59 protein-coding genes, 1 tRNA gene and 1 pseudogene (1 of these 61 only partly in view) are annotated in these 56,987 nt (G+C 54.2%); 19 read left to right on the top strand and 42 right to left on the bottom strand.

Annotation, left to right across the window (positions count from 1 at the left end; translation table 11 throughout):
- Positions 1–344 precede the first annotated feature (344 nt).
- Entirely contained in the window at positions 345–701 is a 357-nt protein-coding gene (locus LB462_RS01035) for a VOC family protein (RefSeq protein WP_224505569.1), read from the top strand.
- Between the two features lie 2 nt (positions 702–703).
- Here the strand turns inward: LB462_RS01035 and LB462_RS01040 are convergent, their stop codons facing one another.
- Complete coding sequence (locus LB462_RS01040) at positions 704–1,150, bottom strand: MarR family winged helix-turn-helix transcriptional regulator (protein WP_224505570.1); 447 nt, start codon at positions 1,148–1,150, stop codon at positions 704–706.
- 90 nt (positions 1,151–1,240) lie between these two features.
- Here LB462_RS01040 and LB462_RS01045 point away from each other — a divergent pair, with 90 nt between their 5' ends.
- Positions 1,241–2,008, top strand: coding sequence for a VOC family protein (locus LB462_RS01045; RefSeq protein ID WP_224505571.1), 768 nt, complete (start codon positions 1,241–1,243; stop codon positions 2,006–2,008).
- Positions 2,009–2,011: 3 nt separating this feature from the next.
- On the opposite strand, the gene LB462_RS01050 is transcribed toward LB462_RS01045, so the two are convergent.
- Together LB462_RS01050 and LB462_RS01055 are read right to left on the bottom strand one after the other, a co-directional pair.
- A complete protein-coding gene (locus LB462_RS01050) occupies positions 2,012–3,520 on the bottom strand; it encodes an AMP nucleosidase (protein WP_370637017.1) in 1,509 nt (502 codons plus the stop codon).
- Between the two features lie 1,090 nt (positions 3,521–4,610).
- Positions 4,611–5,012 carry a GFA family protein gene (locus LB462_RS01055; RefSeq protein WP_224505572.1) on the bottom strand — a complete coding sequence of 134 codons (402 nt, stop codon included), beginning with the start codon at positions 5,010–5,012 and terminating at the stop codon, positions 4,611–4,613.
- A 197-nt stretch (positions 5,013–5,209) separates the two neighbouring features.
- Between LB462_RS01055 and bla the strand changes: the two genes are divergently transcribed.
- Positions 5,210–6,100 carry a class A beta-lactamase gene (gene bla / locus LB462_RS01060; RefSeq protein ID WP_224505573.1) on the top strand — a complete coding sequence of 297 codons (891 nt, stop codon included), beginning with the start codon at positions 5,210–5,212 and terminating at the stop codon, positions 6,098–6,100.
- A 395-nt stretch (positions 6,101–6,495) separates the two neighbouring features.
- Here the strand turns inward: bla and LB462_RS01065 are convergent, their stop codons facing one another.
- Positions 6,496–6,843 (bottom strand): DUF2147 domain-containing protein, encoded by a 348-nt coding sequence (locus LB462_RS01065; RefSeq protein ID WP_224505574.1) that lies wholly within the window; start codon positions 6,841–6,843, stop codon positions 6,496–6,498.
- 440 nt (positions 6,844–7,283) lie between these two features.
- On the opposite strand from LB462_RS01065, the gene LB462_RS01070 reads away from it, so the two are divergent.
- The gene (locus LB462_RS01070) at positions 7,284–7,550 is read left to right on the top strand and encodes an SEL1-like repeat protein (protein WP_224505575.1); all 267 of its coding nucleotides are present in this window, start codon (positions 7,284–7,286) and stop codon (positions 7,548–7,550) included.
- A gap of 121 nt (positions 7,551–7,671) precedes the next feature.
- Positions 7,672–7,908 carry a hypothetical protein gene (locus LB462_RS01075; protein ID WP_158482185.1) on the top strand — a complete coding sequence of 79 codons (237 nt, stop codon included), beginning with the start codon at positions 7,672–7,674 and terminating at the stop codon, positions 7,906–7,908.
- A gap of 54 nt (positions 7,909–7,962) precedes the next feature.
- Here LB462_RS01075 and LB462_RS01080 read toward each other — a convergent pair whose 3' ends face one another.
- From LB462_RS01080 to LB462_RS01100, 5 genes are all read right to left on the bottom strand, one after another.
- Positions 7,963–8,490, bottom strand: coding sequence for a Dps family protein (locus LB462_RS01080; RefSeq protein WP_112527619.1), 528 nt, complete (start codon positions 8,488–8,490; stop codon positions 7,963–7,965).
- Between the two features lie 97 nt (positions 8,491–8,587).
- Complete coding sequence (locus LB462_RS01085; RefSeq protein WP_224506021.1) at positions 8,588–10,594, bottom strand: acetyl/propionyl/methylcrotonyl-CoA carboxylase subunit alpha; 2,007 nt, start codon at positions 10,592–10,594, stop codon at positions 8,588–8,590.
- 23 nt (positions 10,595–10,617) lie between these two features.
- The gene (locus LB462_RS01090; protein ID WP_224505576.1) at positions 10,618–12,225 is read right to left on the bottom strand and encodes a carboxyl transferase domain-containing protein; all 1,608 of its coding nucleotides are present in this window, start codon (positions 12,223–12,225) and stop codon (positions 10,618–10,620) included.
- 44 nt (positions 12,226–12,269) lie between these two features.
- A complete protein-coding gene (locus LB462_RS01095; protein ID WP_224505577.1) occupies positions 12,270–13,433 on the bottom strand; it encodes an isovaleryl-CoA dehydrogenase in 1,164 nt (387 codons plus the stop codon).
- Positions 13,399–14,055: a TetR/AcrR family transcriptional regulator gene (locus LB462_RS01100; protein ID WP_224505578.1), complete on the bottom strand. Its 657-nt coding sequence runs from the start codon at positions 14,053–14,055 to the stop codon at positions 13,399–13,401. Before LB462_RS01100 ends, LB462_RS01095 begins: the two co-directional genes overlap by 35 nt.
- Positions 14,056–14,195: 140 nt before the next feature.
- Between LB462_RS01100 and LB462_RS01105 the strand changes: the two genes are divergently transcribed.
- Both LB462_RS01105 and LB462_RS01110 read left to right on the top strand, forming a co-directional pair.
- Positions 14,196–14,696, top strand: coding sequence for a hypothetical protein (locus LB462_RS01105; RefSeq protein ID WP_224505579.1), 501 nt, complete (start codon positions 14,196–14,198; stop codon positions 14,694–14,696).
- Between the two features lie 13 nt (positions 14,697–14,709).
- Positions 14,710–15,207, top strand: a complete 498-nt coding sequence (locus LB462_RS01110; protein ID WP_224505580.1) for a hypothetical protein — start codon at positions 14,710–14,712, stop codon at positions 15,205–15,207.
- A 6-nt stretch (positions 15,208–15,213) separates the two neighbouring features.
- Here the strand turns inward: LB462_RS01110 and LB462_RS01115 are convergent, their stop codons facing one another.
- Both LB462_RS01115 and LB462_RS01120 read right to left on the bottom strand, forming a co-directional pair.
- Positions 15,214–15,579 carry a DUF423 domain-containing protein gene (locus tag LB462_RS01115; RefSeq protein ID WP_224505581.1) on the bottom strand — a complete coding sequence of 122 codons (366 nt, stop codon included), beginning with the start codon at positions 15,577–15,579 and terminating at the stop codon, positions 15,214–15,216.
- A 39-nt stretch (positions 15,580–15,618) separates the two neighbouring features.
- Complete coding sequence (locus LB462_RS01120; protein ID WP_255626392.1) at positions 15,619–16,719, bottom strand: pyridoxal phosphate-dependent aminotransferase; 1,101 nt, start codon at positions 16,717–16,719, stop codon at positions 15,619–15,621.
- A 169-nt stretch (positions 16,720–16,888) separates the two neighbouring features.
- On the opposite strand from LB462_RS01120, the gene LB462_RS01125 reads away from it, so the two are divergent.
- Entirely contained in the window at positions 16,889–17,410 is a 522-nt protein-coding gene (locus tag LB462_RS01125) for a DUF1236 domain-containing protein (RefSeq protein ID WP_224505583.1), read from the top strand.
- 47 nt (positions 17,411–17,457) lie between these two features.
- Here the strand turns inward: LB462_RS01125 and LB462_RS01130 are convergent, their stop codons facing one another.
- A complete protein-coding gene (locus LB462_RS01130) occupies positions 17,458–17,727 on the bottom strand; it encodes a hypothetical protein (RefSeq protein WP_112527633.1) in 270 nt (89 codons plus the stop codon).
- Between the two features lie 230 nt (positions 17,728–17,957).
- On the opposite strand from LB462_RS01130, the gene LB462_RS01135 reads away from it, so the two are divergent.
- Complete coding sequence (locus LB462_RS01135; RefSeq protein ID WP_224505584.1) at positions 17,958–18,476, top strand: hypothetical protein; 519 nt, start codon at positions 17,958–17,960, stop codon at positions 18,474–18,476.
- On the opposite strand, the gene LB462_RS01140 is transcribed toward LB462_RS01135, so the two are convergent.
- Positions 18,398–21,616 (bottom strand): efflux RND transporter permease subunit, encoded by a 3,219-nt coding sequence (locus tag LB462_RS01140; RefSeq protein WP_224505585.1) that lies wholly within the window; start codon positions 21,614–21,616, stop codon positions 18,398–18,400. The two genes, LB462_RS01135 and LB462_RS01140, sit on opposite strands and share 79 nt — an antisense overlap.
- A gap of 36 nt (positions 21,617–21,652) precedes the next feature.
- The gene (locus LB462_RS01145; protein WP_224505586.1) at positions 21,653–22,876 is read right to left on the bottom strand and encodes an efflux RND transporter periplasmic adaptor subunit; all 1,224 of its coding nucleotides are present in this window, start codon (positions 22,874–22,876) and stop codon (positions 21,653–21,655) included.
- 182 nt (positions 22,877–23,058) lie between these two features.
- On the opposite strand from LB462_RS01145, the gene LB462_RS01150 reads away from it, so the two are divergent.
- Positions 23,059–23,646, top strand: coding sequence for a TetR/AcrR family transcriptional regulator (locus LB462_RS01150; protein WP_112527637.1), 588 nt, complete (start codon positions 23,059–23,061; stop codon positions 23,644–23,646).
- Between the two features lie 26 nt (positions 23,647–23,672).
- Here LB462_RS01150 and LB462_RS01155 read toward each other — a convergent pair whose 3' ends face one another.
- Genes LB462_RS01155 through LB462_RS01170 form a run of 4 tightly spaced genes read right to left on the bottom strand, consistent with a single transcriptional unit; the run spans position 23,673 to position 28,732 of the window.
- Entirely contained in the window at positions 23,673–24,794 is a 1,122-nt protein-coding gene (locus tag LB462_RS01155; protein ID WP_224505587.1) for an ABC transporter permease, read from the bottom strand.
- A gap of 7 nt (positions 24,795–24,801) precedes the next feature.
- On the bottom strand, positions 24,802–25,941 hold the full coding sequence (locus LB462_RS01160) for an ABC transporter permease (protein WP_224505588.1): 1,140 nt from the start codon (positions 25,939–25,941) through the stop codon (positions 24,802–24,804).
- Positions 25,941–27,701: an ATP-binding cassette domain-containing protein gene (locus LB462_RS01165; RefSeq protein WP_224505589.1), complete on the bottom strand. Its 1,761-nt coding sequence runs from the start codon at positions 27,699–27,701 to the stop codon at positions 25,941–25,943. The genes LB462_RS01160 and LB462_RS01165 overlap by 1 nt, the downstream gene beginning before the upstream one ends.
- Positions 27,698–28,732: an HlyD family secretion protein gene (locus LB462_RS01170; RefSeq protein ID WP_224505590.1), complete on the bottom strand. Its 1,035-nt coding sequence runs from the start codon at positions 28,730–28,732 to the stop codon at positions 27,698–27,700. Before LB462_RS01170 ends, LB462_RS01165 begins: the two co-directional genes overlap by 4 nt.
- 91 nt (positions 28,733–28,823) lie before the next feature.
- Here LB462_RS01170 and LB462_RS01175 point away from each other — a divergent pair, with 91 nt between their 5' ends.
- The gene (locus LB462_RS01175; RefSeq protein ID WP_224505591.1) at positions 28,824–29,510 is read left to right on the top strand and encodes a CerR family C-terminal domain-containing protein; all 687 of its coding nucleotides are present in this window, start codon (positions 28,824–28,826) and stop codon (positions 29,508–29,510) included.
- A 128-nt stretch (positions 29,511–29,638) separates the two neighbouring features.
- Here LB462_RS01175 and LB462_RS01180 read toward each other — a convergent pair whose 3' ends face one another.
- Positions 29,639–29,809 (bottom strand): hypothetical protein, encoded by a 171-nt coding sequence (locus LB462_RS01180; protein WP_224505592.1) that lies wholly within the window; start codon positions 29,807–29,809, stop codon positions 29,639–29,641.
- A 415-nt stretch (positions 29,810–30,224) separates the two neighbouring features.
- Between LB462_RS01180 and LB462_RS01185 the strand changes: the two genes are divergently transcribed.
- Entirely contained in the window at positions 30,225–30,398 is a 174-nt protein-coding gene (locus LB462_RS01185) for a hypothetical protein (RefSeq protein WP_224505593.1), read from the top strand.
- 55 nt (positions 30,399–30,453) lie between these two features.
- Here the strand turns inward: LB462_RS01185 and LB462_RS01190 are convergent, their stop codons facing one another.
- From LB462_RS01190 to LB462_RS31750, 4 genes are all read right to left on the bottom strand, one after another.
- Positions 30,454–30,816 (bottom strand): hypothetical protein, encoded by a 363-nt coding sequence (locus LB462_RS01190; RefSeq protein ID WP_224505594.1) that lies wholly within the window; start codon positions 30,814–30,816, stop codon positions 30,454–30,456.
- 82 nt (positions 30,817–30,898) lie between these two features.
- The gene (locus tag LB462_RS01195; RefSeq protein ID WP_370637019.1) at positions 30,899–31,288 is read right to left on the bottom strand and encodes a DUF930 domain-containing protein; all 390 of its coding nucleotides are present in this window, start codon (positions 31,286–31,288) and stop codon (positions 30,899–30,901) included.
- Entirely contained in the window at positions 31,285–31,584 is a 300-nt protein-coding gene (locus tag LB462_RS01200; RefSeq protein ID WP_224505596.1) for a hypothetical protein, read from the bottom strand. Before LB462_RS01200 ends, LB462_RS01195 begins: the two co-directional genes overlap by 4 nt.
- Before the next feature lie 182 nt (positions 31,585–31,766).
- Complete coding sequence (locus tag LB462_RS31750; protein WP_444358110.1) at positions 31,767–32,093, bottom strand: hypothetical protein; 327 nt, start codon at positions 32,091–32,093, stop codon at positions 31,767–31,769.
- A gap of 76 nt (positions 32,094–32,169) precedes the next feature.
- Between LB462_RS31750 and LB462_RS01210 the strand changes: the two genes are divergently transcribed.
- Positions 32,170–32,261 (top strand) — tRNA-Ser (locus tag LB462_RS01210).
- Between the two features lie 93 nt (positions 32,262–32,354).
- On the opposite strand, the gene LB462_RS01215 is transcribed toward LB462_RS01210, so the two are convergent.
- Positions 32,355–32,738, bottom strand: a complete 384-nt coding sequence (locus LB462_RS01215; protein ID WP_224505598.1) for a hypothetical protein — start codon at positions 32,736–32,738, stop codon at positions 32,355–32,357.
- A gap of 230 nt (positions 32,739–32,968) precedes the next feature.
- Entirely contained in the window at positions 32,969–33,238 is a 270-nt protein-coding gene (locus LB462_RS01220) for a hypothetical protein (protein ID WP_224505599.1), read from the bottom strand.
- Positions 33,239–33,566: 328 nt separating this feature from the next.
- Between LB462_RS01220 and LB462_RS01230 the strand changes: the two genes are divergently transcribed.
- From LB462_RS01230 to LB462_RS01255, 6 genes are all read left to right on the top strand, one after another.
- The gene (locus LB462_RS01230; protein ID WP_224505601.1) at positions 33,567–34,454 is read left to right on the top strand and encodes a restriction endonuclease; all 888 of its coding nucleotides are present in this window, start codon (positions 33,567–33,569) and stop codon (positions 34,452–34,454) included.
- Between the two features lie 555 nt (positions 34,455–35,009).
- Complete coding sequence (locus LB462_RS01235) at positions 35,010–35,210, top strand: hypothetical protein (RefSeq protein WP_224505602.1); 201 nt, start codon at positions 35,010–35,012, stop codon at positions 35,208–35,210.
- A 35-nt stretch (positions 35,211–35,245) separates the two neighbouring features.
- Entirely contained in the window at positions 35,246–35,716 is a 471-nt protein-coding gene (locus tag LB462_RS01240) for a hypothetical protein (protein ID WP_224505603.1), read from the top strand.
- A gap of 99 nt (positions 35,717–35,815) precedes the next feature.
- Positions 35,816–37,018 carry a DUF6161 domain-containing protein gene (locus LB462_RS01245; protein WP_224505604.1) on the top strand — a complete coding sequence of 401 codons (1,203 nt, stop codon included), beginning with the start codon at positions 35,816–35,818 and terminating at the stop codon, positions 37,016–37,018.
- Positions 37,019–37,263: 245 nt separating this feature from the next.
- Positions 37,264–39,051 (top strand): AAA family ATPase, encoded by a 1,788-nt coding sequence (locus LB462_RS01250; RefSeq protein WP_224505605.1) that lies wholly within the window; start codon positions 37,264–37,266, stop codon positions 39,049–39,051.
- 404 nt (positions 39,052–39,455) lie between these two features.
- Positions 39,456–41,711, top strand: coding sequence for a KAP family P-loop NTPase fold protein (locus tag LB462_RS01255; protein ID WP_224505606.1), 2,256 nt, complete (start codon positions 39,456–39,458; stop codon positions 41,709–41,711).
- 872 nt (positions 41,712–42,583) lie between these two features.
- Here LB462_RS01255 and LB462_RS01260 read toward each other — a convergent pair.
- The 17 genes and pseudogenes from LB462_RS01260 to LB462_RS01340 form a co-directional block, all read right to left on the bottom strand.
- Positions 42,584–43,144, bottom strand: a complete 561-nt coding sequence (locus LB462_RS01260; RefSeq protein WP_224505607.1) for an HK97 family phage prohead protease — start codon at positions 43,142–43,144, stop codon at positions 42,584–42,586.
- Between the two features lie 176 nt (positions 43,145–43,320).
- Complete coding sequence (locus tag LB462_RS01265) at positions 43,321–43,884, bottom strand: hypothetical protein (RefSeq protein ID WP_224505608.1); 564 nt, start codon at positions 43,882–43,884, stop codon at positions 43,321–43,323.
- Positions 43,885–43,886: 2 nt separating this feature from the next.
- Positions 43,887–44,408 carry a hypothetical protein gene (locus tag LB462_RS01270; RefSeq protein ID WP_224505609.1) on the bottom strand — a complete coding sequence of 174 codons (522 nt, stop codon included), beginning with the start codon at positions 44,406–44,408 and terminating at the stop codon, positions 43,887–43,889.
- Between the two features lie 285 nt (positions 44,409–44,693).
- The gene (locus tag LB462_RS01275; RefSeq protein WP_224505610.1) at positions 44,694–45,683 is read right to left on the bottom strand and encodes a hypothetical protein; all 990 of its coding nucleotides are present in this window, start codon (positions 45,681–45,683) and stop codon (positions 44,694–44,696) included.
- A 260-nt stretch (positions 45,684–45,943) separates the two neighbouring features.
- Entirely contained in the window at positions 45,944–46,618 is a 675-nt protein-coding gene (locus tag LB462_RS01280) for a hypothetical protein (RefSeq protein WP_224505611.1), read from the bottom strand.
- 530 nt (positions 46,619–47,148) lie between these two features.
- Positions 47,149–47,439: a hypothetical protein gene (locus LB462_RS01285; RefSeq protein WP_224505612.1), complete on the bottom strand. Its 291-nt coding sequence runs from the start codon at positions 47,437–47,439 to the stop codon at positions 47,149–47,151.
- On the bottom strand, positions 47,436–47,639 hold the full coding sequence (locus LB462_RS01290) for a helix-turn-helix transcriptional regulator (protein WP_224505613.1): 204 nt from the start codon (positions 47,637–47,639) through the stop codon (positions 47,436–47,438). Before LB462_RS01290 ends, LB462_RS01285 begins: the two co-directional genes overlap by 4 nt.
- Positions 47,640–47,747: 108 nt before the next feature.
- Entirely contained in the window at positions 47,748–48,101 is a 354-nt protein-coding gene (locus LB462_RS01295) for a hypothetical protein (RefSeq protein ID WP_224505614.1), read from the bottom strand.
- On the bottom strand, positions 48,094–49,257 hold the full coding sequence (locus tag LB462_RS31360; RefSeq protein ID WP_224505615.1) for a tyrosine-type recombinase/integrase: 1,164 nt from the start codon (positions 49,255–49,257) through the stop codon (positions 48,094–48,096). Before LB462_RS31360 ends, LB462_RS01295 begins: the two co-directional genes overlap by 8 nt.
- 144 nt (positions 49,258–49,401) lie before the next feature.
- A pseudogene (locus LB462_RS01305) lies at positions 49,402–49,521 on the bottom strand (DDE-type integrase/transposase/recombinase); the annotation flags it as partial.
- 67 nt (positions 49,522–49,588) lie between these two features.
- A complete protein-coding gene (locus tag LB462_RS01310) occupies positions 49,589–50,572 on the bottom strand; it encodes an ABC transporter permease (RefSeq protein WP_224505616.1) in 984 nt (327 codons plus the stop codon).
- 24 nt (positions 50,573–50,596) lie between these two features.
- Entirely contained in the window at positions 50,597–52,189 is a 1,593-nt protein-coding gene (locus LB462_RS01315; protein ID WP_224505617.1) for a sugar ABC transporter ATP-binding protein, read from the bottom strand.
- Between the two features lie 27 nt (positions 52,190–52,216).
- Positions 52,217–53,176, bottom strand: a complete 960-nt coding sequence (locus LB462_RS01320; protein ID WP_112527662.1) for a sugar-binding protein — start codon at positions 53,174–53,176, stop codon at positions 52,217–52,219.
- Positions 53,177–53,588: 412 nt separating this feature from the next.
- Positions 53,589–54,656 (bottom strand): ABC transporter ATP-binding protein, encoded by a 1,068-nt coding sequence (locus LB462_RS01325; protein WP_304610436.1) that lies wholly within the window; start codon positions 54,654–54,656, stop codon positions 53,589–53,591.
- 5 nt (positions 54,657–54,661) lie between these two features.
- Entirely contained in the window at positions 54,662–55,474 is an 813-nt protein-coding gene (locus LB462_RS01330) for a carbohydrate ABC transporter permease (protein WP_224505618.1), read from the bottom strand.
- Positions 55,475–55,489: 15 nt separating this feature from the next.
- Positions 55,490–56,392, bottom strand: a complete 903-nt coding sequence (locus LB462_RS01335) for a carbohydrate ABC transporter permease (RefSeq protein WP_224505619.1) — start codon at positions 56,390–56,392, stop codon at positions 55,490–55,492.
- 74 nt (positions 56,393–56,466) lie between these two features.
- Positions 56,467–56,987 carry the end of an ABC transporter substrate-binding protein gene (locus tag LB462_RS01340; RefSeq protein WP_224505620.1) on the bottom strand. Its footprint extends 688 nt past the window's final position, so only the last 521 of its 1,209 coding nucleotides appear in the window; its start codon lies beyond the right edge, outside the window — the gene reads right to left on this strand; it ends in the stop codon at positions 56,467–56,469.

The raw sequence follows: 56,987 nt of genomic DNA on the forward strand, positions 1-56,987 counted from the left end.
ATAAGCAGAAGCAGCAAGCGCCGAGCGAACCGGCGCATCGAGGAGATGGGCCTCCTCGACCCGGCACGGGCCTTGCGGATAAAACTGGAGGTGAACTATGTGGTGGTTACCATTTAGCATCACGCTGACAACGAGAAGAACCCGGACGAGTTGGTCGCTCAGCATCCGGGTTCAATTCAACTAGTCAGAAAAAGGAGGGGCGGGTGAAAATCCGCTCCTCACTCCAAAACGGAATATAGCAGCTTTCTCATTATTTCCAAGCAGCACTGTTTTGGACTTTAGGCGCATGACAGAGATGATTAGTGTGGATCTCGGACGAGACTCAACCTTGAGGAGGGTGTCCCGTGGTCGTAAAACGCATCGTTCCAAATTTCGCATGTCCTGACCCCGGCAGCGTTCGTGACTTCTATGAAAACTTGCTGGACCTGAAAGTCGTCATGGATCATGGATGGATTCTGACATTTGCATCCGACATTTCGGCAAGGCCGCAGATCAGCATCGCGAGCGAAGGAGGATCAGGCACCCCTGTTCCCGACATTTCGATCGAAGTGGAGGATGTCGATATGGTCTATCAGCGAGCGAGAACAGCCGGCTATGAGATCGCATATGATATCGCAGATGAGCCCTGGGGCGTCCGGCGTTTCTACGTCCGCGACCCAACCGGACGATTGGTCAACATCTTGGCTCATGCTGTTGATTGAGGTCACAAAAGCTTCTTCAAGCCGTTTAAAAGTCGATCATGCTCGCCGTCGGTGAGCAGTTCTTCAAGTTTGCCATGGGAACTCTTCCATATTGGCACGACTTCCGACAGCAGATGCATGCCATCCGACGTCAGTGCCATGAGGCGGCTGCGTTTGTCAGCAGGATCGACCACGACCCTCACCAGGCCACGGCGCTCCAGCGGCTTGAGGGCCGCGGTAAGTGTGGTTCGGTCCATCGCGAGCAATGAAGCTACGGAACTCAGATTGGGAGGCGACGGCCGGTTCAGCGACATCAGCAGCGAAAACTGTCCGTTGGTGAGGTCATAAGGCCGCAAAGATTCATCGAAGCGGCGAGCTAGGGCACGCGCGGCCCGTTGTACAGCAAGGCACAAGCACGTATCGCGAACGTGAATTGTTGTTTCGAAAGGAACCAAAATCGGCTTTGACATGGCCTATATATGTTGATATCAACATAATTGTCAATATTCAATCACAAGCCATCTATACAATCCGGTCGATCATGAGAAGGAGGAGCTATCATGTCCAATTCCGGTAATTTTGTTTGGTATGAACTGATGACCAGCGATGCAGAAGCTGCGGAGGGCTTCTATAGCAATGTCGTCGGCTGGGGCGCGCAAGACGCTGGCCATCCGCAGATGAAATATACCTTGATGAAAGTAGGCGAGGCTCCGGTTGCCGGTATGATGACAACGCCTGAGGGCTGCAATACCGGCGTCGAGTCAATGTGGTCCGGCTATATTGCCGTCGATGACGTCGATCAGTTTGCCGCCCGCGTAAAGGATGCGGGAGGCAAGATAACAGTCGAACCGCAGGACATACCGGAAGTCGGCAGGTTCGCGGTCGCTGCCGATCCGCAGGGCGCGCCGTTCACTCTGTTCAAGCCCTCGATGCAAGATCGCGGCGACAATCCCAAGCCCCCTACGCCGGGTACAGTTGGGTGGCACGAGCTAAACACCCGCGACTGGGAGAACGCATTTAAGTTTTATTCGGGCCTGTTTGGCTGGACCAAAGGTCAAGCCATGGACATGGGCGGTATGGGCACATACCAGATCGTGGAGCGCGACGGCCAAATGTTTGGTGCCATGATGAATAATCCTGAGCCATCAACCCGTCCAGCTTGGTGCTATTATATCTGCGTGGACGATATTAACGCCGCTGAATCAAGGATCAAGGACAAGGGCGGCAAGGTTGTCTTCGGGCCGATGGAAGTTCCCGGCGAGCAGTGGGTTTTGCAAGCGCTCGATCCGCAGGGCGTGTCTTTCGCTCTTCTTGGCCCCCGCAAATAAGTTCTACTGAAACGCCATCTCGTAGAAACTGCGCAACTTTCTGGAGTGCAGTTTCTCGGGAGGCATCTCGGCCAGCTTTTCAAGGGCACGAATGCCGATCTGCAAGTGTTGCGCCACTTGGCGTTTGTAAAACTCCGTCGCCATGCCCGGCAGTTTCAATTCACCGTGCAGCGGCTTGTCGGAGACGCATAGCAGCGTTCCGTAAGGCACGCGGAACCGGAAACCATTCGCCGCGATCGTCGCCGATTCCATGTCGAGCGCGATTGCGCGCGATTGCGATAGCCGTTTGACCGGGCCGCGCTGGTCGCGTAGCTCCCAATTGCGGTTGTCGATCGTCGCCACCGTACCGGTACGCATGATGCGCTTCAGATCATACCCTTCGAGCCCGGTGATTTCCGCGACTGCCTGTTCAAGTGCGACCTGCACTTCGGCAAGTGCCGGGATAGGCACCCAGACCGGCAAATCGTCATCCAGCACATGATCTTCGCGCACGTAGGCATGGGCCAACACATAGTCGCCAAGCGCTTGGGTGTTGCGCAGCCCTGCGCAGTGGCCAAGCATGAGCCAGGCGTGCGGCCTCAACACCGCGATATGATCGGTAATCGTCTTGGCGTTGGAAGGGCCGACGCCGATATTGACCATGGTGATGCCAGAACGGTCGTCACGTGCGAGGTGATAGGCCGGCATCTGCGGTAACCGGCCGATCGGCACACCCGACGTCGGTGCATCATTGCCGGCTTCGGTGATGAGGTTACCCGGCTCGATAAAACGCTGATAGCTGCCACCGCCTTCCGCCATCAGCCCACGCGCCAATGCGCAAAATTCGTCGATGTAGAACTGATAGTTGGTGAACAGCACGTAGTTCTGAAAATGCATCGGTCGCGTTGCCGTATAATGCGAGAGGCGGTGCAACGAATAGTCGACCCTTTGCGCGGTAAACGGCGACAGAGGCATGATACTGTCGAGGTCGTCCGTTTCATATTCGCCGTTGACAATGCGATCATCCGTAGCTGCGAGATCCGGTACGTCGAAGAGATCGCGAAGCGGGCGGGTGAATGCATCCGCTACGGATGATTCGACGTGTGTGCCCTCAAGGAAGGCAAAGTGGATGGGGATCGGTGTCGTGGATTCCTGTACCGTCACGGGACCGCCATGGTTGCGGATCAACAGCCTTATCTGTTCCTCGAGATAGTTGTCGAACAGGTCCGGCCGCGTGATGGTCGCCGTATATTGACCGGGTGCCGACACATGGCCGAATGCCAGGCGGGAATCGATCTGCGCATAGCTTGATGTTGAAAGACGCACTTCCGGATAGAAAGCGCGGAAATGCATTGTGTCGCGTTCTTCGCCTCGCGCAACTCTATCGAAGGCATCACGTAGAAACTTAGTATTGCGTTCATACAGCGCGCTGAGCGCCTGGACGGCCGCCTTGGCGTCGGTAAATTCTCGTCCTTCGACATGGCTGGGCATGCTGATGGCGGTGGGCTTCTTGGTTCCGATTCTTTTGTCCATGCCCCAATATAGTGACATAGCATGACACTTGAAAAGCGGTGTCTTAGAGCGGTTTGCAATCATATTGGATCGATCCTGTTTCTCGGATGGCGAGACAATCCACGCGGAAGGTGGCGAGGTCGATGTGTTTCCATCGTCCGACGCCGCCTGACAAAGTGGTTGGCCGCCAGCCGGAAACCCGAAGGGCCGGGTGAATTTGCTCCAAATCCTTCGGGTTTTGGCTTTGTCCGATGGAAAGGCATCGGCCTCGCCAAACCCCTCGACCTTGAACCAAATTCCCTCCGGCAGGATGATTCAATATGATTGCAAACCGCTCTAAACTCTCTGCAGACTGACGAGGAGAACGAGCCCTATACCGCCGTTTGATGGGTTTCGCCCTTCATAGCTTGCGGCAAAAGCCACGACAGGACCGACGAGAATGGCAGAGAAAACTAGCGCACGCAGAAAAAGCAGCGATAAATTTGCGGTTGATTGTATCATGATCCCCTTACTCCCTGTCCCGGTGCGCCTTGGCATTGTTGATTTCGAGACAATGGCCCAACCGGTCTGAACGAAAGCTGATGCGTTCGTTCATCGCGCGTTCAACCAAGTCGTAGGCGGCTGCCTGCAGAATTGATCGAGGCGGGGGCGTCTATCCAAGCAAGAGAGGCTCTTGTTCGGACGGCGACGAGAGGGCAGGAAATCTTTGCTTAACTCTTCAAAACTGAAAGAAAAAGGCAGCCATGGAGGGACAACCATGACTGCCTGTCTTTTTGCCCGTGACCAGCGAAGGATCTGTCCAGGCGTCTTGGTCTTGTATTGTTCAATCCGGGCAGGCGACGTACCAACGAATAAAATAGACAATACTTTTTCTATTCTTGACCTCCCAGAATTTCACTCAGGCTTTGTATGCAGGGAGGATGCACACAAACGATGATGACTCAACGATACAAGATAAAAGAACTTCAATATTCGGCATTTCGAAACAACTACACGCTGAAAGCTGATTGATAAGAGATATCGCAAATTTCCGCAATTATACCTTAGTCTAAATCGATTGAATTTAAAAAAATGGGACAACCCATGACGTAACTGGTATTGCGTCAATTCTTCATAAATGCCGAATTTCTGCAGGTTGACGCTCCCAATGATCGTGCTTTCCATCCTGGTAATCAACGGGAGCATTTAACAGCTCGTCAGGTGTCAAATCGTCCAGGCAAGCGACGTTTATCGCGTAGAACACACCCAAATCCGGTGTTTCACCACGGCCGAACGGTTTGACCCCGCACGTCCGACAGAAGAAATGGACGATGGTTCGGCTGCCAAACTGGTATTCAGTCAAATAATTTGAGCCGGAGGTTACCCGAAGGGCATTTTCGTCAATAAATGCCTTCCAAAAGCGAGTTTTTGCGCAAAACGAGCAATTACATTTGCTCGTGCCCTGGTCGAGATCGAGGTCGGCCTCGAAGCGGACAGAGCTGCAGTGACAGCTTCCGTGATACGTCTTTTTCACTCTTTCCTCCGAGGGTAGTGCATAACCTTACAGTTAAATAACCTTTTGGTTTATTAACGGTTGCGATCACAAAGGTCAAGTTTGCTGTCACCACTTTTTTGAGCCACAAATTTTCCTTGGAAACTGCCATTTCGGATATCAGCTTGCGACCCGGCGAGAATCCTCGCTGTTTGATTTGTCGGAGATGGAGATGAGAAATGAGTGGTCGTATCACGCGCCGCGGGGCACTGATTGGTTCAATTCTGGCAATGCCGGTCCTCGCCTTGTCGCAGAGGTCAATACAGGCTGCATCGGAGAGCCGGACGGACCTTGCCGGCGCGTTCAAGGCAATCGAGGCGGAAGCTGGTGCGCGCCTTGGAGTTTCAGCACACGATACCGGCAGCGATAATCGCATCGAGTATCGCCAGCACGAGCGCTTTGCCATGTGCAGCACATTCAAGTTTCTCGCGGCGGCGGCGGTCCTCGCGCGCGTGGATCGCGGGCAGGAGCGACTGGAGCGGATTGTCACCTACAAGAACAGCGATCTCGTTCCCTATTCGCCGGTAACCGAAAAGCATGTTGGCAAGGGCATGTCCCTCGAAGCAATCTGCGAAGCCGCAATCACGATGAGCGATAACACAGCCGGCAATCTCATCCTCGACAGTCTTGGTGGGCCCAAGGGACTGACGAAATATGCGCGCAGCCTTGGCGATGCGACGTTCCGGCTGGACAGGCGCGAAACTGAACTCAACGAAGCGAAGCCTGGCGACGACCGCGATACGATCACGCCGTCAGCGATCCTGAAGGATCTGCAGAAGACTGCTCTCGGTGATGCATTATCCAAATCGTCACGCGATCAGCTCACCGCGTGGATGCTGGCCAGCAAGACGGGAGACAAACGCTTGCGCGCCGGCCTGCCGAAGGACTGGAGTGTCGGTGACAAGACGGGAACCAGCGACAGCGGCATGGCCAACGATATCGCCGTCATCTGGCCTCCAAACCGCAAGCCCATTCTTCTGGCCGTGTATCTATATGACCCGAAAGGGACCGCTGACAGCCGCAACGATATTCACAAGAAGGTTGCACAGCTGATAGCCGAAAATATCTGATGGCAGAGACTTAAGGACAACCTGGCAAGGACGCAGGGCCATTTATTCACCCCTGCGTTCGTTGCTGCTTTAGGCAAAAAGCAAGCCATGTGTTGCGCATCTTGCAGGCGAAGCAGAACGCACCGAGCCAGCCGGTGCATTGAGGAGGATAGGCCACCTCAACCATGGCAAAGGCCCTGCCTGTGAGATTTGGAGGTGCGCTATGCGGTATATGCCGTTTAGGGTCACCCTAGAATTGAAAAGGACCCGGACAGGCTGGCAAGTCATCGTCCGGGTCCACTTTTCGATAAACTAGGAAAAGGGAGGTAGGTAAAAACCTGCCTCCTGCTCCAACGACAAGATAACATTTTCCGTCGTATTGCCAAGCGGCATCTGATCCTGGCGATTGAACTCGTCTACTGCCGGGTCAGGCTTTCACTCTTGCAGATCAGCCCACCCATCACGCATCCGGAGAGAGAGAGCTTGCTCCCGCTGGCCGTCGCCTTGCCATTATAGGTCTTGCCTTCGTCGAGCTTGTTGACCGTGCCCTTATAGGATCCGTCCTTGCCCGACATTGAACCAATCGATTTGCCTTTGTATTCCCCCGTCAAAACTGTTCCGCAATAGGAATCCCCGCCGCACGAAGAATACTGAATGATCGTTCCGTTTGGCCGCTTCCAAGAGCCAACGATAGGCTCTTCCGCAAGGGCAGGGCCTGCCATGAGGGCGAAACCGGCCCAGGCCAGCAATATTTTGCGCTTCATACTTTCCTCCCGAAATGCGTGGCTGCACATCATCCATGCATTCCGGCGATATTACGCATACGTAAACGTAATTCAAGATCGCTTGCGACAGAATTTCGATCCTTGCAGCCATGCAATGGCGGGAAATTGTAATCACTCCTCGCCTGGCAAACCTGTTCTTTGGTTATCAAATGCTTGAAATCCCACACCTGCATTTTACGGGAATTTTCGACAAATGCCCGCAATTGCTGGTGCGTTATATTTAATAAATTCCGAAATTTACGAGTTGTTTTTGTTTTGTTTGTGCCCGGTTAATCATGCCCTTTAACAGCAATTTCAAGCCTATGCTGCATTCTCGAAAGCATCGAAAGAACACGCCCAACAACAAAACAAGCGGTTCTCAGAAGTCTAACAGGGCTTTCGTCAAGTAACGGTTCGGGTTCAACAAGGGATTTGGTAAAATGGCACGCTTTGATCTTCAGCATACCGATAGTGGACACGCCGGGGGCTCGGCGCAGACAGATATTCTCTTTGAGATGGGTATTATGTACGCAACAGGCCGGGATTGCGCTGTCGATCTTGTGGCAGCCCATAAATGGTTCAATATCGCCGCCATCAAGGGGTGCGACCGGGCGGCTGAACTGCGGGCAGAACTAGCTCAGTCAATGTCGAAGCCCGATATCGCTGCCGCCCTGCGTGCTGCACGCGAATGGATGACCTCCCACTAAAACCGTGCACCCGTTCTGCACAAAATCCCATATTGTGAACTCAATCACAACGGGTTATCGTAGTGTTTGCAACCTTGGGTATACAATTGGCTGTCTGGTCACGTATGGAGTGTTGCTGTGAGTGCGTATGATTCTTGACAAAGACGGGGAAGTGATGCTTGACGATCTTGAAGGATTGTTATCGCGATTAACGGATGCTCAAAAACAGCTGATATTGTTGTCTGCCAAGTCAAAAGCATTTCCGGATAACAATACATTGAATAAAGTTGCCACCTTATCTCTCAATATTTCAGCAGTTGAAGCACTTATCGCCGACGCCCGGGACCAGAAGGCCCGGCCGGTCAAGGCCAATGATTGAGCATTGGAAACTCCAGCTTGGAAAGCTGGAGTTTGTTTCGCTCACTGCTTACGCTTAGACGCTGGCCGGCCCGACACGTGTTGCTTCGAACAGGAACCAGTGCCTGCGCTCGGTCTCATCTATGAAGTTCTCGATGATACTTGTCGTGGCGCTGTCGCCATGTTCGCTGCACAGCTCGTGAACCTGACGCAGATAGCCAATGAAGCTCTTATTATCGTCGCGCAGCTCCGCCAGCATATCTTCCGGTGTGACGAAATTGGCATCGTTGTCGGGGATCCGTTGTTGGGCGCTGATCTGCCCGATGGACTTCAACGTCGTGCCGCCGATTTTCCGGACCCGTTCCGCGAGAACGTCTGTCATCGCGAAAATCTGCTCCGCCTGTTCGTCCAGCATGAGATGGAAATCGCGAAAGTGCGGGCCGCTCATGTGCCAGTGAAAATTCTTGGTCTTCATATAGATTGCAAAGGTGTCTGCGAGCAGAGCATTCACCGCTCCGGCGATATCGCGCACTGCATTGCCGCCTAGATCGCTGGGTGTAGCGGTTGGAGCACGTTTGATGGTCTGCAGGGATTTTTTAGCCACGGGTCGATCTCCTTGACGTAGGGAAACGCTTCGACAGACACTCGATCAGCCGAGTGCCGCGCGCTAGTTCTAGCACGCGTTACCCAGCATTTCTGCCTCAATTCTTGGTTGTATCGGCAGGTGCTTCCTCAAACCGCACCAAGGCGGAATTTTCTTTGACTTGCGAATTCTCGGACACGATCTCGGCAACTTTGCCATCATGCGGCGCAGTAATTGAGTGCTCCATTTTCATGGCTTCGAGCACGAGCAATATCTGACCTTTTTTGACCAGGTCACCGGCCGCTACGCGCACGGCTTTCACCAGGCCCGGCATCGGAGCCGTAAGCCGGTCTCCGGCATTGCCTGCCTGTTCGGCGAGCAGAAAAGGATCGGCGATGCTGAACGTCGTTGCCATTCCATTGGCGACGACAGCTACACCATGCGGTATTGCGATGGTCTTAGCCCGCAAAGTGACGCCCTTGCCTGTGAGGTGCCAGCCTTGCGGTTCATGTCGCACACGCAGTTCGACTACAGCATCTGAACCGGAAATCGCGTACCGCTCGTCTCCAAGCACTGACACACCATATCGTACGATCTGCCCAGCCTCTTCGAGCATGACCGGATAAGCCGGCCTGTCATGATGGCTGTAACCTCGCAACGCAGTCCACGGATCACCGTGGACAGGTCGTTTCAGGAGACCGCTGGCAGAAAGGATGGCCAGTTCCTTCGCACCTGCCGGCGTCGCGACGGGAACGATCAATCCTGCAAGATCGCGGTCGATCAGCCCTGTATCGACGTCACCGGCGGCAAATCCCTGATGGCGGATCAACGCCGACAGGAATGGCGCGTTCGTGGTCGTACCGGCAATTTCCGTTTGGCTCAGTGCGCTCTCCATTGCGGCAAGCGCGGATGGGCGATCGACGCCATGCACCACAAGCTTGGCGATCATTGGATCATAGTAGGGCGAGATCGTATCGCCCGCCCGAACGCCGGTTTCGACGCGAACCTCGCCGTCCTGCAGCGCATTGGGAAACGACAGATGGTGCAGCGTGCCGATGGCTGGCAGGAAACTTTTCGCCGGGTCTTCGGCATAGAGACGCGCCTCGATAGCATGGCCATTGAGAGGGATTTGCTTTTGGGATAACGGCAACTTTTCGCCAGCCGCCACGCGCAATTGCCACTCTACCAGGTCGAGCCCGGTGATCATTTCGGTTACCGGGTGTTCCACCTGCAATCGTGTATTCATTTCCATGAACCAGAAACGGTCGGGCTTCAGTCCTTCCGTGGCATCGACGATAAATTCAATCGTGCCCGCACCGGAATAGTTGATCGCTTGCGCTGCCTTGACGGCCGCACTGGTCATTGCAGAGCGCACCTCTGCGGTGATGCCAGGGGCAGGGGCTTCCTCGATGACCTTTTGATGGCGGCGTTGCAGCGAGCAGTCGCGCTCGTAGAGATGCACCACATTGCCGTGATTGTCGCCAAACACCTGCACCTCTATATGGCGCGGTTTGGCGACGTATTTTTCAACGAGCACGCGATCATCACCAAAGGCGCTCTTGGCCTCGCGCCGCGCACTCCCCAGCGCCTCGGCGAAATCATTGGGGTCATCGACTTTGCGCATGCCTTTGCCACCGCCGCCCGCGCGCGCCTTGATCAGCACGGGGTAACCGATCTCGCGCGCTTTGGAGGCGAGCACCACCAGTTCCTGCGCCTCGCCATGGTAGCCCGGAACGACAGGCACTCCGGCCTTTTCCATCAACCGCTTTGCGGCATCCTTGAGCCCCATGGCCCGGATGGAATCCGCAGATGGTCCGATAAAGACCAGACCGGCTTTCACCACCGCATCGACAAAACCCGGATTCTCGGAAAGGAAGCCGTAACCGGGATGAATGGCCTCAGCTCCGCTTTTCAGGGCAGCGTCTATGATGTGGTCGGCACGTAGATAACTGTCGGTGACGGGCGAGGGGCCGATATAGACCGCCTCATCGGCCATCGCCACGTGCAGCGCGTGCGCATCTGCATCGGAATAGACAGCGACCGTGCCGATGCCCATTCTCTGCGCCGTACGGATAACGCGGCAGGCGATTTCACCACGATTGGCAATAAGGATTCTGGAGAACATTTTTGTCATTGTCTTCGTTCCCATCACATCCTGAACATGCCGAAGCGCGTTTCCTCGACAGGCGCATTGAGTGCGGCGGAAAGGGAAAGCGCCAGCACTTCGCGGCTCTTCGCCGGGTCAATGATGCCGTCATCCCAAAGCCGCGCCGAGGAGTAGAGCGGGTGACCTTCGCGCTCATATTTCTCAAGGATGGGTGCCCGGAATGCTGCTTCGTCGCTGGCTGACCACTCTCCACCCTTGCGCTCAATACCCTCACGCTTGACCAGCGCCAGAACCGTGGCCGCCTGTTCGCCGCCCATGACCGAAATGCGCGCATTCGGCCACATCCAGAGGAAGCGAGGTGAAAAGGCTCTGCCGCACATGCCGTAGTTGCCAGCGCCAAACGAACCGCCAACAATCATCGTTAACTTGGGCACACGCGCCGTGGCGACTGCCGTGACAAGTTTTGCGCCATCCTTGGCGATCCCGCCAGCCTCGTAGGAACGTCCGACCATGAACCCGGTGATGTTCTGCAGGAAGACCAGCGGGATGCCGCGCTGCGTGCACAGCTCGATGAAATGCGTGCCCTTCAGCGCGCTCTCGGAAAACAGCACGCCATTATTGGCGATAATACCGACCGGCATGCCGTAGAGATGCGCAAAACCGGTTATCAGCGTCGTGCCGTAGTTCTGCTTGAACTCGTCGAATTCCGAGCCGTCGACAATGCGGGCGATCAATTCGCGCGCATCGTATGGCTGGCGCAGATCGCTCGGTATGATGCCGTAAAGTTCAAGTGGATCATAAAGAGGCGGAATCACCTTGCGAAGATCTAGGCCTATCTCCTTCTTTCGATTCAGGTTTCCAACGATACGTCGGGCGATGGCAAGTGCGTGCGCATCATCCACGGCGTAGTGGTCGGCAACGCCCGATTCGCGTGTATGCACTTCCGCGCCGCCAAGGTCTTCTGCCGAAACCTCTTCGCCTGTCGCTGCTTTGACCAAGGGAGGCCCTGCGAGAAAAATCGTTGCCTGGCCTTTGACCATGATGGTTTCTTCCGACATGGCGGGCACATAGGCGCCACCCGCCGTGCATGATCCCATGACGACCGCAATCTGCGGGATGCCTGCCGCCGACATATTGGCCTGGTTGTAGAAGATACGGCCAAAATGTTCGCGATCCGGAAAGACCTCGTCCTGATTGGGCAGATTGGCTCCGCCGCTATCCACAAGATAGAGGCAGGGCAGATTGTTCTGCAGCGCGATCTCCTGTGCCCGGAGATGCTTTTTCACCGTCAATGGATAATAGGTACCGCCCTTCACCGTAGCATCATTGACGACGATCATCACTTCCTTGCCGGATACCCGGCCGATCCCTGCAATCAGACCGGCGGATGAAATTGTGTCGTCATACATATCCCAGGCGGCAAACTGGCCGATTTCCAGAAAGGGCGAACCGGCGTCGAGAAGCTGTGCCAAGCGATCACGCGGGAGGAGCTTGCCGCGCGACGTGTGGCGCTCGCGCGCCTCTTCGGTACCACCCTTGATCACCAATTCCGCCTTGGCCTGGATATCACCGACCAGTGCCTGCATTCGCTTTGTATTGGCGGTAAAGTTTTCGGACGTGGTGCTGATCTGGGAGGTGAGGACGGTCATGCGGTCTCCTGTTATCGGCGGTCAATAGTAGCAGTGGTGGTGGTTCAAGCGCTCTCTGCAAACATTTCCCTGCCGATAAGCATGCGCCGTATCTCGCTGGTGCCAGCACCGATTTCGTAGAGCTTGGCATCGCGCAACAGCCGTCCCGTCGGATAGTCGTTGATATAGCCATTGCCGCCGAGCGCCTGTATCGCCTCAAGCGCGCACCATGTTGCTTTCTCTGCAGCGTACAGAACGCACCCTGCTGCATCCTTGCGCGTGGTTTCGCCGCGGTCACAGGCTGCTGCAACGGCGTAAACATAGGCCCGGCAAGCATTCGTCGTTGTGTACATGTCTGCCAGCTTGCCCTGCATCAGCTGGAATTCTCCGATAGGTTGGCCAAATTGCTTGCGCTCATGCACGTAGGGGACAACCACATCCAGACAGGCGTCCATCACTCCCAAAGGTCCACCGGCAAGCACGACGCGCTCATAGTCCAATCCTGACATCAGGATTTTGACACCCTGGCCCTCTTCGCCAAGTACGTTTTCGAATGGCACTTCACAGTCCTCGAATACGAGCTCGCACGTATTGGAACCGCGCATACCAAGCTTGTCCAGTTTTTGCGCGGTGGTGAAACCCTTGAATTCCTTCTCGATCAGAAATGCTGTAATTCCGCGGGAGCCCGCGGCGGGATCGGACTTCGCGTAGACCACTAACGTGCTGGCGTCCGGACCATTGGTGATCCACATCTTGTTACCGTTCAGAACATAACGGTCATTCTTCTTGTCGGCGCGCAGTTTCATCGAAACGACGTCGGAGCCCGCGCCCGGTTCTGACATGGCGAGCGCGCCGACATGTTCACCCGAGCAGAGTTTCGGCAGATACTTTGCCTTCTGCTCTGGGGTGCCCCAGCGATTGATCTGGTTAACGCAAAGATTGGAATGCGCACCATAAGAGAGACCGACTGACGCCGAGGCGCGGGAGATTTCTTCCACCGCAATCGTGTGTGCGAGGTAGCCAAGGCCGGACCCGCCAAACTCCGGGTCGGCAGTCATTCCGAGCAGGCCGAGTTCGCCCATTTTCGGCCAGACGTGCATGGGGAATTGATTGGATCTATCGGTCTCGGCCGCCAGCGGTGCTATTTCCGCCTGCGCAAACCGATGTACCGTTTCCCGCAGTGCCTCGATTTCCTCAGAGACTCCGAATCTTAGGCCCGACTGGTACATTTCGTCCTCCCGTTTTAGTTGTCGCAATCTTCTTGGCGCCAACAAGGCGCAGTCCCATTTCGACATACTTTTCTGCAATCTCGTCGACACTAAGCCTGTCGTCCGTCCGGAACCAGACCATGACACCGGTAATCATCGCGATAATGGCGCGGGTTGTCAGCGCAATGTCATCGATGGCAAATTCGCGTGTATCCATGCCGTCGTCGAGTATGTCCCGAAGGCTGTTCTCGTACCGCGCACGCAATTCAACAATAATGGCCCGGTTTTCCGGGCTGAGGCTGCGCAACTCCATATTTCCAATGTGCACATCGTCCCGCCGCTCCACATGAAAACGGATATGGAAACGAATGAAGGCGCAGAACTTCTCTAGCGCCGTATGAGCGCTGCGGCCCTCGGCTTCCCAAGCGGCAAGCACACGATCCATGTGTCCCCGCATCACCGAAAATAGCAGTTCCTGCTTGTTGGGGTAGTAGCGATAGAAGGCCGCAGGTTGCACGCCCACCTCGTCCGCCAGCCGGCGCATCGACATCGCTTCATAGCCGACGCGGGCAATCAAATGCTTCGCAGCAATATCAATTGCGCTGCGTGTCCTCCCGCCATCTGATCCGGTTGTGCGTGCCATGGCGAATTAATAAAACGAACGTTCAATTAATTCAAGAGGCATGTTGCTAGACGAAGGTATGGATAGAGGAGCGGAAGGGATGCATGTAGGCTCAGCCAATTGGAGTCGATTTTCATCAATCAATTTTCAGAGTGGATTTCATGTTTGAACGACGCATTTCTCGCCTATTCGCTACCCTGATTACAGCAATTTTCTTGCCGTTGGCACTGATCCCTTCTGCAAACGCCTTGAGCATGAAAGAGTGCAGCGTCAAGTACAAGATGGCGCAGAGTGCTGGCGAAGCAGAAGGCGTTTCGTGGGGCGAATTCCGTAAAGCACAATGCACCGCGCCCACTGAGGCGGCTGACAAGTCAACCAACTCCGCACCAACGGAGGCCAAAGCAAACACGACTGAAGATAAGCCAGAAACAACGCCAAAAAAAGCCGAAGTCGTAGCCAGATCCCCATCCGGAAAGACGACGTTTCCATCGTCGATAGCCGAAAAATTTGCTGCAGAAAAGCCTGCCAAAGCCCGCATGCACACATGCCTTGAGCAATATCACGCTAACAAGAAAGGCGGTACGCTTGGCGGCACGCGCTGGATCGAAAAAGGCGGCGGCTACTACAAGTTGTGCAATGCCAAGCTGAAGGGGGAAGGTTAAAGGAGCGGCGGCCATGGCTCATAAACCTGCAAGGCTGCAGAGCTTGAAATCCACTGATGGCGGTGGCACATTTGACGATATGGAACATCGCGTCGCATTTCTGGAAAAATCTTTTGAGAAGTTGGACGGCAAACTGGATGTCATCATCAATAGCATCGCAGGTTTGAAGGAGGATGTTTCAATCCTGAAGGGTGAGGTATCAGGCCTGAAGGGCGACGTTTCAGGCCTGAAGGGAGATGTTGCAGGCTTGAAGGAGGGGGTCGCCTATATGAAAGGCAAGGTTGAAACGCTTCCTACGGTTGAATCTTTCGCCGCGCTAAGTCAGTCGCTCGGACAGCTTACTGGTCATGTACATACTCTCCCATCGGCGGCAGCTTTTGGGGAACTCAAGGGTCGGGTAGATAGCCTGCCGACAACTGCAAAGCTTGCCAGTCTTCTCGCTGTCGCTGTCGGTGTCATTGCCATTATCAACAAATGGCCCAGGGTCATCGACGCTGTTTTCGGCTGGTAGCGCTAATCATTCCGAACGCTCGAAGTCCAGTCGGCCAAACGCTGTCCCAGCGACGATAACCCATCCCAGAATGAGCAATGATCCGCCAAGCGGGGCGGCGAAGGGAAAGAGCCTGTCGCCAATTGCGTCCCGAGATACCAGATCGCCGATGAAGAACAACAGTCCGAATACCAATACCCACGCGCCGAAATAGGCTGGCCGACTGACTTTTGCCAATAAAGATAGCGCTAAGAATGCGGGCGCGTGGATGAACAGGATCGGCGCAATCGTGGCCATATGACCTTCCGCGCTGTGGGCCGCCGCTGCATAGGCCGCGATACCTGCAGCCCCGAACAGTCCGCCGAAACCGGCAAAAACCCGATTGATATCCAAGTTATTCTCCGTTTCCAGGTTTTTATCCGGGCTCAGCGGCTACTTTACGGCGGCCAAGGCCTGCGGAAGCTGTTGTTCGAAACAATCGAGTTCTTCGTCAAGGCCGACGCTGACACGGATGCAGCGGTCGAGACCTGGCGCCATTGGTTTGCGCACGAAGACGTCGCGGTCGATCAGGGCGTTGAGAACCGCGAGGGCATATGACCCATCGCGCCCGCAATCGATAGTGACGAAATTCGTAGCAGAGGGAATCGCCGCAAGGTCGTTCTTCGCAGCAATCTGCACGATCCGCTCACGTCCAGCGATAATCCGTGCAATCACCGCCTTGAGATAATCTTGATCCTTTAACGCTGCGAGGGCGGCTATCTGTGTCAGCTTGTTCATGCCGAAATGGTTGCGGATTTTGTCGAAGGCGAGGATCTGCTTTTCGACGCCGACGGCGTAGCCGCAGCGCATTCCGGCGAGCCCATATGCCTTGGAAAAAGTGCGCATGCGCAGGACATTCGGCCGCGAAACATTGATCCGGGGCAGAGCGCCCGCTGGTGCCGTTTCGCCATAAGCTTCGTCGAGGATCAGCATCGTGTCTTTCGGCAGCGCATCGATAAAGCGTTCGATCTCCGCCGCCTCCCACCACGTCCCCATTGGATTGTCAGGGTTGGAGAGATAGACGAGCGGTGCCTGTTCGCGCTTTACCGCGGCAAGCAATGCCTCGAGGTCCTCGCGATCCTCCCTGTATGGCACTGTCACCAGCCGTCCGCCAAAGCCGGCCACATGAAAATTGAATGTCGGATAGGCACCGAGCGAAGTGACGACCGACGTGCCCTCATGCACATACTGGCGCACGGCGAGTCCGAGCAACGTATCGACGCCTTCGCCAACGACGATATTGGCCGGAGCAACGCCGAGATGCGTGGCAAGCGCATGCTTCAAATCAAAATTTTCTGGATCGGCGTATTTCCACGCCTCCGCGGCATGGTCTTGTATGGCGGCAATGACTGAAGGCGCTGGGCCGAAGCCGCTTTCATTGGCGCCAAGCCGCGCTTTGAAAGCCCGGTTGCGCTTGCGCTCCAGCGCTTCCGGTCCGACGAACGGCACTGTCGAGGGCAGGGAGTCGATGAGGGGGATCAGGTGCGGTTCCATGTCCACAGCGATATCAGTTTTTGTGCCGGCGAAAAGCAAAATTTCGCTCTTTTACGTCGAACTCACAGTTCGAAGTCGCGATCACATATCGTTTTTCAGCGGAACCAAACCTTTGTCGCGGGGTTTCCCTCCCACTGGGACAAAACAGGTTCAATTGAGAGGCAGGATAATGAAAAAGGTTTTTATAGTGACTGCAGCGGCGTTTTTCGCCACCTCCGGTCTGGCGATCGCTCAGGATAGCGTTGTCGTTGAAGTACCGCAGTCTGCCCGGGATTATGTCATCGCGCATCCGGCCGATCCAGTTGTTATAGAGGGTGACTTATCTCAGGGTTACGTCGTACCCGAAACAATCGTGGTGCGGCCAATTCCGGAGAGCCCGGGCTATGGCTACATCTATGTCGATGGCCGCCCCGTGATCGTCTCCATGGAGAACCGCGAGGTCGTCTATCTGTCGGACAATGCTGGGGCTGCGCCCGATGACGGAGTTATCCCGAACGACGTTGTCTCCTACATAGAGACCAATCCGACTGATCCGGTGGTCATCGATGGTGACGTAACCATGGGCACGGTAATTCCTGACGATGTGCCGCTGGTCGCCGTACCTGATCAGCCGCGCTACTCATACGTATACGTGCAGGATCGTCCCGCACTCATCGAACGTGAAACGCGGCGCGTCGTCTGGGTCCGGTAAACATAATGTTCGAATGACACTTGCCCGCACTCGTAGCGGGCGAGTGTTTACCATCGGCGGTGCCGATAATAGCGATAGCGATTGTCATAGATGATCAGCGGCGTGTTGAATTGCATCTGTTCGAATTGCGCCCGGCTCGCGGCGCGCCTGTCGAGATCGAGATTGAGCAGGCAATTTGCGAATGCATCGGTCCCACGCCGGAAACCATAGGATGAACAGGTCTGATTATCGAGCGCGCGCCGCTCTTCCGGCGTCATGGAGACGCAGCCGGTGATGAAGAGCGTGAGCAAAACAGTTAATCCTGCCAATGGTCTCATGGATTCCTCTGCCAGACCGCTAATTCCCGATCAACACGAGAAATGTTACTGAACAGGTTTCAAATATTGGCGCTTGCAGTTGCATCATATCAATAAGGTCCTGACCGCACTATCCCAATTGCTTGGCAGCTTTAATAGCCAGACTTTGGTTGGATGATGGGGTTGGGAGGGAGGCTTACAAAGCTAGCCTCAAGTCGCGAAAAAAACACCGGCAATCATGAGAATAATTATTGCTCCTGCCAAAATCGGCAGGATTGAAAAACCTGCAGGGGTGGGTTGAGGCCTCAATACCAATTTGGCAAAGCGAGCAGAATGGTGGCTGCTACCTGGGTGCATATGACAAAAGTGACGAAGGGTATAAACCCGTCGCTGATCTTCCGGTTATCGTTTGCTGCGGCAAAGCTCATAAGGACTGCTCCCGATTGGACGATCCTTTGAAAGTGCCGAAGGATCATGATCGTCAGTGCCGAATTTCGGCTTGGTCACGCAACTGTAACAGTTTGAAACCTTTTGTCACCCAAAAAGTTCTCATCCTCGTTCAACTGTGCCGTGATAGCCTTCTTCCGGTGATGAAATGCTGCTGCTATAACGTAGAGAAAATCTTCAGTTTCAGTGGTTTAGCTCCGGCGATGCAGAACTTTTGCAAGATCTGCGCCGCCGGAGATTATTGTTATTCGGCTGGCGTTGCAGCGGGGGCAATCGTGCCCGAATTGTGGCTGGAATCGCCATCGAAGGTGCTGGCATGGTGACTTTTCAGCTGCCGGTTTCCTGTCATCGCACGTATCAGCACGTAGAACACTGGCGTCATGAACAGGCCGAACAACGTCACGCCGATCATCCCGGCAAACACCGCTACACCCATTGCACTACGCATTTCCGCACCGGCTCCTGTCGATGTGACGAGAGGTACCACGCCCATGATGAAGGCGAGTGATGTCATCAGGATCGGTCTGAGCCGCAGGCGGCTGGCCTCGATCACAGCCTTGAATGGTGTCGACCCGGCAAACTCCAGTTCCCGCGCAAACTCGACGATCAGGATGGCGTTCTTGGCAGACAGTCCGACAAGCACGATCAGCCCGATCTGCGTGAAGACATTGTTGTCCCCCGCCGTCAGCCAGACACCGGTGAGGGCGGCAAGCAGTCCGAGAGGCACGATCATGATGATCGATAGCGGCAGTGACAGGCTTTCATATTGCGCCGAGAGGACGAGGAACACCAGGAGGATCGACAGCGGGAAGATCAGGTAGGCCGAGTTGCCCGCAATGATCTCCTGATAGGTCAGTTCTGTCCATTCGAAGCCGATCCCGGGCGGCAGGGTGTCGGCGGCAATCTTTTCCACCGCAGCCCGCGCCTGACCCGATGAGTAGCCTGGAGCCGCATTGCCGTTCACGTCGGCAGCAAGGAAGCCGTTATAGCGCATGGCACGATCCGGTCCCGCACTGGATGAGACGTTGACCAGAGCCGATAGCGGGATCATCTCGCCCGAACCCGATCGTACCTTCAGATCGCCAATATCTTCAGACTTGGCCCGGAAATTCGACTCCGCCTGCATGCGGACGGAATAAGTACGGCCGAACTTGTTGAAGTCATTGACATAGACCGAGCCAAGATAAATCTGCAACGTGTTGAAGATTTCCGGCAACGATACGTTGAGTTGGCGTGCCTTGGCGCGATCAACATCGGCGTAGAGCTGTGGAACATTGATCTGATAGCTGGTGAACAGGCCTGTCAGCTCCGGCGCGGTGGCCGCCTTGGCGAGGAACGCCTTGGTTGCGTCGTCGAGAGCCTGATAACCAAGACCATTGCGATCCTCGATCTGCAGCTTGAACCCGCCGATCGAGCCGAGACCCTGGACGGGAGGCGGCGGGAAGACGGCGCTGAACGATTCCTGGATGCCGGCTATCTGCTGATTGAGCGCCATGGCGATAGCACCGGCACTCAGGTCGGGCGTCTTGCGCTCTTCGAAAGGTTTCAGCGAAACGAAGACAACGCCGGCGTTCGAACTATTGGTGAATCCGGCGATGGACAGGCCAGGGAAGGCAATCGTGCTTTGCACACCGGGTATCTTCAACGCCATGTCCCCAATGCGGCGGACGACCGCTTCCGTCCGGTCAAGCGTCGCACCATCCGGCAGCTGTGTGAAACCGACCAGATACTGCTTGTCCTGCGGCGGAACGAAACCGCCCGGCACACTCTTGAACATGAATGCCGTCGCGCCGATCAAGATGATATAAATCCCCATCATGATCGTCTTGCGCGAAATAACGCCGCGCACACCTTTACTGTAGCCGTTGGCTCCACGGGTGAACACGGCATTGAACCCGCGGAAAAGCCAGCCCAGCGTCAGATCCATGAAGCGCGTCAAACGATCCTTCGGCTGGTCATGTCCCTTGAGCAACAATGCCGCGAGGGCAGGCGACAGTGTAAGGGAGTTGAATGCTGAAATGACTGTCGAGATGGCGATCGTCAGCGCAAACTGCCGGTAGAACTGACCCGTAAGGCCGCTGATGAAAGCGAGAGGCACGAACACCGCGACCAGAACCAGCGCAATAGCGATAATCGGTCCCGAGACTTCGCGCATCGCCTGTACCGTCGCTTGCCGCGGGGCCAGACCGTTCTCGATGTTTCGCTCGACGTTCTCGACGACCACGATGGCGTCATCGACGACGATACCGATGGCAAGAACAAGTCCGAACAGGCTGAGCGCGTTGATCGAGAAACCGAACAGATGCATCACCGCAAACGTACCGACGATCGATATCGGCACCGCGATCAGCGGAATGATCGATGCACGCCACGTTTGCAGGAACAGGATAACAACGAGAACGACCAGCAGCACCGCCTCAAGCAGTGTATGAATGACGGCCTCGATCGAGGCGCGGACGAACTGCGTCGTATCGTAGACGATCTCGTAGTCTACGCCTTCCGGCATGGTCAGCTTCATCTCGTTCATCGCCGCACGAACTTCGTCGGCGATCTGGATCGCATTGGAGCCCGGTGCCTGGAAGATCGGGATAGCGACGGCGCTCTTGTTGTCGAGCAGCGAGCGTAGCGAATAGTCGGCTGCGCCAAGTTCGATGCGGGCAATGTCGCTCAAATGTGTGATCGCGCCATTGGCGGCAGTCTTGACGATGATCTGGCCGAATTCTTCTTCGGATTGCAACCGACCTTGCGCGTTCACCGTCAACTGCAGGTCGACACTGTTCGAGTTGGGCGACGCACCGATGGTACCGGCAGCAGCCTGCACATTCTGTGCACGGATCTCGTTGAGAACATCGGTTGCCGAGAGGCCGAGTTCCGCGGTCTTCTGCGGATCGAGCCAGATACGCATCGAATAGTCGCCGGATCCGAACAATTGCACATCGCCGACGCCGTTGATGCGGGCGAGGCGATCCTTGATGTTGATCAGGGCGTAGTTGCGCAGGTATGTGATGTCGTAGCGATCATTGGGCGAGATGAGGTTGACCACCAGCATCAGGTCAGGCGAACTCTTGACCGTGGTGATCCCGAGGCTGCGCACTTCTTCCGGCAAGCGCGGTTCCGCCTGCGAAACGCGGTTTTGCACCAGCTGTTGTGCCTTGTCCGGATCTGTCCCGAGCGCAAAGGTCACAGTCAGCGTCATCTGGCCGTCTGCCGTCGCCTGACTGCCCATATAGAGCATGCCTTCAACGCCGTTGATCTGCTCTTCCATCGGCGTTGCGACTGTTTCGGCAATGACCTTCGGATTTGCCCCTGGATATTGAGCCCGCACCACGATGGATGGGGGCACAACATCCGGATATTCCGAGACGGGCATCGTCGTCAGCGCAATCAAACCGCCAAGGAAGATGATGAAAGAAAGAACGCCCGCAAAGATCGGGCGGTCGATAAAGAAATTGGAGATATTCATATCAATTCCACCTGCCCAATGCGGGGCTCTGGATAGTTATTGTTTGACCTTGGCCTGGTCCGCCAGCGCCTGCTGGTCTGGAGCCTTGCCGCCCATCGCTACCATCTCCGGTGCAACGAGCGAGCCAGGGCGAATGCGCTGCAGGCCATTGACGACGATCTTGTCATCCGCCTGCAATCCAGCCGTGACGATCCGCAGGCCATCGGCCTTGGCGCCAAGCGAGATTTCGCGATACTCAACGACGTTCTTCGAATTGACGACCATGACGAACTTCTTGTTCTGGTCGGTTCCAACAGCTTTTTCGTCAACCAGCAATTCGTTACGCTCGTTGGCCTGACCCATGCGGACCTTGGCGAACTGACCGGGCATCAGCTTGCCATTGGCGTTATCAAACACCGCGCGAACCTTGACGGTACCGCTCGTCGCATCGACGCTGTTGTTGATCAGCTGTAACTTGCCGGTGATCCCGTCCTGGCCGTGCACATCCATCTGAACCGGGATACGGTTGACGAAGTCGCGGCTGTTCAAGCCCTCGGGAAGATCGGCGAGCGCATTGGCGACGACGTTCTCATCGGCCTCGAAACTTGCATAAATCGGGCTGATCGAAACCAGCGACGTCAGTAACGGCGCGCTCGGTCCCTCGGCGATGAGATTGCCGGGGGTGATCTCGATACGTCCGACCCGGCCGCTGATCGGTGCGCGAATATCGGTCCAGTCGAGGTTGAGCATGGCGGTCTGCAATACGGCCTTGGCCGCTTCGAGGTCCGCCTCGGCGCTGGTCTGAACGTTCAGACGTTGATCGTAATCGCTCTGGGATGCAAAGCGCGATGTCACGAGCTGCTTGCCGCGCTGAAGTTCGCTCTTGGCATAAGCGAGCTTCGATTCGGCAGAGGCCACCTGCGCCTTTGCGCGCGCAACTTCTGCCTCGTATGGCGCTGGGTCGATCTTGACCAGAAGGTCGCCCTGCTTGACGATCGCGCCTTCTTTGAAGGCAACCGACTGGATGGCGCCGGAGACTCGTGAGCGTACTTCAACCGCATCGACCGCCTCAAGCCGGCCAGAGAATTCGCTCCACTGCGTTACGAGCTTCGGCTGTACGACCGCAACCGAAACAGGCGTGGCCGGCGCAGGCGCGGCCTGGCTTTTTTCGCCTTCCGCGTGGCTCTGCTGCATGTCCAGAAAGTGCGAGCCGCCGACTGTGGCAAGTGTCAGAATCAGAGCGCTGGCATAGAGGCTTTTTCTTAAAGTGCTGATTGACATCGTGGTCATCCTGCTTTGAAAGTTTCCGCCATTGGGAGGGTGGCGAATCTGAATTCGATCATCGAATTGAGCATTGACGTTCTATACCGATCGGTATAGAACGGTTGATATAAGGCGGCGATGTAACAGCTGTCAATGGAATTTTATACCGAGCGGTATAATTCTTTTAGGGAGTGTTGTCCATGGGACGGCCCAGGGAATTTGATGCGGACGATGCCTTGCAGACAGCTTTGGAGCTATTCTGGCGAAAAGGCTATGAAGGCACGTCCATCACTGACCTGACCGACGGCATGGGTATCACCAAGCCCAGTCTTTACGGAACCTTCGGCAACAAGGAAGAACTCTTCCGCATGGCGCTGCAGCGCTACGAGCAGAACTACATGGCCTTCTTCTGGAAGGCACTGGAGCAGCCGACCGCGCGGATTGTTGCGCTGGATATATTGCATGGTTTTGCCAATGCCCAGACTGAAGAGTGCAATCCCGGTGGATGCCTTGGTATCAATGCCGCGATGGGCTGCAGTGAAGCCGCGGAAGCAATCCAAAAAACCATCATCGAGCGTCGCCAGATAGGGCAGAAGGCGCTGGCGCGGCGTTTCGAACGCGCCATGCGTGAAGGTGATCTGCCCGCCGACTGCAATGCGGACGATCTTGCCCGCTATCTCTTGACCATCGCCCAAGGCACTGCTGTCCAGGCATCGAGCGGGGCTGGCCGGGAAGAGCTTTACCGGCTGATCGACATCGCCATGAAATCTTTTCCAGGCTCGAACTAACTACCCTTCAAATTCAGCCTGATGCATCAGGTCAACCTGTTCCGGAAAAGCCAGGCCGAAAATGGCAAGGTAACCGCGGCGATGGCCACCAGCGCCAGCATTTCCGGCAGCAATTGCCTCAGTCCTGCGCCCTCCAGATAGACCTGGTGTGTAATGCTGATCGCATAGCGCAGCGGATTGATCATCGTCAGATACTGCAAGATCTCCGGCATATTGCCGATCGGCGCCGTTAGACCCGACAACAGCATGAATGGCATCAGCAGCACGAACGAGTAGATCATTGCCTGCTGCATGTTGCCTGCGAGCGAAGAGATGAAAAGGCCAATGCCCACTGCCGCGGCGAGGAACAGCACCAGGCCCAGGTAAAGCATGAAATAAGAACCCTCGAAGGGAATCTGGAACCATAGCTGGGCGACGAGCAATATGGTCGTTGCCTGCGAGAGACCGACCATCATCGAGGGCAGGGCCTTTCCAACCATGATCTCGGACGGTCTGAATGGCGTAACCAGCAGCTGGTCGAAAGTCCCCGCCTCACGTTCGCGCGCGACCGACATGGCAGTCAGCATCAGCGTCATCATCATGGTGATCGTACCGATCAATGACGGGATCATGTACCACCGCGTCTCAAGGCTGGGATTGTACCAAGCGCGGGTCGTAACCTTGATGCCGTTATTCCTGTCTTGGCCGTTCTCCTCACGCCATTGCGCGGTGAAGTCCGTCGCGATGGTATTGATATAGCTCTGCGCGGTGCCGGCCGTGTTGGAATTGCGGCCATCGGCGATGATCTGCAATTTGGCCGGCATTCCGGCCATCAGCCGCCTCTCGAAATCCTGGTCGATGACCACCACCAGCAAAACCCGGGCGTCATTGATGAATTTATCGATGTCGGATGTCCGCTGCAACGTCGCAACACGGTTGAAAATGCCCGAGCCGTCCAGTTTCGAAACCAGCTCTATGGATGCCGCGCTGTGATCGTGATCGAGAACCGCGTAGGGCACATTGTTGAGATCGTAACTCGCGGCATAGCCAAAGATCAGGCATTGCAGGATAGGCGGCAGCACCAGCACGATACGGCTTTTCGGGTCCTTGAACATCGCCAGCAATTCCTTGCGGATCAGCGCGATTATTCGGAAGAAGGATTCTTTCATGGCCGTCTCACCCGAGTTTCTTGCGCGTGGCGAAAAGGGACGCGGTCATCAGAACGGTTGCCATGACGGCGAGCACCGCCGCGTTCGGCAGGATGACGGCCCAGATGTCGCCCGCAAGGAACAATGTCTGCAGCACACTGACGAAATAGCGCGCCGGGAAGATATAGGTGATGCCCTGGATCACCAGAGGCATGCTTCTGATGTCGAACATGAAGCCCGACAGCATCATCGCCGGCAGAAAGGTGACGATCAACGTGATCTGGCTGGCGATGAACTGGTTCTTGGTGAGCGAGGAGATCAAAAGCCCGATACCGAGCGCCACCAGCAGATAGAGCATCGATACGATGATCAATATCCACAGTGATCCGCGCAGGGGCACGCCAAAGAGCACCTGACTGCCGATGACTGAAAGTGCCAGTCCCAGCATGCCGAGGATGAAATAGGGGACAGTCTTGCCCAGTAAAATTTCGCCGGGCCGGGCAGGGGTGACGAACAGCGCTTCGAATGTGCCGCGTTCCCATTCCCGCGCCATCACCAGTGCCGTCAGCAACGCACCGATCAGTGTCATGACAAGAACAATCAGCCCCGGCACCAGGAAATAGGTGCTGTCATTGGCCTCGTTGAACCAAAGCCGCGTCTGCAGGTCGATCGATGCGCCGGAATTCAAGACCATTCCTTGCGCTGCCTCGCGCGCCAGCCACGTGCCGACCGCGCCTTGCGCATAGCCGAGCGCGATACGGGCTGTATTGGCATCACTGCCATTGACGACGACCTGAATTTCCGCCGTGCCGTTCTGCACATCGCGGGCGAATTGCGGTGGTATGCGCACGATACCGCTGACGGTCTTGTCCGCAAGCAGCCGCTCCGCCTCCGCCATAGTCTTGACCGGATACGTCTGGAAATAATCCGACAGTTCGAATCCCGAAACCGCGGCGCTCGCCTCTGCTGATGATTCCTCCATGACCAGCGCAACGGGGAGGTTTTTGAGGTCGAACGACAAGCCGTAACCGAACAGGATCAACAGTACCATTGGCATAACGATGCCGACGGCAACGCTGCTTGGGTCGCGCACCACCTGCCAGCTCTCCTTGCGCACCAGCGCGAGGATACGGCGCATGCGGCCGTGTTGGGCGGAGGGTGCGGCCATCACGCGGCCTCCTTCTTGTCTCGCCGGGACTCCTCGACAATGGCGATGAAGGCGTCTTCCATGTTCGGTTCTTCGCCGTTCTTCGGCTTGGCATGGGCACGGATTTCGGCAGGTGTTCCCTCGGCAAGGTTGCGCCCCGCATCGAGAATGATGATACGGTCGCAATATTCCGCCTCTTCCATGAAATGTGTGGTGACGATCACCGTCACGCCTTGCTCGGAAAGCGCGGTAATGCGCCCCCAAAACTCGCGCCGTGCCAGCGGATCGGCGCCGCTGGTTGCCTCGTCCAGAAACAGAATGTCTGGCTCGTGCAAGAGCGCCGCCGCCATGGCAAGACGCTGCTTGAAACCGCCGGGCAATTGTCCGCTCGGCAGCGTTGCCAGATCACCCAGCTCGAACTGCTCTTTCGACCAGGCAACGCGGTCGCGTTTCTTCTGCCCGCGCAAACCATAGGCGCTGGCGAAGAAATCGAGATTTTCATCCACGGACAGATCGCCATAAAGCGAAAACTTCTGTGCCACGTAGCCGAGTTTCTGCCGCGCTTCGGCCCGTGAGGTGCGTAGGTCCGCACCGGCAACGCGCAGCGTGCCGCTGGTTGCCGGCATCAGCCCGCACAACATGCGAAACGTCGTGCTTTTCCCGGCGCCATTCGGGCCGAGCAGTCCATAAATCTCGCCCCGCTTCACCTGAAAGCTGACGTGATCAACGGCAGTGAAATCGCCAAATTTGCGCACCAGATCGTGGACTTCGACCGAGATATCATCACCTGCTGCCGTTTTGGGCCGCTCCAGTTCCACCTCGCTGGAATGGCTCTTGCTTGCTACAGCGCCGAACAGCACCATGAACCCATCTTCGAAGCGCGCGGAGACCGGTTGAAGTTTGATGGCCTTGCCGTCAACCTTGATGTCGTCCTTGAAGTCCGGTTGCTTCACCACGCGCACTTTGCCAGCTTCTGGCACCGCATCGACAACGCCATCCAGCCGGAACAACCGAGCCTGCAGCGACCGGGCGTTCGTGCCTTTCCCCGGCGTGGCTATAAAAACACAGTCGCTGGCTTTCTCCGTGATTTCGTCGGGTTTTCCCTGCGCCAGAACCTTGCCCTGATGCATGACGACGGCGTGGTCGCAGAGTTCTGCCTCGTCCAGATAGGACGTGCTGACGACGACGGTCAGTTTGTCCTCGTGCACGAGCTTGGTGACGATCTCCCATAATTCGCGCCGTGACAGGGGATCGACGCCCACGGTCGGTTCGTCCAAGAGGAGGAGTTCCGGCGAGCGCACCAGCGTGCAGGCGAGGCCGAGTTTCTGCTTCATGCCTCCGGATAGCTTGCCGGCAAGGCGTTGTGTGAAACGCCCGAGGTCGGTCATCTCCATCAGCCGCGGGTAGGTCTCCCTGCGCTGTTCCGTGGTGATGCCGTGCAGGTCGGCGTAAAGATCGAGGTTCTGCTGGACACTCAAATCCTCGTAGAGGCCGAATTTCTGCGGCATGTAACCAATGCGGTTCTGTATTGTCTGCGGATCGGCAGCGACATCGATGCCGAGTACGGAGAGCTCACCACTATCGGCGACCATCAGCCCGGTAATCAGGCGCAGCAACGTGGTTTTGCCCGCACCGTCAGGTCCTACCAAGGCAGTTAACGTTCCTTGCCGCGCTTCGAAGGAAACTCCGTCCAGCGCTTTGACGGTCTCGCCCGTATCGCGGCGGAAGCTCTTGTGGATGGTCCGCGCCGTGACGGGGTTGGTTGGCGCGGCGCCGCTCATGGTGTTGCCTTGCTGTCCGCATTCTGGGGTAGGGGCTTTGGTGCTTCGTCTGCGAGGAGCTTTACCGTGGCGGGCATGCCGAGCCGGAACATATCGTCCTTGTCCTCGACGAAAACCCGCACCTCATAGACAAGGCTCGAACGCAGATCTTCCGTCTCTACGGTCTTCGGCGTGAATTCCGCTACCGGCGAGATAAAACCGACCCAGCCGTCAAGCGGGCGATCCGGGAAACTGTCGGATGTCACCTTGGCGCGCATGCCGGAACGGACATGTCCGAGATTGACCTCCGAGACATAGGCCCGCACCCATTTCGTGCCGATGGTCGCCAGCGAGAATACGGGCTTCGTCGGGGCTGCCATTTCGCCCGGTTCCATAAGCCGCGAGCGTACCACCGCGTCGAACGGTGCCACGAGTTCCGCATCGTCGAGCTCCTGCCGTATCAGCGCAAGCTGGGCTTCATTGCCACGTAGTTGTGCTTCGGCCTGCAGCAGTTCCTCGGCGCGCGGACCGGCCACGGCAAGATCGAGCGCACTCTGCGCGACTTCGACTTTAGCGTCCGCAACTGCGGCTATGGCCTTTGCCGTGTCGAGATCCTGCTTGCTGATCGTAGCTGTCGCGGTCAGTGCAGCCCGCCGCTCATATTGGATGTTGGCGTTTGCCGCGTCCGCCTTGGCCGATGCGAGATTGGCGCGCGCCTGCGCAATTTCCTCAGGGCGGCTGCCGTTGCGGAGTTTCATTACCATGGCACGTTGCGCGGCGACAGTCGCATCGGCCTCCCGCACCTGCGGCGACAGCCGGCTGATATCGAGTCGCGCCAGAACCTGGCCCTTTTTGACGATATCACCTTCCTCGACGAGAATACCGGCAATGCGTTCCGAGCCATTGAAGGCGAGCGTTGCCTGCCGCAGGTCGACATTGCCATAAAGCGTCAAAGCATCATTGGCCACCGGCCGATGCAGATACCACCATGCTCCGCCGCCGATCGCGGCAAGAACAAGAAGGAGGATGATGATGCGAAGCGGCTTGTTCATCTCTCAACCATAACGCGAAAAATATCGATATGTCAAATTTGAATTTGAATTTCAGCTTTCAAAAATTTCAAATTTCGTATAGAATCATCGCATGGCCCGAAAAACACCGCGCAAACTGCCCGGCCGCCGCGAAGACGGCGCCACAACGAAAGCCCAGATTCTGGAAGCTGCTGGCGATGTTTTTGCCGAGAAGGGGTTCGACCGTGCCACCGGCAAGGAGATTGCCGAGAGGGCAGGCAGCAACTCGGCAGCGGTCAACTACTACTATGGCGGGATCGAAGGCCTCTATGCCGACGTGCTTGTAGAAGCCCATCGCCGGCTTTTGACCTATGACAAGCTCCTAGCGCTTGCAGAGAGCCCTGGAGAGCCGACCGAAAAACTGAAAAGCCTCATCGGCATGATTGCTCGCAGGATCACCGGACCCGAGTCGTCGTCGTGGGCGCTACGTGTCCTCAGCCGCGAGATTCTCTCGCCGTCATCGGTGTTTCCGGTCCTCGTGAAGCAGGAAATTCTACCGAAGAAGCTTGTTGTAACCGGCATTATAGGGGAGATTTTGGACAGGCCGCATGACGACCCTGTCGTCACGCGTTGTACACTGAATATCATCGCTCCGTTTGCCATGCTGCTCGTCGGCAACAGGCAGATATTTACCCAGGTGCTGCCGGGGTTCAACTCCGGCGAGCCTGAAGTCCAGGAGCAGATCGTCGAGCATTTTCAACGCTTTGCCCTTGCCGGGCTGGCGGCAACGGCTGCTGCGCTGCGATCAGACGATCACTGAGAGTCCGTTTGAAAGTCGCTGCGGCGAGCCATATGACGTGGTTTTCGAGAACCGGAGCGGAGCGTACTCAAAGTACGTGAGCACCCGAAGCGCAGAAAACAGCGTCAGATGACCGCCGCTGTAGAGTTTTAAAATGGGCTCTGATGGATATCTTCGGAGTTATCTGTGTGCCTGCCTTTGGGAGTTACATAGGCAGGTTCATCGGTCTTCTTTTGTGACTTGGCAATTGCCTCCCGCAGCATCTGCCATTCTCTTTCATGGCGCTGGTAAACATCCTGCGGAACAGTTTGTATCGTCATGTGGGTTCTCCGAATGGGTTGACGCCCCTATAACGATCACATAGGGCGCCCGTTCCCACTTCGCCACTCAAGATTTGCAACCGGCATTTACAGATGCGAAGAGGATGGTCTCGGCGTCCACAGACGCGGCGTATTTACCATAGGACGAGATCCTGGACGCTTGGAACTTTGTCGTTCATTGCAAGTTCATCGTACTGGGTGCACCTAATGGTTGCATCACTTCACAGGAGACAATCTATGCACAGGATACTGAACGCCATCTCCGCAGCCATGCTCGGATTGGCAATGTTGTTGACATCCGCGGTCGCGTCCCAAGCCGCGCCCGTGTCCCCCACGACCATTCAGCTATCATCAAATGTTGAACAGGTGCGCGACAACAGGGCAGATTGGAGGCGCCATCATTATAAGTCTCGCCGTGACTGGCGTCGTGATCGCCATGATTGGCGTCGTGACCGTTACCATCGGCGTCATTGGGCAGAGCGGCGCGATCATCGGCGTTGGAGCCATAACCGCAGGTACTATCGCTATGGTAATGGTTACATGGGCGGCAGCGGAAGAAGCCATCAGTAGCGATTGGCAACGCACTTAGCCCGAATGAAATGGTAAAAGGCGGGTCTTCGGAACCGTCTTTTTTGTATTGGGTTTTACCTGCCGGCTTTCAGGGTTTCATAACCAACGCGAACCTTCTCTGCCAGTGTCAGCAATCTGTCCTTGCAGGTTTTCGCATCATAGTCGGCTGGTTGTTTCGGCGAAGCGATCACTGCCCTGAGCCAGCTGCGTACGGTACTGTCCGCCTCATCGGCCGATTTTCCGAGCCCTTTCAGAATGGTTTCGCTGCTTTCGATGGCCGAGTAATGCGGCTCGCGCCCGAGTGCGTCCTGACACTGATAGGAAACTATGACGAGATTTTTCGCGTCCGCGATTACCCCGCTCTTGCCGCCGCCCGTTGTCGTGCATGCCGGCAAGATCGCAGCCACCAATACAATAGCCAAAACTGAAAATCGCATCTGTTCCCCCATCACTGGAGCGCAGGCTATTCAACCAGCGTCGTAGTGTCGAGAGGGTCGATTTGGAGAAAGGGCCCTGACGCTAGGGTACGAGCAGGTGCTGGCTCCAGTCCTTTTTCGGCACGAGTTCGCCGATTTTATATTTGAAGCCGACGACGTTCATGTTGTCGGCGCTGGTTTGGCATTTGTATTTCAGGTGGTACCACTCACCGCGGCTGCGAAAGGCGGCGCCGCGCGTCTTGATGGCGTGGTCTTCCATTGTCGGGTCGGCGAAAGCGTATGCGAGCACTTTATCCGGGTTGAACTTTCCCTCGTCCTTGCGGATGCGCTCCATCGCTTCCACATCGCAGCGCTGCTCCAGCCGGGTTTGTGGATCAAGCTTCTTCAAGCCTGCCTCCTCGGTCGAATTCATGGCTGATGCTGGACGAAACGCGAAAGCTGCCAGCGCAATCGTAACAAAAATCTTCTTCATGCTCTGATTGGCCCCTGTATCTGCAAATGGTGCCGGACAATATCGGCAAGTGATGCCAATAGCCAACCCTTGCCGGCCCAGCGCCCACAAAATTGAACGATATCCTGCAAACTGTGATTTCCGGCGTATCGGACGTGGATGGCGCCGCCAAACGCATCCTTGACGAATGGCCCGCCGAAAATGGTGATATCGTTGCGGGTTGGCGCCTGACCTGGCTTCAGGAAGGGGTCCGATGTAGCGAAATATATAAAGGGGGACTTTTCTGCGGCGAGGGGGGAAATTGATTGACGATCCAAAAAACGCGGTTCCAAAGAGTGTTGCGATAACAGCCGAATGGCAAAGTCCCACGTCGCTTAGGAGAAAACGAATCAGGGTTATGATATGAACGTTCCACCTAAAAGGAATCGCCGAAATCTCTTTGTCCCCCGCCGGACAAAAGGAGGGCAAGGATAACCTAATTCGAATTGATTAGAAACACTTAGTCGAACTTTGCTTTGCGGAACAAGGTGCCATTTGTGTGCGTTGACCCACCATGACCAACCTCGATTTTCTTGCTGTCACGATTGAAGTTGATGAGACAGGTGAGCTGCGGAACGTGAGTTCCGTCGCTGAGGCCGCCGAAATCCTTCGTCAGAATTGGCCAGTCGACCGCGGCAAAGAACTTTCCAGAGCGCGGCGTGCCTGCCTCGATGCGATAGAAGGGACGGGAAGCGTGGAAGAGGCGAGAACGGCCTTCGTCGCTGCCGCCAAGGAAGCCGGCATATTGGTCTGGAACAGCGCTTGGCGGTTTTGATCTCGGCTCCATGCCGGTAATGCGATTTTTGGGTGAGGTGGAACAAAATCCTTGCAAACATGGGGTTTCATCTTTAGTCAGCGTCCTCGGAGAGGTGGCCGAGTGGTCGAAGGCGCTCCCCTGCTAAGGGAGTAGACCCGTTAAACGGTCTCGAGGGTTCGAATCCCTTCCTCTCCGCCACATCGCATTGTAATCATTGTGTTATTTGGCCTTTTCGAGGCGTTGTCATAACTTTTTGCATAACCGAGTATGCCACAGTGGTTACCGTCGCTGTTATTTTGGATTTTCCCCAAGGCCCCGCATAGCTTGGCCGCCCAACAGTCCGACGATGGCACCAAACCCAATCTTCGCCATGTCGAGCATTGAACTAAGCATTTTCTCCATCGTGTCAGGCATTTGATCGCCCTGCACAAGATGAACTGTCACACAAATGGCGGTAAATAGAACAGTGCCTGCAGCAGCAGTCAGAAACACCAACTTAAACGTCGAGTTAATCGGCGGGTGATTTGTGCTCTTGCCATTTGCCAGGTCCGTCAACGCAACTGAGAATTCTGGGTCATCAGTGCAAACATATTTTCCCAGTGTTTCGGACCAAATCGAAAGCCTACTAGGCGATTTGATACATTGTTTTACTACGGCCGCCATTTCCCCGATCATGTACCCACCCCCAAGGATATGTAAACACCAAGAAACCATATCACATTCCCCGGTCCTACGCAGGTGAGAAATTGCGCCCTAGCTCGATACAAACGCTGCCCTAGCGGGCGGAGTCAGTCCACTGACGAGGAGCGCTCAACAAGAAAAAGGCCGCTGGTGGTTCAGCGGCCTTTGCTCTGTGGTGGTTATCTTCTTCTCATCGTGGTGGTTCTCCTCCTACTCCGACTGAATCAGGCCGCTTGGTGGTTTGGAAACTCAACGCCGACTGTCCGCAAAACGGCCTCGGCACGCGAGGAAGGCGGCGGAACCTCGCGCCAACTCCGACCGACCGGGAAATGAAAGCCCTTTGAAAAGGTGTTGCATGGCGCCAATTGGCGCGAGTGGTCGGCGGCAGGAAACAACTCTTCCTGCAAAAGACGAGCTTCCATTGTCAACCACTCCAGGTAGGCGTGACTGGTATCTCTGTCGGGTTCCTGCGAATGTGCGATCTTACTGGCCATGACCTTCTCTCCAATTGATTAATTTAGCTCAATATGATTTGTATCGCGCAAGACAAACACGTCTTCAAGCGGAAGTTATCATAATGAGCGAAATTAATCAAATAACCGGACGCCAAATCGCTGCCGCTCGCGCTTTGACAGGACTTGGCCAGGTGGAACTAGCGGTGCAGGCTCATATCTCTGCACCAACCTTGAGGCGTATGGAGGCGGCGGGAAACGCTCCTATATCGCCGTCGAATAATTTGCGGGCGGTAGTATCTGCACTCGAATCCGCTGGCGTAATCTTCGTGCCGGAGAATGGAGAGGGCGCTGGAGTGAGGTTAAAGAAATGACAGCGTCTTCTGTAGCCCTTGAGCAGTTAGTTGCAAAAATACAGGCTGATTTGGCACCCAATTCTGATGTGGTGCACAACGTCATGCTGAACGGACGTCATAGCGGTAGAAAACGCCAAATCGATGTGCTTGTTCGCGACAAGATCGGGCAGTACGAGATTTTGATAGTCATTGATTGCAAGGACTATAACAAACCAGTCGACGTTAAGGGGGTGGAGGAATTCGCAGGCTTGGTGGACGACGTGGCTGCGCAGCGAGGTGTATTGGTTTGTCCAAAAGGATTTTCAGAGGCCGCGAAGAAACGGGCACAGACTTTGCAAATTGACCTATACAGCCCGATCGACACCGACCCTCATAAGTGGACTGCGCGCGTAACTGTTCCTGCGTTGTGCGATTTTCGAAGTGCCTCTATGTCGTTTCGCATTAAGGTTTCGTCGACACTTCCATGGAGACTTCCTGAAAAGTTCTACGAAGATTTGGATGTATTCGATGAAAATGATGCGCCCCTTCAAAGCCCCTTAGATGCGGCATTGGACAAATGGAACGAGGGGAAATTTCCTATCGATATCGGAGTACATCAAGATATCGAAATATATGACGGCATCGTAAAAGCCGATAGCGGCTACGATACGACTTTTCCTGTCAACTTGACGGTGAGCTTACGCGTGACTCGAAAACTATATTTTGGACAATATCCGATCAAAAAATTTTCAGGTTTCAAAGACGAAGTGAAGGGCGAGATTATTGCCAATGCGTTCACTCTAGGTGCACTTGACCCGGAATTTGTCGAGAAACAATGGAAAGTAATTGCCGACGAGTCTGATGCTCCGGTGAAGCATGTAATCACGTTCATGGGCTTAGTGGGGTGGGCTACAGACAAGTAGTCCCGATCGCTGCCTCGAAAGGCCCAATCTCCACAGCCGCCGACCCCACGACCCGCCACATACTACTCCGAACGGGTTCCCTCACACTTCCCTAAGTTCCCATCCGCGATAGCTAACCAGCAGAAGAATCGAGTGTCAGAAATTCTACCCACGATCTATACTCTCGACGAGGCGGCCGAGAAGATGCGATTGAAGCCTCGGGCGTTGGCAACATTCGCCCGAGAGCGAGGTTTCTGTTCAGTGATGGGCAGAACCATCCTTTTTAGTGAAAGCGACCTGGTGGCCATTTGGGAGGCGATGCGGTGCGAGCCATCCTCCGAGATCGCAAGCAAGCCTTTCAGCAGTCCTAATGGTGACATCGCCTTGAAAATGGCGAGGATAACTTTGCGGCAGAGGCCGGGAGGCAACTCTAGGAAGCGCCCAAAATAGGTATGCAAGTATCCTTCCCAACTAGCCTGCCGCGCGCTATCCTCGCTGCATGACCAGCCTCCACACACCTCCACCAAACACGCTCGGGCGCCATAGGGGCGCACCGCGATTACGTGGAGAATTACAATGTCGCCAGAACAACGTATTGAACAACTCGAAGGCAAGGTGCAGCAAGCGTACATTGTGATAGGAGTGTTATTGGCTGGCGCCGATCGCAACTCCCCTGACTTCGAAAGCAAGGAAGGCCAGCGGGCCTTAGATTATTTCGCGCATGAGGAATACGACGGCGACTTTTTGCCGTTCGTTCATCCGGGCGCGCGGAGATAAACTTTTAAATAGCTTTTGACGATCGGGGGATCGCAATGAATCTAATGTCCTACCTCTTCATGTATGCCTTGGACGTGGCACTCGCCGGAGTAGCTGCAAACTTCATACACCCACCAATGCCGACATTCCTGTTCGTGCTGGCCATCCTTTGGCTCGGGCCAATCGTGCTCGGATTCTGGGGATTTGTTAAATTTTGGGTGTTCTACCATCTTTACTTTAAAAAAAGACTTGTGCGGGCCATTCTCGCAGATTTCTATGGGTCAAAGTTTCCCGTAGCAACTGAGTTCTTCGACATGGAAAGCTACGTCGAACACATCAGTCATAGTGCTGATGTCCCCGAGGCAGCAAAAATGCGCGCCTCCGGAGCAGTCGGGATGGTACAAGCCTATCAATTTACCAAGCCGCTTACTATGAAACTCGCCTATATGGCAGCGTTTGAAGAAGCGATGAATAGATATAGGCCGAACGAGTTTTTAGCCGAGTATAGACAGCCAGGAACAGAGTAGGCAACAACAAGACCACTGCGACAATTCAACTTGCAATCCTTCCCTACCCCACGCATAGATTGCGAAAATGGGGTTCAAGAAGCCGTAAGGCGGGGTAACATGGCTGTAATTGCTAAGTCGTCAGATATATTTCTCGAGTTGGATTTTGGGCCCGAAAATGGAACCGTTAAATTTATCTCAATAGATGAGGTCAGAGCTTTTATTGAGACAGAATTTGCGGCATGGCAGTGGCTCTCCCAACCTCCTGTCATTAGTTCAGTAAATCAACCTTGGAATATCATTCAAAACCAAATCGCGAATGCGAGAAACTACGCACAGCGAGTGACGGATGCCGATCTAACCCACTTGCAAGGCCTCAGCGCAGCCCTCGACAACGCGTTCGGTGTCCATCGAATTCCTTTAACGGTTTCGCGGGTATTTCAATTTATTGAGGAACTGAGGTCCGAATCGGCAATTACTGCTGCCGCAGCCATCGCTACCTGGATGAATTTAGGAGGTGTCGACACCTCCAAGTTTGCTCAACTTAAGGGCTCTGTATTGATGGTCGCATTCGACGCTGAGATAACGTCGAAAACACCAGTGGCCGTAAAGCGATCGCTGGAAAAGCTTAAGCAGCAGTTTCACGACTCTCGGGTCGCAACTGAAACAGAAGTCATAAAACATCACAACAATTTCAGATCTGATAGGTTGGCATTGCGAAAGGCGATGGCGCGCATGCTACGGCAGAGCAGAAAGGATTTAAGGAATTTTCGCGACCGAAAAGCGGTAGAGGTTGCCGAGTCGATTAAGAGCCTCGACGATACCCAAACTCTATACAGAGAACACATGAGAATTAAAGGGCCTGTTGAATATTGGTCTCATAAAGCAAGCGCGCATCGAACTTCCGCATTGAGTTACCGAACGAAACTGATGGTTTTCGCCGCCGTCGCAACAATTATTCTAGTGGGTTCACTGTACTTTTTGGCCAGCCACGCCATCGAAGTGGCGAATGCCGACAAGCCTCCAGCGGTTTATCTCATCCTAGTGACACTTGGTGTTGTCATCACCACCATAGTTTTCTGGGTGGCGAGGATTATAACAAGGCTGTTCCTTAGTGAACATCACCTCGCTATCGACGCCGAAGAACGTTCTGTGATGGCGCAAACATATCTAGCTCTTACAGCCGAAGGTTTAGCGTCAGACAAAGAGAGGGAGATCGTTCTCGCATCGCTATTTAGACCAACTGCGGATGGCATTGTGAAGGATGACGCCGCGCCCGACCTATCTCCAGCCTCACTGATTTCGAAATTGGGTTCGCGGTAATCTTTGTATCTCCGTTGGTCGTTCCATGCTTGCTTTCCTCCAGACAGCGAAGGAAGCTGCCGGAATGTCTACCGTCTATCAAAAAGCTGGAGAGGTGGCCCAAAATAAAACGCGTCGACGTGTCTGGAAACGTCAACTATCGATGATCATAACAGTTTAACTGGTGCAAAAAGTTGCCGTAGTGCTTTGACAAGCAATCGCTTTGCCTGTCATGAGTAGATGTGGCAAACGTCCTCAGGTGAATAATGTATTTAAAAAGTATTGAGCTCGAAAACAGTGGGCCTATTGCCTACCTTTCTTATCAATTTTCGTTTGATGCCGAGGGGAAACCAAAGCCGGTCGTATTCGTCGGACAAAACGGATCGGGTAAGAGCGTACTACTCTCCCACATAGTCAACACGATGATAACAGCAAAAGGTGCAGCCTTTACCGACGCAGAGGTAGAGTCTGGCAAGGTCTACAAGTTACGTAGTGCAGATTATATTCTTCATGGTGCAAACTACTCACGATCCGAAGTTAAATTTCAAAATGATCTATACCAATCCGAATTCCAGCTTAGATTACCCAGGGGAGTTTTTGAAGAAAAACTGGGATATACTTCTATTGATAGTGCCTGGAACAACCTTGGCTTGAAAGACAATACGGGACTCGCTTCGAATTTTCACGAAAAGGCTGACCAAATAAAGGACGCACTTCTTAATTTTAGCCTCTTATATTTCCCTGCAAACCGATTTGAGGACCCGGCTTGGTTGAATATCGACAATCTTCTTAATGTGGCAACCTACACGCACCACAAGAATATAGCGGGTGTGTCGAATCGCAAGATAATCAACTATTCGCCCTTGCGCGACAATCAGAATTGGCTGCTGGACATTTTGTACGACAGCTTTGCTCTTGAAAGGACAGTCCATTCCATCAAAGTCGGGGAACCAGCTATTATGCTACCTGTCATGGTGGAAGGAACTGGTCCGGCAACGAAATTGAGACAAGAGATTGAACGATTTTTCCTGACGTTGTTCCAAAGAGAAGGAGCACTCAACTGGAATGTAGGTCAAAGAGGGAGACGGCAATTAGCTTTGATTGGCGCGGGTTCTCCGATCGCCACAAATCTTTTTACACTCTCAACCGGACAGACTGGCCTCTTGAACGTATTTCTGACGCTGATAAGAGACTATGATCTTTCCAGAGCTCAATTTAACTCCTTAGCCGATGTTCGAGGCATTGCAATCATAGATGAAGTCGATTTGCACCTTCACACGGAGCTACAACATACAATTTTGCCAGCTTTGATCGCACTGTTTCCTAAAGTTCAATTTGTGCTTACAAGCCATTCGCCTCTCTTTATCTTAGGCCTTCAAAAAGTACTCGGGAATGAAGGTTTCGATATCATTGAATTGCCGTCAGGTCAGCTGGTCGGCGTGGAGCGTTTTTCCGAGTTTGAAAAGGCATATAGGTACTTCAAGGATAGCGCACAATTTGAGGAAGATGTCCGGTCGTCGATTGTCAGCAGCCAAAAGCCTGTCCTTTTTGTAGAGGGATCAATCGACGTTGATCTACTACAACAAGCAGCCGAATTGCTTGGACGACGTGAAAGTCTCGATAAGTACCGACTTTTGGACGCCAATGGCTATGGCGGCCTCGACAAAATTTGGAAGCATTTCGATTCCCACCTCGCTCAATTAATGAACCAGCGAGTCACCTTGTTATATGACTGCGATGTTAGTAAATCGAACTCTAGCAAGCCAGGGGTTCGACGTCTTGCCATGCCACAACAGCAACGACGTTTGAAAAAGGGAATAGAAAATCTCTTTCCCGAGACTCTCATTCAACAGGCAAAAGAAGAACATCCAAAATTTATAGATGTCACCCCATCGTATGAAAAGCTCGTGCGGGGATCAGGTGTCATGGTGGATGAGCAATGGGAGGTCAACCCAGACGAGAAGAGAAACCTAGCAAATTGGATACTAGATAAAGCCACGGCTAATGACTTCGCTGATTTCTCGTCCATTTTCGATACAATCGACGCTGCTTGAAAGACGTCATATCGTTAACGATATCGTTCGCAGATTCGCATCCGGACGCCGATTGCATTTATATGGGAGCGGTTAGGCACCGCTCTCTATAGCTATTTCCACGCCCTTGTCTGCTTGTGCGTTTTCATTGACTTGAGAACGTTCGCGCTAAATTCCCGCTGTTGGCGGTCCATAGCTTGCTCAATTCGTGCCACCGCGTCGGCGTCGGCTCCGGTCGCGTCAATGACCGGCGCATAGGTAATCGAAGGCCCGACAGCAGCAAATACAATATGATCCTCTGTTTTTATGACTAATGAACGAATCCTCTACATTATAGCACGCGAGCGATACACATCCGAACGCGTGTACAAACCTCTATTCGAAACAATGATGCTGGCTATGATGAGGCCATGAGGGAGACTGTGTTGCACAATCCAGAACATTCGATTGATCCGACAATCACCTTCAACCCTGATTCTGACAGACCGGTTGCCACGCGGGAAAGTGACCATTTCGGATTTGCGGGAATTGCTGAAAGATTGGCGCCTTCGATTCTCATGGCGTCTAAAAGCGATGGAATGGTCATAGGTCTAGAGGGAATATGGGGCTCCGGCAAAACGAGCCTACTAAACTTGTTACGTGAAGAGCTGAACCGAAAAAAGGCATCCAATACTTACGTAATTTCTATATCTCCTTGGTTAAGTGGTGATAAGTCAAATCTTGTTAAATCACTGCTCGATCCTGTAGCCGAAATATTAGAAAAGATCGAGCAAGCAAAAGACCAGGACAGAAACGCGAAGAAGAGCACTCGTTTCTTTAGATCAGCGAAGAGGAAGAGTACCGAACTGGGTAAAATGGTGAGGGCATACGGAGTTCGAACCGGACGAACGTTGGCTCCAGCGGTTCGATTCGCAGAATATTTTGTCCCGGGTTCAAAGATTGTTGCCGATGCCGCCGAACTAGGCGCCGAGTATCTGGAAAAGTTCGATCGACACGCCACGACGGCCGAGACAAAAGAAGACATAACGAAAAAAATATCAGAGCTCGCGGTAAGTTTTATAGTCATCATTGATGATCTCGACCGACTTGAACCCTATCAAGCAGTTGAAGTTGTCAGGCTAGTTAGGTCGGTGGCTGACTTTCCGAGAATTGCCTACTTAATGTGTTATGACCGGTCCGTTCTAGCCCAGGCATTAAAGCATGCGCTCAACATCGATGACGGAGATCATTTCCTCCAAAAGATAGTTCAACTAACTTTCGCATTACCATTGCCGGAGCCATTTGATCTACGAACAAGTTTTTTAGAAGAGGCAAAGATAATATATAAAACGGTCAATAAGTCTGAGCTATCTTCTGATATTCTTGAAGATTTGAAATGGGCGGTTGATAGGCAAGGTGGGGCTCTACAGACACCCCGCGAAGTTAAGCTTGCCTTAAACGGTATTCGCTTCATCTATCCCTCCATAAGTGATGACGTCTATTTTCCGGATTTGTGCCGCCTGTTTCTCATCAAGACGACATTCCCGAAGCTTTATAGGTGGATGGAGGAGTATCTTTCCCTGAGATCAGTGTTAGTTACCAATGATGCTTCTATTGGAAATTCAGAAAAGAGCGAGCTAGGGGATCGCCTCACCGAATTACTTCCGATTGAGGAATCGGACTCCACTCGCTCGATTTGGAATCTTCGCCTGTTCATCCCAGGCGTAAAATATCATAAGGATGCTAAAGAACGAGTCTTTGGTAGCACCTCATTAGAGGAGGTGCGGAAGTTGATCTCTATGAAACGGCTCGGCAGCCCAATACATTATCGCTTCTACTTTGCTCTTACGGCTCCCAAAAATGTTATGCCTGATCGGGATTTCGCCGCATTGCTTGCTCTGGCTAGAACAGATGTGTCGGAGCTGACGGAAAAACTGAAAGCATATGCCGATCAAATACGAGTATCTGGCAAAAGTTGGTTTGAACACATTTTAGATCGTTTAGACACTGCCCAAATTGGTGCACTCGACACTGCCGCAGCGGAGGGGCTTGCAGTAGGGATCGCAAACAGCATGGATAGCGTTTTAAGCAAGAGAAGTGAGCCCCGCCCATTCACAATCTCCGTCGAGACCCATGCCAGGATTGTAGTTCGGGATTGTCTCAAGCAAATTAGAGCTAGCGACAGGCAACGGTTTATGGAAATATCTAGAAACCTTGTCAGTAACAGTATCTCTTTGAATTGGCTCGTCGGTACTTTCATCCGCACTGAGCTGCGTCAACACGGTATTGCGGGCGAAAGGTCTTCGCAACCTGAGGACTGGCTTTTTAGTGATAGTGAACTGGAGGAGCTCCGAGCAGCTCTGGGTTCAAGAACATCCACGAGCGAAACTCAAAATCAGATATCCGAAATGCCTGATGTGAGCGCATATTTGTTCGGTTGGAGAGACCTTTCAGGTTCGGAGCCAGTTACTGCTTGGGTTCAAGAATATGCAGAATCGAACAAAGGCTTCCTCGATTTACTCCAACATCTGAGAAGTTGGGCGTTGAGTGATCGGGTCTACTATCCTCTTCACAGGTCCTCTGTGACGGCCTTCTTCGACTGGGAACAGGTTCTCGAAAGGCTAGACGATTTATCTCACACGGAGTTTGCCGAGAAGGTCAGCGACATACAATTGGCAATCAAACAAGGAGAGAACCATTAATTGGCGCGGCGTCTGTAGCTTATATTTGCACTTATCGAAGTTAAAGAACTCGACCTAGAATGAAGGCTGTGACTGCTAGTATTGGGGTGCCAATTATCATCGCAATCAACCAGACGAACGCCGCGAAGAACGGTTTTGCGCTTGTGAGTTCATGGTATCGCATTTGGAAGTACGCGCCTAAGACCGCACCAACCCCCATGATTTGCCACATATGAACGAAAAGAATTCGGCCAATAATCATTCCGACGATTAGGCCAAATGCTGGCGATAAGACCCGTAGAACGTCCTTGAATGTGCTATTTGTTTCCATTACCCGCGTTGGTAAAGGACGCACGTTAAACCGCATTCAAAATGACGGGTAATATTTTACGGAATTCGTTGATTTTCACGGACCCAAGATATCGTCGTCTGCAACGTTCTCAGAAGGCCAATTCAACTTACCAGCACTAGCAGGCGTGGCGCCAAGTTGCCCTAAGACTTGTCGCAAAAGTTGCATACCAGGCACGCCTAAAGACGCAGTCTGAACCTGTGCCTGGAGTCGCGCTGCAATTCCAACGACGCAACGATGACTACCATTGAGCCACGGCAAACGTTTCTCAAATTCCCGCCACGCTGCCGCTTGCTCTTTGGTCAGCCATGCAGGCGGTTTTCCAAGTGGTTCGTTGACGACGAGCTCGGCTCGGTTGCGGTAGCGCTGTGGATTTTTGGCAGCGGCGCCCGAGATACGGGCCGCACCAAGTGGTTTTCGTGGTGGTGCCATAAATTTTACCCCCATTGTTTGATATGTGGACGTGCGCGCGAAGGCCCCACAACGGTCCGCGAAAAACCGCGTTTTGAGGGATTTGACCCACCCCTCCCCATAAGGCTAGGCGCTAGTTAAGCCTGATCCTACGCGCCTTGAGGTCGAGCTCAATTTTCCGCCGAACAATCTCGCTTGCGCGGTGCGCTTCCAACGACCGCAACGCGGCGCTGGTGTTGCTGTAAGCGGGCCAAGTAACGATACTGACCTCATACAGGGTAATCTCTGTCAGAGTGCGAACTGGCAAACTGGTACCATCAACCCATGTCTCGGCTCGGACGCCGAATCCAAAGCTGCACTCCTTCAAATCCCGCCGACCAACTAGGCCTGTGATAGCCTGTCCATCCGGTGTCGACGGGTCAACGGTTAGCTCATACCGCAAACCCTTCGCGTCTTCGGCAAGCTTGAGCGTGCCGTTGCTCATTCGGCCGAGCACGCGCCCGTGGTCATGATGAAGGAGGAAAACCACGTCATTCTCACGTAACGATCTAGCAAAGGCGCCTGGCTGAATTTTCTCGACAAACTCGCCAGCAATCACGGCCTCAGTGTGGAACGTTGCGGCGTAGCCGCTAATGATGTTGGCCTTTGGGTTATCCAGGGCACTGGCACGGGTTTCGAAGTCAGCGCAAGCCATGCTTACGCTCCAACGCCTGCAATCGTGCCTCACGCTTTGCGGCCGGAGATTCCCTGCGCATAGAACGGGCGATGGCGACGGGATCAGAGTTCAATCTAATATCCAGCGGCTTGCCTCGCACTAAAATCTTACGCGGCGCATTCCCGCGCTTGGCCTGGGCCTTTTCAATCGCCATTTTAATAGCCCGCCCTTTTGGCTTCACCTAGCCAGCGAGGAACGTGGCCGTCGCGATAGTCGCCGAGGAATGCCGGAGTCATCGGAACAAGTGAACCCCAACTAACGTCGTTCGCGTCTAGGTCGGAACGCAGTTCATCGTAGTGTGCGCGTGCAACCTGTACCTGTTCGAGGGCCTCGGCCATCGCTTTGACGCGGCGAGCATACTCAGGTTTGACCTTTGCGCAGACTGCCAGGCTGGCTTTTGAACGAGCGTCGGCGAGCCTGATTCTTATGATTTCCAGCGCATTCGCGATGGTCTTTAGATGGGTATCGATTTCACCCACTCGCTGCCGTGAGGTCGCTTTTCCCGACACCGGATCGCCTAACAGTGCGGCAACCTTGGGATCAACTTCTCGGCTGGTATCCGCCCGGATTGACGCGACAAGCCCGACGCGCTCGGCGGTAAACTTTGCCTGCTGGTCGAGGAGGTCGCGCTGCTTAGCGACCAATTCGGCGTAGGCGGGATCAGCGTCGGCAAGCGACGGCACGACGAATGGTACGGTTTTCTGTTTTAGCAATGACATGGTTATTCTCCGAATAGATCGTCAATGGCGGCAGCGATGGCGCGGCCTGGTATAGTGACTGCCCGGCGATGATGTGGGTCGGCCCAATGGGAATGAAGTGCGCCAGGCTCGCGGAAACGAGTAATACTGTCGGAGCCGTAGATGGACACCTCTCTCCAATTTTGAACGATATCGATCTGAACGTCGGCAAGTTCATTAGGAAGGATGAAAAAGTAATTTAGCCTTGTGCCGACTGTGGCGTATTTTGCCTTCACGCTTGCGGGCATGTTTGGGGTATCAAATCCAGGCTCGCCGAGCTCCCGATATCGAGCGACCTCTGCGGGAATTGCTCGCAATGGCACATCCAAAGATGAGCCGATAAGGATATCGAGGAAGTGGATCAGTTTTATTTCGGGCGGCCTGTGTGGTCCGCCAGCGGGAATGCTGCCCGCTTCGGTCAGTTTAACAGCCACAGAGCGACAGCGCTCGATGGGAAAGCCGACGCGCGCAGATATCGCTTCGACGGCCTGATTGGTTGTTGGCATCGTAACTCCTTTCTTTTCAATTTGATGAGTACGGAGGTTTTAAAAAAACGGTGCACCAGCACCTATATGGCAGCGTTGATGCTGGTGCTTTCGCGGCGCTACCAGGTCGCGAGACAAATAGCGGAGGCTCCCGGCGTACAGGAGAAATACGGCCGGAAGCTCGATCAGCGTTCCGCGTGCGGTGAACGCGATCAAAAAGGCCCGCATTGCTGCGAGCCTGAACTTGTGAGGATTTTTCTTCCTATACCAATATACGCTCTTGTCCCTATGCGAGGGACTGAAAAACTATGCGGCCATCGAAATGAATTCGTCGACCGCCGAGTTAATCTCTTCGACGCCTTTTCGTTCGGCCGTCTTCCCTTGATATCCCATCGCCTGGCCTATCTCGCTGGCCCTGGCGTCTGTCGTCGCCATATCCAGGTAATAGACTGTCTTGGCGCTAAGTTTGGCCTTTGCGTTCTTGAAGTCTATTCGCTCGATCATTGCGTCATCCCATGATCGCGTTGAGCCACCAAATGTTTCGTTTCCAGCAATGCGCATACCGATAAACGACGGCATATTGTCTTGAAACCCGCCGTATTCTGTTCGCGGAAGAGCCGGGCCATTCAATTTTGTTATTCCGCCAGTGTATGCGGTCTTGGCTGCGTCGTATTCGGCTTGCGTCCAATCGGCGCCGGGCTTGCCGCCTTTTGTCGTGTAATATTTTATAGCTCGGCTGACCTTTGACGCCGCGCTGTACCGCTCGACGCCTTCGCTAGGATACTTCGAAGCCGGTAGCGTCGTGGGAAAGTCTGTACCAATACCCGCGAGAACTGCGACCAGGTGACGATTTGACAAAACAGTGGCGTCTTTGGTTCGTTGGTCGAAGAGCTCTTCTAGTTGCTCGTCTTTCGACTTGTGCATGGCTACACCCTTCGGCTTGCGATACTCCTCCCATGGGTTGCGCCATTTTCCATCGCTGCTCCGCCATTTGGTAAGCCGACCTTTCGAATCGAATTGAATTCCATCCTTTCCGGCATTGGTCACCTCGTTAACGGTGGGGCGGATTTTATAAATCCGTTCGACTCCCATTTCGCTTAGGAGCTCCGGCGAGTTGTGATTTGTCGCGATCGGAGGCGCTACAGAGTTGTCGTTTGCAGCGGCGTACTTCGCTAGGCTTTCCGCCCTTGTCTCGTCTCCGGCGCGAATATAGCGCGTTGCGGTTGGCCAGGCCTTGACCTGATCTATGTCGGAGTCCCACTTCGGCAGCCTGGCCATGAATGCCTCGCGCGCCATATGCCATTCCCGAGCGCACTCTGGCGTCGTAGGGCCGTCATGCGGTTGAGTGGTCGCGCGACCGATGCGAGGTTGTAATGTCGCGGGCGTAAACCTGATTTGGCTATATAACGCTGATCGCTCCATTACTATTCGCTGGTCGAGGTCGAGAACGACCGGCGTTCCCCTCGATTCATATTCCGTTGTATTTGTGCGATCGAGCGTCCTTTGCGATGAGTAAAGTCGACGGCCTTCCGGTAATACCTTGAAGCGATTCCAGGTCATGCCGCCCTCACACTGGAACGGCCAAAGCCAAGCCCTCCGCCCGGTAGGTTCATCGCAAGAATTGGCATTCCTATCGGAGAATCGCCCGCGTGCTTTTTGAACTGAACGCAGGCTGATGATTTCGTTTCCATTGTGTATTGGATTACCTCGCCTTCGCGATCGCCATCCATGTACTGCAAACCCAACTCGACGTTTGCCCGGCTTTCCGCATATCCGGTAATCCGCATTTCTTGCGTCAGAGTTGGCAAGATGAGTTTGCCATATGACGGCTTATTGGAATTGGCTGGTGCAGCCCGGTCGGCCTCGTCATACTTCTCTGCGGCCAGCCACTTTTCTAAAGGCATACGTTTCTGGCCTGGCTTTGCGGATAACGCCCACGACTTGGCGCGCTCAACCATTCTTTGAGCAAGGTCGGCATCTGGATTGATGGAAAGAAAGGCCTCTCTCGATTTCTGTTTGTTGCCTAGCCTCCCATAGGCCAGCCATAGTCGATTAAAGGCAAGCTCTTGACCATCTATGATTGCCGTGGCCCCAAGGCCAAACGGCACATCATTAGATGATACTGTACCCCTAACTATATCCCCGTCTTTATACGGGTCTAAGTTAGTTGAGTCTTTGGGTACCCCGAGGTCTCCGGTTGAGGGGATAACTGGGTACCCCGAGGTATCCATTACTGGGTACCCCGAGGTCTCCGGTTGGGAAAAAGTGCACAAGTTAGAAGTGTGCGAATTACTGGGTACGTCGGGGTATCCAGTCGGATTTATGCAACCCCATTTGGAAACGATTACCGGAGGCACACTTATTGAAATGTCGTGTGGAAACTTCCCGCTTGAGGCTTGTTCCAGTAGGTGAAAGTTTGGCCACCAGCGCGAGGCATTACCCTTGCCAGCGCCCTTTTCGACAAGCGCGAGGAATTTCCAATCTATAAGTTCGTCTTGAGCCTTCCTTATGGATTTTCGCGCCAGACTCCATCTGCCCCCAAATGAGCCGCGAAGGTCAGACTCCATGAATCGTTCTGATGCGAGCGAAGTCCATTTGTATTCTTCGTGCGAGCGACGCAAATGGAAACGCCAGACAATTACGTGACGAAGCGCTATGCCAGGATAACCAAGGATTAGCTCGTTCAGCTTGTCGCGACCCAGTAACGAATGTGGGTCTGTCACGTCTTTCATCCAGTACGATACTGTTCGAGGTTCGAAACTCATGCTGCCACCAATGCGGCCTTGCGCTTGGCGCGTTGCTTCCTATTTTTGTCTAACTCTTCCTCGATTGCGCGTTCTCGCTCATAAATTTCGCGTTCGCTGTCGATTGCTCGGCGCAACTCCTTGCGTATGGCGCGAATCTTCTTCCTAGCGTAGGAAATTGTGGCTTGGTCGCCCTCTGTTAGGGCCTCGTAAAGGAAGGTTTCGCACGCGCCAATATTGCACTCTGCAAGCTCTCTAATATGCTGCGCGGACAAGCCCAATTTGCGAGAAATCATAAGGCCGTTCATGCGGCCACCTGGCGCGCGTCAATGCGATCTTGTACCCAAGCCAAGACCTCCGCACGCACGAAGGCGATACGGCGCTCTCCCAAACTTACCTCAACGGGAAAATTGCCGCGTTCCCGAAATTTATTGATTGCGGTACGACTTAGAGAGGTAAGTTCGCAGACATGATTGAGTGAAACTAGTCGTGGGGTGTTATCGTTCAAAGCGTCCTCCTTTAGTTGTTGGATGACGCCTGTTATAGCTATAATGACATTGGTGAATACCTAGGCGAATAAGACATTCACTTAGGGTATTTTATTGTTATTTTACAATTAGATAGCATCGCTCTCGTCTTTGCCTTTGTCGTAGTAAGTAAGACATGCCTCAACGTGTTTTCCACTTCGGCCGCAAAACCTGGCAAGCTCCTCGACCCGATGCTTTCGCTTTGACATACCTTCGTCTTCGAGCCGGATGTTTTCCATTGCTATTTCGTACCACATGTACAAACCAACTGGCTGGCCGCCCCTCTTTGCGTCAAACAATCCGGCCACAAGACGTTGCGTCTCAGGCTTGGCTTCACCGGCAGCAAGCGCTTTCAAGGCAAGCTCGATAGCTTCCTCCCGCTTACGGTGGTTCAGCAGTTTTCGAATCTCGAATGCCGTCAAATCTATGTTAAGCTTAGCCAACGTAATTGCTCCAATCTTCCATTAGCTTGCGCCTTTTTTGCAGGGCATCGCTTCGCCGGTAAGCAGCCTCGACTCCGCCAATAACATGAGCGAGGGCCTGTTCAGCAACTTCGCGGGGATGGCTAGTCATATCGCCAGCCCAATCGCGGAAGCTAGATCGCAATCCGTGAAGGGTGGCCGCGCCATCCTTAGGCGCCGCCAGGCGCAAGGCCTTTGTCATTGCGGTATCGCTGATCGGGCGGCCGTCGCGGCCACCGCCGAAAACAAGGTCTCCTGTCGCTCGCTCTTCCTGCGACTCAAGGATGGTGAGTGCTGCATCTGTAAGAGGTACACGATGCTCTACACCCGCCTTCATACGGTCGGCGGGTATCGTCCAGAGCTTCTTGGCCTTGTCTATCTCTTGCCAAACCGCGCCGCGAGTTTCACCCGAGCGCGCCGCTGTCAAAGTGCTAAACTCAACAGCACGCGCCGCGACGCCTTTCGACGTGCGTAATTTCTTCACCATCGCGGGAATGTCTGAGTAGGCGAGGGCGGCATGGTGGCCGCGACCAAGTTTTTGGCGCGCAGGCATCACTTTATCGAGCAACCCTTTCCAGCGGGCCGGATTGCCCGCCGTGCGCCATTCGTGGGCTATCCCGTAGTCAATGACCGCTTGGATACGGGAACGTAGGCGATCGGCTGTCTCGGGCCGTGCTTGCCAGTGGGGAGCGAGGCATTCCTTTACGTCACCCATTACAATGTCTGCGATCGGCATGTCGTGAAGCGGCTTGGCATATTCACGCAAGGTCATAAGCCACTGCTGCTTATGCTTCTCGTTTTTCCAATCGTCCTTCTTTGTCTCAAGCAATGCCTTCATACAGTGCTCAAACGTTATGACTTTAGCTGGCCGCTTGTCAGTACGTGGATCATCGCCACGAGCAAGCTGGCCGCGAATTACTTCTGCCTTTTCGCGGGCGAGGGCTAAAGGAACGGGCGCAGTACCTTGGCCATAGCCACCAAGACCTATTTCGTTACGCTGGCCTGCTCGCTTCCACACGAATACCCAATTGCGGCTACCGCCTTTTTGCACGCGAATATATAGACCATCGCCGTCGCCATAAATTCCAGGTTTTTCCAGCGATTTCACCTTGGTTTCAGATAGCTTATTCTTCGCCACAAAAAGTCTCCGCCAAACTCAATTTCGATTCCCGTTATCATAACCGCCAATTTGACCTTATTAACTTTATTGGCAATTACAATGGGTTACGGACGGAAAAGTCAGCAAAAACGGCGGAGAGGCGGACTTCCTCTCCGCCAGTCATCTATATTCATGGTTCCCGAAACCGACCGTATCACCCGTGCTGTCGATCGCCCGGTAGAGATACATCCACTGGCCTCTGAGCTTGATGTAGGTCTCGTCCATATGCCACTTGCTGCCAACAGCGCTGGTGAAATGACGGCCTATGAACATCATGCGTTCGGTCGAGCCAACCCTGTGTTCGGCGTTTTCAATTTGATGGTGTCGAGTGCGCCGCCTTGTTCAACCGGCGTTTCGCTCGAAAAACGTCCCACTGCTGATCGACCAGAACGCCAATAAGGATCACCCCTCCCATAACTGCGAAATTGAGCGACGATGGAATGCCGAGAAGATTGACCAGATTCTGCAATTCTTGCAGCAGTATTGTGCCGAGAATTACGCCGACGATTGACCCTTCACCACCGCGCAGCGAAAAGCCACCGAGGACGGCGGCCGCGATCGCATACAGTTCATAAAAATTGCCGTGGCTGGCGGGGGAAATCGAGCGGGTATACATTGCAAAGTAGATAGCCGAGAGTGCCGTCAATACACCGCAAATGACATAGGCAGCCATCACCATTCTACCTGTCCTGATCCCGGAATATCTTGCCGCTTCCTCATTTTTGCCGATGGCATAAAGATAACGCCCGAAAACTGACCGGTGCAGTACTACCCACGTCACGCCCATAATAATGAGAAGGGCTATAAAGCTGTTGGGAATGCCATAGGTGCGGCCGGCCGTAAGGAATTCAAGAGTGGGAAAGTTCTGGCCGAAAGCAAAGCCGGCGGTCCCATCGGCAGTATAGAATCGGGCGATCCCGCGATAAATCAACAAGCCACACAGCGTCACCACGAATGGCTGGAGCTTCAGCCGCGTGATCAGCCAGCCATGGGCCAAACCAATGAGCCCACCGAGAACCAGGATGAGCATGAAAGCCAATGGCCAAGCCATGCCATGATTTGCAATCAAATCGATGAACAGAACACCGAGTAGCGCGATTAACGAACCCACCGAGAGTTCGATACCGCCGGTTATTATAACAAACGCTTGTCCTATCGACAGGATACCGAAGAGACCGATGAGATTCGACGTATTGGCGAGATTGATGGGCAGCAAGAAACGAGGATTGATTGTTGCGACAACGGCTCCCACGACGACTATGAGGATCAACAAGCCAATATCTTTTTTATTCATCGTGATCTCCAACCCTTATAGATGCTATCGTGCTGACTTGCCCACCGCCAGCAAAAGCACATTCTCCTGATCAAGTTGATCCTTGGCCAGAATGCCGGAAATCTGGCCTTCATGCATAACTGCGACGCGGTCGGAAACACCGATGACTTCCTCCATGTCGCTCGAAATCATGAGGACCGCGACACCTGTGTCGGCGAGCGCCTGCATGAGTCTGTAGATTTCAGCCTTGGCTCCAATATCGATCCCGCGAGTCGGCTCGTCGAAAATCATGATCCTTGGTTTCATCGCAAGCCATTTTGCCAGAACGACTTTTTGCTGGTTGCCGCCCGACAAGGTGCCGACACGCGTTTTTACCGATGGAGCCTTGATGCCAAGGTTACTTTTCTGTGCTTCTGCCGTCGTATTTTCGCTGGCGGCTGAAATTATCAAATTGGCCGAATGCGCCGAAAGATTAGGTAGCGAAATATTCTGTGCAATAGCGAAATCAAGGAGTATGCCAGCCAGCTTTCGATCCTCGGGGACGAGAAAGATGCCAGTGGCCACCGCATCAGCGGACGAAGAAAGCAGGACATGTTTGCCATCCAGATAAAGCTCTCCGCCAAGGCTCCTGTCTATGCCGAAGACAACGCGGGCGAATTCAGTCCTGCCCGAACCTACAAGTCCTGCTAGCCCGAGGATTTCGCCATGCAGCACGTCCAAATCGACGGTCCGATGAGGGTAAGCAGCTGTGCGAATGCCCTTGGCGGACAGCGCGACTGCACCAGCCTCGCGCTCCGAGGTATTTGTACGGGCTTTCAAAGCACGGCCTATCATGAGCTTGACCATCTGGTCGTGATTGATGGCGTCGCTTGCAAGTGTGCCCGCCAGCATTCCATCTCGAAGGACGATAACTCGATCGGCGACGCTCTCGACCTCGTGGAGTCGGTGCGAAATAAAGATAACGCTGATACCTTCTGCCTTTAGGCCTTTGATCACGCCGAGCAACTTTTCAGTTTCAGCCAAGGGAAGACTTGAGGTGGGTTCGTCCAGGATAACAAGCCTTGCCTTGATCGAAAGAGCTTTGGCAATCTCGACCATCTGCTGCTGGGCTAGCGACAATTCCGATACGGGGGTGTCGGCCGTAAAATTAGCGCCGACCCGTTTTAGGAGTGGTAAAACCATCTCGCGCAATTTAGCGCGATCGACCAGCTTCAGAGGGCCGCCGCGCAAGGGCTCCCTGCCAAGGAAGATATTGGCGGCAACGTCCAAATTTTCGAACAGGTTCAGTTCCTGATGGACGAAGGCAATTCCGGACTGGAGGCTATTTTCGACTGTAAGACGGTCATGATCGACGCCGTCGATCCTGATAAGACCGCGGTCCGGGGCCGCCACACCGCCCAGAATTTTCATCAGCGTTGATTTGCCAGCGCCATTTTCACCGACAAGGCCGATTACCTCGCCAGGTCTGATCTCAATGGAAAAGCCATCCAATGCCACAACACCGGGATAGGTCTTTCGCACGTCATGCAAGCTGAGGAAGGCTGCCTGATGACGTGCGTCAGAAGAAGTATCGATTGTGCCCGGCGTGGATTCGGCGCGATTAACGCCACCTGTTGCGGTAAAACCATTGCCAGTCATCGCGTCAAGCTCTTGTTCGAAAACAGCCTAGTTGCCAGCCATCTTTTTCAGATTGGCAGCGTATGCATCGACATCGTCCTTGCCGACAATCACAGTCTTGATAATCAGCAATTTGTTGTCCGGAATGCTCGACTTGTCACCGGCAAGGTAAGCGGCCATCATTTTCATACCCTGATAGGCCCATTCGAATGGCTGCTGCACGACAGTAGCGGCGACAGTGCCTTCCTTGACGCCACCCAACGTAATCGGATCGTCATCAAATCCAACGACGGTGATCTGCCCCAACTTGCCTGCATCGCGGAGAGCCTCGTAAATGCGAGGTGTATTATAAGAGTAAAAGCCAACCATGCAGGTAACATCCGGGCTAGCCACCAGAGCGTCTTCGACGTTCTTCTTGGCACGCGTCTGGTCAATATCGTCTCCGCGAACATCGACTAGTTCAATTTTGGTGCCTGCGAGACCATCCTTCATGCCCTGGATACGTTCCTTCGCATTGTCAGCGCCGAGCAGGCCGACAAATCCGAGACACTTGCCCCCGTTAGGCATGGCTTTTTTCGCGATTTCTGCAGCCTGTTTGCCTGCATCGACGTTGGACGAACCGATATAGGCGACGCGATTAGTCTGAGGCGCATCGCTATCTGTGGTGAAGAGGGCAGTCTCGGACGCAATCTTGTTGAGTCCATCGGTAGACGTCTTCGGATCTACGGCCGACACCATGATGCCCTTGACGCCGGCTGTGACGAGATCATCCATCAGGCGCTGCTGGATGGCTACCGAGGACTGCTCGGGATACTTGAGCTCCAAGTTGTAGTCGGGCAATTCGGCCTGCGCCTTCTTGACGCCCGCCTCGGCAGCTTTCCAGAAATCGGAGGCCCCATTCACCACGAAAGCCAGCGTTGGCTTGTCGGCGGCATAGGCCATAGTTGGCATTGACGCGCTAAACATCAACGCAGCGCAAAGTGCGGCAATAGATATTGCGGATTTCATGTCTAACCTCCCATTTGGCTCAACGCAGTCGTTGATCCGAGTTTTCAATCGGTGATCGAAGCCGGGCCACCTCCTATGGTTACCGGCAACGGGTGAAAGGCGTTCCACCATTCAGCCTGCAGACTTTAATGAGCCGATTCTCAATAGTAAATAGAATTATCATATAGTATTATCATTGCATTCCATTCGAATGGCGAAGGCACTACTCTTGGAAAACCGCCAAATCTCAGCGTGAAAGCCAAATGAAAATCCGCTCATCGGGAGCGGACCATGCATTTCAGGCAATGCGAAAGCACATGCGAAATCTCAATGGCGAGAATGCGCTCTGGACGCTTACCATTGACGACCATCGCTTTACGCAGTTCGGCATCACGGACAATGATCGCCTATCGATATACAAACTGCTGGACCGCTATGCTGCCAGCTCTGTTTCGCGATCAAAAAGATGCAGATTATCCAAGGAGATATGCAAGCGGACATGGTCACCTCTGCGAGTTACGGGCCTGCCACTGTGGGCGAGAACAACTGGCTGCGATGCGACCTCCAAAACCACGAAGGTCATGCTTCCCGTCGACTCAATGCCGGTGACGGTCGCATCAATGGCCATGTCGTTCACGCAGGGCTTCAGGGAAAGATGTTCGGGCCGCATGCCAATCCAGAATTGGCAACCGGCAGCGATATCGCGATTCAAACCTATCTGGGTGCTGTCGTTGTCAAGTACCAAAGCACCATTGTCGGTAACGGTCGCAGGCAGAAAGTTCATTGCCGGCGAACCAATGAAACCGGCGACAAACCTGTTCGCCGGCCGGTCATAAAGATCAAGCGGACTTCCCTGCTGCTCGACAACGCCGGCACGCATAACGACGACGTGATCGGCCATGGTCATCGCCTCGACCTGATCGTGCGTGACGTAGACCGACGTCGCGTTCAGGCGCTCGTGCAGTTTACGAATCTCGCTGCGCATATGGACGCGCAGCGCCGCATCGAGATTGGAGAGAGGTTCATCGAACAGGAACACTTTCGGATTGCGCACAATGGCGCGACCCATGGCAACACGTTGCCGCTGACCGCCCGACAAGGCTTTGGGCAGGCGATCCAAAAGATTGCCAAGGCCGAGGGTTTCTGCAGCGGTTCTCGTGCGCTCCGAGATTTCTTCCTTCGGACGGCGTTTCAGGCGCATCGAATAGTTCATATTGTGCTCGACATCCATGTGCGGGTAGAGCGCGTAGGACTGGAATACCATGGCGACATCGCGCTCACGCGGCGGTTTGCCGATGACACTCCGTCCGGCAATCCGGACGTCGCCGGAGCTGGTTTTCTCAAGTCCGGCAAGGGTTCGCAGCAAAGTGGACTTGCCGCAGCCGGAAGGCCCTACAAGGGCGACGAACGAGCCCTGTTTGATGGAAATGTTCACGTCCTTGAGCGCATGGAACCCGCCATAATGCTTATTCAGATGGTCGATTTCGATCTGGAGCATCATTCACCTCATTTAAGTGCGCCGGCGGTAAGACCGCTGACGATCCGCCGTTGCAACAGCATGAATACGATCAGGATGGGCGTCACGTAGATGGCCGCGTAAGTCATGATGCCGTTCCAGTCATTGGCATTCGGCCCCATGAACGTCTGCAACCCGACAGTTGCTGTCTGCAATTCGTTCTTGGCGATCAGCGAACGCGCATAGACATATTCGCCGAAGGACTGCAGAAAGATCAGCACCGACGTGACGAGAATACCATTGCGTGCCAAGGGCAGCATGATGTGGAAGAATGCGCCGATGCGCGATGATCCGTCTACGAGCGCCGCTTCTTCCAGTTCACGCGGCACCTGCACGAATGTTGCCCGGCAGAGGACGATGTAGAGCGGCAAGACCTTGGCGGTTTGCGCCAGGATAACAGCGATGCGCGGACTGGCTAAAAGACCGATCTGGTTGAACATAACGAAGATGGGTGTGACCATCAAAGAAGACGGCAAAACCTGCATCATCAGGATCGCGAAGAGGGCGATTTCAATCCAGACATTACGCACCCGCGATAATACGTAGGCACAGCCAGTTCCCAGTGTCGTAGCAAGGATCGTAACACCTGTAGCGATGAGCAGCGAATTCCAGATGTACCTGCCCATGTCGCGGCTCTTCCATACCTCCAGAAAATTCCACTGCGTGTCTGACGGCCAGAATGTAGGTGGATACTGAAATATCTCGGTACTGCTTTTCAGGGCCGTCAAATACATCCAGTAAAGCGGGAACAGATAGATCGCCGTCATGGCCAGACCGATGATGAGCAGAACGTAGCGTTTCATCAGCGTCCTCCTTCCTCAGTAGCTGTGTTCATGACGCGTAGAGCGCACATAAACGGCTGCTACCACTATGACGAAGATGATCATGAGAACGGAGACGGCACTGCCGAGAGAAATCTCATATGTCTGGAATGAGAACTGCCACGACCAATATTGAGCGACATTAGAGCTGTCAGCGGGGCCGCCCTGCGTGAGAGCAGCGATCAAGTCGAACTGTTGGAGTGTAAAGATAACGCCGAGCGATATCACGGCCCCAAGCTGCGCACGCATCAGAGGGAGGGTTATAGATCGAAAACGCTCGAATGCTCCTGCGCCATCAAGTTCGGCGGCCTCGTAGACGTCACGCGGTATGCTCGCGAGGCCAACCGAGAGCAGTATCATGTTGAAGGGAATGCCGAGCCAGATATTGGCGATGATAACGGCATAGAGCGCCACGTTTGGATCTGAGAGCCAGAAAATGCGGTCATCGGCAATCCCGAGGGATGTCAGGGCATAGTTGATAACGCCAAAATCGCCGGCGAAAAGCCATTTCCAGATTGCGCCGACGACGAGTGCGGGCATGATCCATCCGGCCAGGAACAGGCCACGCAAATAGCTGGCGCCCGGAAAGTCCTGCTGGAAGAAAAGTGCCAGCCCGAAGCCGATTGAAAGCTGGAACACAATAGAGAGAAACACAAATTTTACTGTGTTCCAGAAGATTGTACCCGCAACGGGCTGGGAGAAAATATCGTAGTAATTTTGCAAGCCCACGAACGGGCGGTTGAATGAAGTAAGCGTGAACATGTCAACCGTCTGCAAGGACATGATGATATTGTAGACGATGGGAAACGCCGAAAAAATGATGAGATAGAGCAGGGCAAGCCCAAGCAGCAAGATGTCAAATCCGCTGCCGTCCCGGATGGTTCTGATGATGCCTTGCACAGTATCCTCCCGCTTGCCACTTCAAATCTCCGATCCTCGCTCCTCCGCACGCGCGAAGGAGCGATTGTCGAAGTCTATTTGTTCAAAACAGCGTCGATTTGCTTCTGTGCAGTACCAAGCGCAGTCTTCGCATCGCTCTGATGCGTCAACGATGACTGTATGGCGGTGTAAATCGCCTTCGAAATCTTGGGCCATTCAGGATGAGGACCGCGATTGCGGGCATATTTCATGCTTTCCTCGAAGACGGCATAGATGGCTGGCGTTTTTGGATCATTCGACTTCACATTTGCGGCAGGCACAAAGCCAAAACGGTTCCAGACATCGGGCATCTTGCTATAGAGAAACTCCAGCAGGATAAAAGCTTCTTTGGGATGCTCGCTTTTGGCGAGGATAACGTTGTCGCCTTCGCCGAGCGCAGAGGCGCGCGTGGCGCCTTCCTGGGGAATCGGCAAAAGCGCGGCGCGATAATCGAATTTTGCTTCCCGTCCCATGCGAGGTAGTTCCCATGGGCCAGAAATGGCCATGGCTGCATTGCCGGCATTGAAGGTACCAGTCGAGTCAAACTGGCTGCGGATCAAGGTATCGGGAGATGCGA

Origin of the sequence: Phyllobacterium chamaecytisi, from assembly GCF_020164455.1 — a bacterium.
GTDB lineage: Bacteria > Pseudomonadota > Alphaproteobacteria > Rhizobiales > Rhizobiaceae > Phyllobacterium > Phyllobacterium chamaecytisi.

What these genes read in the sequence shown, in the direction of transcription:
- LB462_RS01040 (WP_224505570.1), bottom strand. Translation starts at nt 1,150, where the DNA reads ATGTCAAAGCCGATTTTGGTTCCTTTCGAAACAACAATTCACGTTCGC.
- LB462_RS01045 (WP_224505571.1), top strand. Translation starts at nt 1,241, where the DNA reads ATGTCCAATTCCGGTAATTTTGTTTGGTATGAACTGATGACCAGCGAT.
- LB462_RS01050 (WP_370637017.1), bottom strand. Translation starts at nt 3,520, where the DNA reads ATGGACAAAAGAATCGGAACCAAGAAGCCCACCGCCATCAGCATGCCC.
- bla (WP_224505573.1), top strand. Translation starts at nt 5,210, where the DNA reads ATGAGTGGTCGTATCACGCGCCGCGGGGCACTGATTGGTTCAATTCTG.
- LB462_RS01065 (WP_224505574.1), bottom strand. Translation starts at nt 6,843, where the DNA reads ATGAAGCGCAAAATATTGCTGGCCTGGGCCGGTTTCGCCCTCATGGCA.
- LB462_RS01070 (WP_224505575.1), top strand. Translation starts at nt 7,284, where the DNA reads ATGGCACGCTTTGATCTTCAGCATACCGATAGTGGACACGCCGGGGGC.
- LB462_RS01085 (WP_224506021.1), bottom strand. Translation starts at nt 10,594, where the DNA reads ATGTTCTCCAGAATCCTTATTGCCAATCGTGGTGAAATCGCCTGCCGC.
- LB462_RS01090 (WP_224505576.1), bottom strand. Translation starts at nt 12,225, where the DNA reads ATGACCGTCCTCACCTCCCAGATCAGCACCACGTCCGAAAACTTTACC.
- LB462_RS01095 (WP_224505577.1), bottom strand. Translation starts at nt 13,433, where the DNA reads ATGTACCAGTCGGGCCTAAGATTCGGAGTCTCTGAGGAAATCGAGGCA.
- LB462_RS01100 (WP_224505578.1), bottom strand. Translation starts at nt 14,055, where the DNA reads ATGGCACGCACAACCGGATCAGATGGCGGGAGGACACGCAGCGCAATT.
- LB462_RS01105 (WP_224505579.1), top strand. Translation starts at nt 14,196, where the DNA reads ATGTTTGAACGACGCATTTCTCGCCTATTCGCTACCCTGATTACAGCA.
- LB462_RS01110 (WP_224505580.1), top strand. Translation starts at nt 14,710, where the DNA reads ATGGCTCATAAACCTGCAAGGCTGCAGAGCTTGAAATCCACTGATGGC.
- LB462_RS01120 (WP_255626392.1), bottom strand. Translation starts at nt 16,719, where the DNA reads ATGGAACCGCACCTGATCCCCCTCATCGACTCCCTGCCCTCGACAGTG.
- LB462_RS01125 (WP_224505583.1), top strand. Translation starts at nt 16,889, where the DNA reads ATGAAAAAGGTTTTTATAGTGACTGCAGCGGCGTTTTTCGCCACCTCC.
- LB462_RS01130 (WP_112527633.1), bottom strand. Translation starts at nt 17,727, where the DNA reads ATGAGACCATTGGCAGGATTAACTGTTTTGCTCACGCTCTTCATCACC.
- LB462_RS01140 (WP_224505585.1), bottom strand. Translation starts at nt 21,616, where the DNA reads ATGAATATCTCCAATTTCTTTATCGACCGCCCGATCTTTGCGGGCGTT.
- LB462_RS01145 (WP_224505586.1), bottom strand. Translation starts at nt 22,876, where the DNA reads ATGTCAATCAGCACTTTAAGAAAAAGCCTCTATGCCAGCGCTCTGATT.
- LB462_RS01150 (WP_112527637.1), top strand. Translation starts at nt 23,059, where the DNA reads ATGGGACGGCCCAGGGAATTTGATGCGGACGATGCCTTGCAGACAGCT.
- LB462_RS01155 (WP_224505587.1), bottom strand. Translation starts at nt 24,794, where the DNA reads ATGAAAGAATCCTTCTTCCGAATAATCGCGCTGATCCGCAAGGAATTG.
- LB462_RS01160 (WP_224505588.1), bottom strand. Translation starts at nt 25,941, where the DNA reads ATGGCCGCACCCTCCGCCCAACACGGCCGCATGCGCCGTATCCTCGCG.
- LB462_RS01165 (WP_224505589.1), bottom strand. Translation starts at nt 27,701, where the DNA reads ATGAGCGGCGCCGCGCCAACCAACCCCGTCACGGCGCGGACCATCCAC.
- LB462_RS01170 (WP_224505590.1), bottom strand. Translation starts at nt 28,732, where the DNA reads ATGAACAAGCCGCTTCGCATCATCATCCTCCTTCTTGTTCTTGCCGCG.
- LB462_RS01175 (WP_224505591.1), top strand. Translation starts at nt 28,824, where the DNA reads ATGGCCCGAAAAACACCGCGCAAACTGCCCGGCCGCCGCGAAGACGGC.
- LB462_RS01180 (WP_224505592.1), bottom strand. Translation starts at nt 29,809, where the DNA reads ATGACGATACAAACTGTTCCGCAGGATGTTTACCAGCGCCATGAAAGA.
- LB462_RS01190 (WP_224505594.1), bottom strand. Translation starts at nt 30,816, where the DNA reads ATGCGATTTTCAGTTTTGGCTATTGTATTGGTGGCTGCGATCTTGCCG.
- LB462_RS01195 (WP_370637019.1), bottom strand. Translation starts at nt 31,288, where the DNA reads ATGAAGAAGATTTTTGTTACGATTGCGCTGGCAGCTTTCGCGTTTCGT.
- LB462_RS31750 (WP_444358110.1), bottom strand. Translation starts at nt 32,093, where the DNA reads ATGGAGCCGAGATCAAAACCGCCAAGCGCTGTTCCAGACCAATATGCC.
- LB462_RS01215 (WP_224505598.1), bottom strand. Translation starts at nt 32,738, where the DNA reads ATGATCGGGGAAATGGCGGCCGTAGTAAAACAATGTATCAAATCGCCT.
- LB462_RS01220 (WP_224505599.1), bottom strand. Translation starts at nt 33,238, where the DNA reads ATGGCCAGTAAGATCGCACATTCGCAGGAACCCGACAGAGATACCAGT.
- LB462_RS01230 (WP_224505601.1), top strand. Translation starts at nt 33,567, where the DNA reads ATGACAGCGTCTTCTGTAGCCCTTGAGCAGTTAGTTGCAAAAATACAG.
- LB462_RS01235 (WP_224505602.1), top strand. Translation starts at nt 35,010, where the DNA reads ATGTCGCCAGAACAACGTATTGAACAACTCGAAGGCAAGGTGCAGCAA.
- LB462_RS01240 (WP_224505603.1), top strand. Translation starts at nt 35,246, where the DNA reads ATGAATCTAATGTCCTACCTCTTCATGTATGCCTTGGACGTGGCACTC.
- LB462_RS01245 (WP_224505604.1), top strand. Translation starts at nt 35,816, where the DNA reads ATGGCTGTAATTGCTAAGTCGTCAGATATATTTCTCGAGTTGGATTTT.
- LB462_RS01250 (WP_224505605.1), top strand. Translation starts at nt 37,264, where the DNA reads ATGTATTTAAAAAGTATTGAGCTCGAAAACAGTGGGCCTATTGCCTAC.
- LB462_RS01260 (WP_224505607.1), bottom strand. Translation starts at nt 43,144, where the DNA reads ATGGCTTGCGCTGACTTCGAAACCCGTGCCAGTGCCCTGGATAACCCA.
- LB462_RS01265 (WP_224505608.1), bottom strand. Translation starts at nt 43,884, where the DNA reads ATGTCATTGCTAAAACAGAAAACCGTACCATTCGTCGTGCCGTCGCTT.
- LB462_RS01270 (WP_224505609.1), bottom strand. Translation starts at nt 44,408, where the DNA reads ATGCCAACAACCAATCAGGCCGTCGAAGCGATATCTGCGCGCGTCGGC.
- LB462_RS01275 (WP_224505610.1), bottom strand. Translation starts at nt 45,683, where the DNA reads ATGGCGCGCGAGGCATTCATGGCCAGGCTGCCGAAGTGGGACTCCGAC.
- LB462_RS01280 (WP_224505611.1), bottom strand. Translation starts at nt 46,618, where the DNA reads ATGGATACCTCGGGGTACCCAGTTATCCCCTCAACCGGAGACCTCGGG.
- LB462_RS01285 (WP_224505612.1), bottom strand. Translation starts at nt 47,439, where the DNA reads ATGAACGGCCTTATGATTTCTCGCAAATTGGGCTTGTCCGCGCAGCAT.
- LB462_RS01310 (WP_224505616.1), bottom strand. Translation starts at nt 50,572, where the DNA reads ATGAATAAAAAAGATATTGGCTTGTTGATCCTCATAGTCGTCGTGGGA.
- LB462_RS01315 (WP_224505617.1), bottom strand. Translation starts at nt 52,189, where the DNA reads ATGACTGGCAATGGTTTTACCGCAACAGGTGGCGTTAATCGCGCCGAA.
- LB462_RS01320 (WP_112527662.1), bottom strand. Translation starts at nt 53,176, where the DNA reads ATGAAATCCGCAATATCTATTGCCGCACTTTGCGCTGCGTTGATGTTT.
- LB462_RS01325 (WP_304610436.1), bottom strand. Translation starts at nt 54,656, where the DNA reads ATGATGCTCCAGATCGAAATCGACCATCTGAATAAGCATTATGGCGGG.
- LB462_RS01330 (WP_224505618.1), bottom strand. Translation starts at nt 55,474, where the DNA reads ATGAAACGCTACGTTCTGCTCATCATCGGTCTGGCCATGACGGCGATC.